The sequence below is a fragment of the Akkermansia sp. KLE1798 genome, assembly GCF_001580195.1.
GTDB classification, from domain to species: Bacteria; Verrucomicrobiota; Verrucomicrobiia; order Verrucomicrobiales; family Akkermansiaceae; genus Akkermansia; species Akkermansia biwaensis.
Genome location: NZ_KQ971068.1, coordinates 8,550 through 64,872 on the forward strand (window position 1 = coordinate 8,550; position 56,323 = coordinate 64,872).

A 56,323-nucleotide genomic window follows, 5' to 3' on the forward strand; every position below is an offset into this window, starting at 1 on the left:
TCCGCTACTTTACTGCAGACCGCAGAGACCACCGAATTCCAGCTATCGGTGTGAGCGGAGCCGGCCAGCGTGCCCGATCCCGATTCGTTCAGGACGGTCAGAGTTCCAGCCATTACAAAGCGCACCTGATCCTTGTCCGCCAGGTTGACGCGTGAAAGAAAATAGTTTTCGTTGATGGCGGAGGCTTTCAGGGGCTCTGCCGTACACCCCGGAGGCAGGACGACGGAGGCGCCGGACTTGAGCTCATCGCAGGCGCGTTCAAGCGCGTCCATGACGGCGGCGCTGGCATCTTTAGGAGCCGTGATGATAACGGGAGCAGACCCGTAACGATCCATATGGTTGTCCCAGGTTATTTTGGCATGGTTGCGCTCAAATGAGGCGCGGGATGCGGGGAACAAGATGGGATAGGGATGTTCCATCACCACGAGTATTTCATCTTCCACGCTTTCCCCGGTGTCGACACCGATGTGGACCTGCGGATTAAATTGCCAGTTGTTCAATTCGCCGGGCCGTACCCAGTAACGCTGGGGGATGAATTCAAATCTCCTGCCCCACGCATCCTCCACAAATTGCAAATGGGCGTAGCCGTAAAACACGGCGGAGGCTAGTTGTCCAAATGCTGTTTGAAGCCCATTGATAGAGTTGTAAAAGTCTTCCAGGGCTGCTTTCTGCGCCTGAGCCTCCGCGCTGTCATTGGCGGCATCAATCTTCCATCCTTGCATGGAGACACTCTCGATCATCCTTGAGTAGAGCATCCCAAGCATGCCGTCAGAATAAATGACCTCGTCCCATATGAGCATTTGGCGGGCAAAAGCGCCCCTTCTGGCTTCATTTCTGGCGTCAATGAGGGTCTGCATACCCGCCCCCTGAAGCGGGTCCCAATACTCAAACCATTGCGGGCGGCCCGGAAGCCTGCTGCGGTCCGTCAAGGCTCGTCTCGCAAGGTCTGTCTCCAGCTCTTTAATCCTGGCATCCTGACGGGCGACCAGCTTGGGAGCGTTGATAATGTTTTTGACGGCGTCTAACCTGCAGCTTGGATGGAGGAAAAGATTGGTTGCAGGGGGAGGAGTTAGACCTCCGACTCGGGGACAGGAACCCCGCGTGATACCGTTTCACTACCCTGCGATTGAATACATATCTACACATAAAGATATGTTGATATATTGTCAATCCTAATACCTGCCGATGGAACGTTTTTTTTTCGCCCGTGTGACATAATACGCTCCAAGCTGCCTTGTCAGGCCACTATTCTTCCGCGCATGCCATGCCATAACAAGAGCGTCGGCCCGGTCGGGGGAACGAACGCCGCGCTTCGCCATGTCTTCCTTGCTTTCAATGCGGACACGTCCGATTGCGTCTGTTTGGAGGCGGGGAGCGACCAGCTGCTCGATGGTGTCCTCGTCAATGTCGAGGATGAGCTCTTTTTCTTCGATGCCGCAGGCCAATGCTCTCCATGCCTGGGCGCGGAGGTTGACAAAGGCCTGCGTATCATCGGCCGGGAAGCCGCCCCGATAGGAGTGCACCGGGAAGCCCTCAGCGCGGAAGTCGTCAATAAGGGGGAGTCCCAGCCCGTCGCCGTCCGCGAAAATGCGGTCGGCGGGGATGCCAAGCTCGGACGCTCGTCTGCGGAACCGTCCGCGCGCTCCTACGGTGTCCGGGTCCGACCAATGGTCGGCAATGAAAAAACGGTTGCCTTGCCCGGCCGCGAAGACATTTTCGTCGCCCCCGGCGGCGAAGTCAAAGCCGCCACAGGTCTCCCCGGTGTCGAGGAAGGGCGGCGGGTTGTTGACCAGCTCCATGAGGGCGCGCCGGGAAATGACGGACTGGCCGTCGAGATCGGTGAATTCCCCGAGGATGGCGGAACGGTAAAAGGATGATTGCTCGCCGTATTCTTTTTTAAGGCGTTCGGCCTTGCCCGGATCGTTGATCTCGATGTGAGGGCAGTCCTCGTACTTGACACGGATTTTGTAGTAGAGGGATGAATTTTTGTGAAAGCAGTCGTAGAAGGTACCGGAATCAGCCCCCGGCGACGAGGTGATGAACGCGTTGAAGAGTGTGCAGCGGGAAACCGCGGTGAAGATGGAGTCCGGGATGGTCTTGGCTTCGTCGAGGACGTAAAAGACGGGATCCACGTCGGGCGAGATTTTCGGGTGCCATCCTTCGGCACGGCCCGCGTTGTCGGTGGAGAATCCCACAGCAAAGCCTCCTTCCGGCGTGCGGATTTCCGTTTTGTTGAATGTCCAGCCGGTGAAAAAAGGATTATCCATATAGCGGCGTAGCGCCGGGAAGAGCTGCTTTTCCACCTGCATCCATGACGAGGATGTGACGGGGACCTGCCCCCGCGGGAAGCAGGCGAGAAAGTACAGGATAGCCGGCGCGATGCAGTTGGAGGTCTTGCCGGATCCGTTGGGAGCCACGAGGGCGACACTCTTCCCTCCCAAGGTCAGCTTGCCGAGGGACAACGCCTTGATGGCCTCCACCTGCCAGGGATAGGGCTCCAGGCGGAGGATGTGACGCAAGAAGAAGCTGACAGGGATGCGTGTCCTGATTGGTTAAGGATGGAGTTTGCCGACGATGGTTTCCAGCGCGGTTTTCTCGTCTTCTTGGAGCTGGGCGAGCTGCTCAGGGTCCAGGGTTATTTTGCGTTCAAGCGGCGCGCCGGGAACGCCGGCAACATCCTGCCGGACGCGTTCCCCAAATCTCTCCGGGGCGAAACGGCCAGCGACTTTCAGGCGCGTTTCAATGGCGAGCTTCTTCGCCGCGACAGAAGCCGATCCGCATTCCGGGTCGAGGGCAACTCTCGCCGCATCATCCGCCAGGGCCTGGCAATCATCGAGCATGGATTCCGACTGAGCTTCCCGCGCGCGTTGAATGAGTTTGGAAAACTCCGGCTTGGTTTCCCGCCAATTCCAAACAGTCCAGACTTCCGGCATGTGAGCAGCGGAGCAAATGGATTTCATCGTTTCCCCTGCGGCCAGTCTTGAGACTATCTCTTGAGCTAATTCGTCAGTATATAGACTTGGGCGCCCAGGAGGGCGCTTTATTGTTGATGTGGACTTCTTTTTCCTGCGGCTTTATCTAATGGGAGAAAGACAAATAAATCAAGTGGTTTGTTTGTTCTTGATTTATTCGCCTTTTGAAAAAATATAGTTGTCATGAAAAAGTGCGCTATATGCGGCAAGGATATTCCGCCCCGCTACAAGGCGAGGAAAAGGATGTATTGCTCCCGTGCATGCCTCCAGGCGCATTATGCTGCAGTCTGGGAGACTTTCACGTGCCCTGTATGCGGCAAGGCATTCCGCTCCAGGAAGGCGCTGCATCAGAGATTTTGCTCTACTGAATGTGCAAAAATAGGGCAGAAGGGCAGAAAAATCATGTCTGAGGCGTTTCTTGAAGCTTGCAAACATAGAGGCGTTCCCGGCCCGCGAAAACATCCGCGAACGGGAAAATTTGAAACCAACTGCCATGCGAAAGTCTGGCACTTGGAATCTCCTGAAGGAGAGGAAATCACCGCGCGGAACCTCAAACTCTACATGATAAACAGGTATGGGGAAAAAGAGGGTAAAAGAGTATATGGACTCCTAGTTTGTGCGGCGGGACGTTTCCGCAAAATGGGTAGAGGGAACGGCGCCGGATGGAAGTTGCTTTCCCTCCCTGATTACCCGGAAGAATAAAAAAGGGCGGCTCCGAAGAACCGCCCTTTTCTTAGGGAATAAGCGTTTCCGCTCGTTTTTTGATCTTACGATCGTTTCAATCCACAGCCCCGAAGGGCTGACAGTTCTAGAAAGAACAAATCCCTTTTCTCACATTTTGCGTCAACCCGCAAGAAAAAACGGAATGACAACTTTTTCCGTCTTTTTTCATTTTCTTCTTGCGTTACTATAAATTTTATAGTAACTTGATCTTGTCAACGGGAGGTAAGGGACCGAACGAAGACACAATCCAAACAACAAAACTAGAAAGAACAAGACAATGAACGAAAACAAAATCATCATCACGGAAGACGGAAAAAAAATCAATCTGTCCAACCTTGAACATGAATTCGGCAGCTACGAACTCGACGGCAAAACCTACTACGCAACAGGCCAGATGGAATGCACTTGCCGTGTTTTCCCCGGTTCCTACGCCGATAAATACGAAGACGGCAGTTACATGGAAGAATGGTCCGCTCCCGGCTATGATGCAGAAGGAAACAAGGTTGAAATCTTCATGCTTTTTGAACAAATGACTGGCGAAGAAATAGAAGGAGAAAACCTTAACTGGTCCCAGGCTCCTTCCCGTGTAGAAGTTCGCTAAATAAATTTCATGGGGCGGTCAACCACCGCCCCTTTTTTTTTCATACTATGACCGCACAAGAATTCATTGACTGGGTGCAGAACAAAAACAAGTTCTTTAGCCGCACTTCCGCCGTTAGAAGAGCATCAAACATGATGCACGTGACGCAAGACACCATTTGGAAATGGTTGAGCGGAAAACAAAAAACGCCCCCTTCCATGTCATTACTCATGGAATTATTGCACGAAAAATACAAAGAAAAAAGAATACGCCTCACCATAACTGACGAGCAATATCAAGAAATGCTCCCACTGCTTGGGAAAAAAACTGATACAGCAATTGCGGAAGAACTAGGAATACCCGCAGTAACAGTATATCAAACACGCAAAAAACTTGGAATCTACAGAGCCATAAAACTCCCCGTACCAGAAGTTGATCAAAAAGAACTAATTGACTTACTTGGAAAAGAAACTGATGCCGAAATTGCTAAAAAATTCGGTTATTCAAAAACTGGAATAGCCCTCATTAGAAAAAATTTAGGAATTAAATCATTCCGTCAAAGTAAAATATCACCAGAACAATATGAAGAAATTCGGAAACTGCTCGGAAAAGAACCTGATACATTAATTGCTGAAAAATTCGGTTGTTCAGATTCAAAAATAGCTCTCATTAGAAAGAGCTTAAAAATTGACGCATTCCGTCAAATCAATATGTTATCACCAGAGCAATATGAAAAAATGTTGCCACTGCTCGGAAAAGAACCTGATAAAGTAATAGCGGAAAAACTTGGAATTAAAATATCAACTGTCCGCTACAAACGCCTGCAATTAGGGATTAAAAGGTACACTAAAAAACATAAAGAAGAAAACTATCCTCAAGACCTGATTAAGATGCTAGGCAAGGCTCCTGATACGGTAATTGCAGAAAAATTCGGCTATTCCAGAGCAGGAATATGCTTCATTAGAAAAAATTTAGGAATTAAATCATTCACTCAAAATAGAATATCTCCAGAGAAAAAAGAAAAAATACTGCCACTGCTCGGAAAAGAACCTGATAAAGTAATAGCGGAAAAATTTGGAATACCGTGTTCATACGTAAAACAGTATCGTAAAAAACTAGGAATTAAAATTTCAAACGCATCCATTAAGAAGGAAGACGAAAGTATGATTCTTGATTTATTAGGAAAAACATCTGATTTAAGTATTGCAAAAAAAACAGGGTACAGCATATACACAATTATAAAATTTAGAAAAGAACAAAACATTGAACCATTCAGCAAGAACAAATTAGATAGACTTACACCGAAAGATCGCAAAAAACTTTTATCCATGATAGGAAAAAATCATGATAAAATAATAGCTGAAAAATTTGATATTTCTTCCGAAGCCGTAAGAAGAATCAGAATAAAAATGAACATACCGGCATTGCGTGAGGAAAAAAACCTAGAAGACACAATAAAACAGAATAAAGATTTAATCGCCTTACTGGGAACAATGACTGACAAAAATGTTGCGGATAAAACGGGCATATCAATACAAGTCATCGGAAAAATCAGGAGAAAATTAAATATCCCCTCATTTGACAAAAGAGGACGCAACTCAAAATCCACGGACGGCAAAAACACGCCGCAGGAAATCACGGAACATCCTGTGAAAAGCAATCCTGACTCCCATTGACAGCCGCGGCAAAAAAAGGAGCCCTCACTGGAAGGGCTCCTTTTTTATGGGATCAAATGCAGTCAACGGCGTCGGCGATAGCCTTACCCTATACGAGATTCCAGGGTTAGTTGGGGTGGTGGTTAATTTCCCGGTACGATTGCCAGTCACACGTGATGATGGTTCCGCAAAGATGGATGCGGGAAACAATGGCTGGGCCTAAACGATCTTCCAGGATGGCGGGGTTGTAGTTGGCAATGATGATTGTCGGCTTGCCGTTCTGGTGCCGGTAATCAATCAGACGTTCCAGGGCCGGGCCTGTAAAGTCCGTGTCTTTAACCTCGTGATACTCGTCCAGCACAAGCAAGTAAGGCGCCTTGTAGCGAGCCATGACGGCAGATTCCGATCCGCCGCCGTTGAACGTCTCACGGATGGCCATGGTGTAATCATACGTCTTGGAGTAGAGGACGCGTTTCTTGCGCCTGTACATGAGGCGGGCAAGAAACGTGCTTAAAACCGTTTTCCCGGTGCCGTAACGTCCATTAAGTACAATGATGCTTCCAGGCGTCAAAACAAGGCGGTAGGCATCACGGAGGGCCTTCTTCCATGGTTCTCCGGTTACTTCGTCGAGGCAATCAATGGCCCGGCGCGGGAATCCGCGGTCAATTAGGCCCAGCCGTTCGTATGTTGCCTTGCGTTCTTCCTCCCGCTGCTTTTCGGCAGCGAGCGCTTCGGCTTCCAATTCTTCGATGCTTTTTCCGTCGTCGGCAGCGAGCGCTTCCATTGAGGCAAGGATGTTTTCAATGCTGGCGCTCTTCAGGGCTTGTCGGGCGTCAATGGGGTTGTCAGTCTTTCCAGAAGTCATCTCTTCGTGAGGGTTTAGGTGTTGATTTTGATGTAGTTCCCGCAGTATTTGCGGGTTTCAAGCCGGAATCGGCGTGGTTGTTACGCGCCCATGTGGCGGCGTATTGGCGGGCCAGGGGCCGCCAGTCCGACAAGGGGACTCCGTGCTTGTTCCGCCATCCAACGGCGGATTGCTCGTTGAAAAACCGCTCGGCGCACCGGGAAAGCTCGTCTCCGAGTGGATGCAGCACTTGAGCGGCCATGAAACGGTCAACCTCGGAAACGTCCTGCGGAAATTGGCAGACCTCGCGTCCGGTTGTTGTAGTTGTAGTAGTATTACTTTCTTCTCTTCTCTTCTCTGGTCCGACATTGTGTCGGACAACGGTCGGACATGATGTCGGACTTTTGTCGGACACAATGTCGGAAACGTTGTCGGATTGGTCTTTCAGAGATCGCCGGATTCGTTTTGCTTCCGCTTCCAAGGCGCGCGCCTTGGAGGAATTGCCGTTGTGGCGGTCAAAGTTGGGGATTACAAGGGCACCTTCACGGCCTTGCAACCAGCCAACGGAGACAAGGCCGCGGGCAAATCCGGGGCAATAAACAACCCGGTCGATATGTGCATATTTCGTTTTTAGGATTCCGTCTTGAGTATTGGCATCTGCCCACGCCCAAAACCGCCACAGTTTCCCCAATACAAAATCAGGGTCATCCATGTGCAGTATTTCCGCCAACTTTACCACTTCCGGCTTGTCGGGCGTCGTGTGTTCTACTTTTATCCAGTCTCCAGCCATAATCAAAAAAGCGTCAGTTGAGGATTGTAGTTCATCAATCTGCCGAGCAGAACCCGGAATGCAGTTGCTGCCACTGCCGAAACTTGTCCGTTGCCAATGGCTTTAAGGCGGTCCACTCTAGCGGCCACCCCATGAGCCACTCGACCCACGGCGGGTTCAGCTGACCACCATTCCCCGCAGTCATTTGTTTCCGTTCTTCCGTCGTAACAACCCCCTCGGATTCCAAGGATTTCATTTTCTGGAAACTGCCGCTCCCTCCGCACATTCCCTTGGTGCTGGGCGTTGGAAACATCCGGACAAATTCGGACAATCCCTGTTGCCTGCTGTTCGGGCCACGTCTCTTGTGATCCGAGGCAAGGGGACTCGGAAACATCATCCCCGGAATCCAACCTGTTGAAGCTACATCCAGCAAGAACTTTGGGCCCCATGAATGGCTCCCCTTGTTGGGGGCGTTGCAAGTCGTTGGCGTGGGGGTCATGTGCAAGTATCCAGATTCTCTTTCGGACGTGCGGGGCTCCCACATCGTCCGCTCCCAGCACAAGCCATTCCGCATCATACCCGATTTCGGCAAGATCACCGAGGACTCTGGCAAGGCCTCGTCCCACAAGCAAAGGTGAGTTTTCCAGGAATGCGTAGCGAGGTCGTACTTCATTGATAATTCGGTGCATTTCCCGCCAGAGTCCGGAGCGCTCCCCATCAATGCCGGCGCCTTTTCCCGCAGAGGAAATGTCCTGGCACGGGAAGCCTCCAGATACCACGTCAACAAGGCCGCGCCATGGTCGTCCGTCAAAGGTGCGTACGTCATCCCATACCGGGAAAGGCGGGAGTAGTCCGTCATTCTGCCGGGCGAGCAGTACGCTTGCTGGGTAGGGTTCGATCTCGACGGCACAGACGGTGCGGATTCCGAGCAATTCGCTGCCCAATATTCCTCCACCAGCGCCCGCGAAAAGATGTAGCTCATTCACTCCCCCTCCTTTCTCGGCTCCCAGTAATCGCCATCTCCCGCATTGCCTCCCTCTTCACAATATACGGACTGATTTCTTAAGCAGTCTAAACATGGCGTCTCTAATGGATGCGTTCCTTCATGGGTACAGTTCTCACAGATTCGCTCTGCTGATGGGATGGTCCACGCCCTGCACACGGCCCGCATCTTCCAGGCGCGCCGAATCCGAGCTTCAAGGTTAATCCTGGCACATACGCCTGCGTTGTATTCCCAGCGGCATATCATCATGTCCTTGTATTCCTGACCGTACTCGAAAAAAGCTTTCTGCTCAGGCGTCAGTTTCATTTTCGCCCTCCTTTCTCGGCTCCCAGTTATGAGGTATTTGATTGTATAAACCGGGACAATTATAGCAAGGTGTGCCGGGTCTTTCCGGCAGTCTAAAATATTTGCAATTACGGCAATCCCGTCCTTCCGGTGGATTCCATGCCCTGCACGCGGCCCGTTTCTTCCAAGCGTCGCGGATGGCTTCGTCAATATCGTAAAGCTCTTTGTATTCTTTTCTGTCCAATTCGCCACATTCGATATTCGCGCGAATTGTCGCATCGTTTAAAATACTAAGCCGTTCTTCCACTATTCCACGGGCTTTTCCGTAAGCGAGGATAGCTTTCTTTTCAGGCGTTATTTTCACGCGAGCCTCCTTTCACTTCGATAGTTTTGAATTCCACAACCCACATCCACGGGTTTTTCTCCCATGTTTCCGGGCCGTTAATTTTTTCAATAAGAGATTGATAGGATTCTTTTGGATTTGAAGCCAAGTAATCGTTTTTCAAGTAGTCGAAATAAACCGTATAATCGTGTTCTTGCTTTTGCAAGATGCCTTCAGATTCGCAATCCTCCCAAGAAATGTCCTGCAACCTCTCTACACGGATTCCCGTAATTTCAAGAAGGATGCGGGATGCTTTCCGGGGCATGTGGATGCTGGGTTTCCATGGTGACGCATCCGAACCATCTTTGTTAATTTTGATGCCTCCGTCGTCGTCCAAGACATTTACATAACCTTGGTGAGTGGCGGCGTAGCAATATTTCCCGGTGGGCTGGAATTGATCATTGTACACCTCGAAAAAAGTCTCCCTCACCCAAAGCTGATCGCCGACATTTCCGTAAGGGCATTCAACATCAAGGTCGTTGATGAAATTCTTGAAGAATAATGCCATGGGCTTTTTAGCCACAACCTTTACCTTGAATTCAGTCGCAATATCTGTGTTGTATTCATTTTTAGAGAGGACAAATACTTTATTGTAACGGCTTAAATCGTTTCTCGATTTAACAAGCCTACGCGTTTGTGTCTTTTCCCCGGCAAGGATAGCCCGAACCATAGGCGCGGACATGAGGATAGGACGTTCTTTGATCATTGCTGACCTCCTTCCTGCATCTGATTTCCAACAGATTCTAAATAACCTGCCGATTCTCTAAGCATAAGAGCAATTCCAAACAATTCCTCTTTTTCTTTTGATTCATAATTCAATGTTAAATTTATGATAACTTTTCCTTGTTGTATATTGCAGTTGAATTTATATGTAGATTCCATTTAAATTTATCCTTTCTTTATTTTGAGTTTTCCGTTTGCTCCCACGATCCAGCCGTCAAAGGTGACAACGCCGGACAGATTGATCACGGGGTAGGCGTCATAAGGGTGGCAAACATACTCGCCGTTTTTGTTCTCTACATGGAGCCACCTTCCAAATTTTGCACCAATAACGGTACATCTACACGGACGTTTGCAGAACATGAACGTGACTTCCTGACCAATCCAGAACCGGGTGCCGTAAATGGCGTTGAGTGCGTCAAGGTCGGCTTTCATTGATCTGCTCTCCTTCCTGAATGACTTCGATTTCCCAGCCCGTTTTTGTCTGTTTTACGGCCAAAAAGACAAAGGGGAACTTGTCGGCAGCCGCCTTAATTTTTACCCTGGCATCGTCGCGCCAGAAGCCTTTCACCTCGTGGAATTCAAGGGTGCCGTCCGGGAGTACAACCATGAAATCCGGCGTATAGGAACATCTTTTACCAAGGATTAACTTGACGGATTCAAATTTGAATTCCCGGATTGCTCCCTTGTTCTGAAGGTCGGACAGATAAAAGCCATAGGCGGCTTCCGTCTTGTTCATCACGCCGGGACGGTGGATCGCTCTTGCCCTGGTCCTCATGCCACCCTCCCTTCTACGGCTGGCCGGATTAGCGGCATGATGCGATCATACTCATTCCGGTATTCTTCCTTGAATTCGTCCAGCTCATTTTTGATTTTGTCCGTGTATTCATCCCATTTAACTTTGAGGATGAAAGGACGCAGGCCGGGGCAGTAGGAGACAAAATACCATGTGCGCAACCCAGTCACAGCCATAGAGCCATGTACTTGCTGTCGGTAGTCGTCCGGCAAAACGCCGTTGAGCAGATAAAGGGCGTGATTCTTGGAAAGAGGGCATTTGATTTCCAGCCCGGCAATGTAATTGCCTTTCCAGTCAATAATGAGCCCGTCAGGACTGCAACCAACTGGTCCATCTTTGCAAAGGATAAATCCCACTTCCTTTACGGTCAGGCCGGTTATTCTGCAAAACTCTTCCCGTGCTTCAGCTTCCAGAGCCTCTCCGCGGTCCGTGTGAAAATTGCCTTCAAAGGTAATTTCATCAGGGCGGAGGAAAGAGCAGCATAATTCAATGATAAGGTTGCCCCACGGGCCCCTTTCCTTGTTGGTCCGGGGTTGAGGCTTGCGGCCCGTGGGCGTCAGCAGCCTGTTGAAATTGCTGGCTGTCAGGCGGCCGGAGCGCAGCTTGAACCACGCCTCCGAACGTTGCGGCACGTTCTCATAAACGATACAATTCGGCGAAAGGCTCATGTCAATAATCCTCCATGTTGACGGTTGCGGTTTCTTTCGGCGCGGGCATCTTCAATCCGGGAATAAGATCGTCTTGTCCTTCCGGCTTCGGTTCCGGCAGGGCTTCCGGCTGGTCATTCTGGAATGCTTCAGGGGCCGGAGCGTTGTTCCAGGGGGTTTCCCCTTCGGCTGGACCGTCCGTTTTTTCGGGGGTTACGTTCCGCATATTTCCCTCAAATTCCTGATCGTCGGCGGCCTGCATTGCGGCCTGGATAACCAGAGGCAAATCCCATTGCTTGGATGCACGCTTGATGACCGTTTTTAGGCCCATCTGACCAAAATCCGTCACCCAAGGGCCTACAATCTCCCCTTTCTTGTTTTTGGACTTGGAGCGGCCTTTTATCTCTTCCACGGCTTTCAAGCTCATGCGCTCTCCATGCAGGTAGCTATCCTTATCCGTCCAGGTGCAATAAAAGCCCCTGATAGGGTCCTCATTATCACCCCAGCCCGGAATATGGCCCATGGTGAACTTGCCGTCATCCAGCCGCCAGGAAAACGGCTCTCCCTCTCTGACAATGCCAATGTTGAGATTGGTGACGCCGTTGGAGCGGGCCATACGCATCAGGCCGCGGGCAGAAGGCACCGGGGCGCAAGTCAGTATGGAATTGCCGGTTCTCTTATCGTTGACCCAAAAGGGCACAAGATAGCCGTGGATGCCGTCCGGCTCACACCGCATCAGCAACAAGTTTTTCAGCGAGGAAATCAGGGTAATAGGGGCGCATTGCTGAAGGAGAGGGGTTTTCTGGCAGCAATTCCAAAAGATGCTTATGCATCGTTCCGGCGTCATCATTCCCTCCACAAACTGCGTAATGTGTGTTTTCACGTCCTCGGACATCACAATTTCGTAGAGTGTCTTTTTCGGAACTGGCGCCTGGGGCAAATCTAGTTTATCTGTACTTTCGTTACTCATAATCTTTGCATGGTTCAGGGTAACAAGGCCGGGAGTCAGCGCCAACTGACCCCGGCCAACTGCCTTTTTAGGCATTCAAGGATTCGCGGTGCTGCTTTTATTTCCTCAATGGGCTTTATAAGTTCGAGGTCAGCAAAATGAAAAGAGGCCGTGTATTCGCAACATTTGACAAGAACCTGTTCATGTCTTTCATCTTCAAGCACGGTAAACTCTTCCATGTTATCTGGAGATAAGAGATAATTTTTCCTACCTCTCCCCACAAAACGCACAATATCCCCCTTGCGGAATTCTCTCTTCGGGTCATACTTCGGCGCGACGGGTTCGAGGGAGGAAGGTTCAAAAAAAATTTTTTCTTCGTGTTCGTTGTCGTGGATAGTGACAAGGATAGGGATTATATTGGTTCCGTCATCTTCCTTAATTGTTCCCCGGATGATGACTTCCGTTCCGGGCTTACATTCGTTTCTTTGCATGGTGTTTGTTTTAGTTAAAAAGGTTTTTAATAAGGATAAAGAAGGCGAATAAGACGCTCGCCCCTGCGGCAACCACTACGCTCTCCATCACCAAATGAATGATGACTCTGGCGAGGCGATCTGTTGATCGGGCGGCCTGCGTGTAGTTCCAGCACCGTTCCGCGTCGTCCGGAATTCCGTTGAGGCGTTCGTAAGCACATAGACGGCACAGATAGCGGGAGCAAAATACGCCGTCCTGATGGTCGCCTACGAGAGATAACCAGGAAGAAGCGGCCGTCAAAGACTCGCCGCACATGTAGCAGCGCGCCGTCTTGGCTGGATGGGGATTGTCAGTGATAGTTTCCACCATGCCCTTGTAAGGGCCTCGGTCGATAATATGTTGATGTGTATTCATTATTTTGATTGGTTGGAGAGAAAATCTCTAACTTCGCGCATGTTGAAGCGCGCCTCGCCCTTCCTTCCTCGTTGATTGTTCACAGGCGTCATCTTGGTAATTTTCCCCAGCCTCACCCCCTCCGCCAAATAAGGAGTAATGCCGCTGACGGAGTAGTGAAACCGTTCAGCGCAATCTTTCGCGCTTCCGAATTCATCTACCGGAACAAAATTATTCATTCCGACGCTCGCTGCCTCAGCAGAGGGAGGAATCGGAGTGGTCGCCAATTCCCTCAGCACTCCGGACAGCACTTCCAAGGCATCCGCGAGACTGGCTATCGTTTTTCCGTTCCCGTTCATGGCTTTGGTTAAAATTCGTCGTTGTGGCCGTCGGGATTTTCGCAGGTGGTGTGGTCCGCTTCCCACTGGTCAATGGCAATCTCCAAAGCTCCCAGCAAGCCACTCGCCTCGTCCAGCGTGATAAACTCTCCATCCATCCGGATGCAGCGGTCTTCGTAGTCGTATTCGATGATCATGATTGTTTCTTTAATGGAGCCCCTGCCTTTCGGCTTTGAACGGTTCATGGCTAAATTCTTCGTACCGGGGCATTTGATATTGATAGTTTAATGTAAAATTGTTATTGCTTGGTTATGGCTAAATTCGAATATACATACTTGGCAGTAAATCATAATAAGGACGTATGGGAAAAGCATATGGAAGTTCTTAACAATCAAGGAAAAGATGGATGGGAACTTGTGTCGGCTATTTATCCTATTTCCGAAAAATTACACGGCGATCCTTCCTTAGTGTTCTTGTTCAAGCGGGAGGTTCCTGGCTCTTCTCAACAAGATCGGTAAACGCATCCCTTTCTTTGTCGGGAAACAATGCTCCGGGCTGGGACTCGAGGCTCAATCCTAAAAGCCTTCGGGCTCCGTAAATTCTCCCTGCGTATTTCGCCCGGAGAATTTTGTCTTCAGGCTCATTGATGCTGAAGCATGGATTGGCGTCCTCGTGGGTTTCGACTTTGAGCATTTTATCCAGCTCAATAAGGAGGCTGACTATCGTTTGTTCTTTATTCATGTTTCTTCTTATTGGTTTTAATGTAAAGGCTATTGTCTATACATCCGTTTAAGCCTATCCTCTGGGTTCATGATTTTTTTCCAATACTTGGCAGAACTGCTTAAATTCGCTTGCAATTATGCAGGCATAATCTTTTCCGCAGCGGCAGTTTATCTTTTCGCTCCTCAAAGCATTCTTGAGGCCCTGCATATCAGCTATTCTCCCCATGATTACCGCGATATTGCGGGATTCGTGTTCCTTATTTCCGGCTGCGCCCTGCTGGAAAAGGCTTGGAACACTATCAAAACCTCTCGCTCCAAGGCAAAATCCCGTAAAAAGGTGATCAAGCGTCTCCATGCTCTCACTCCAGAAGAGAAAGATGTTCTGGCTAGATATATCTGCTTCGATACCCGAACACAGAGATTTGATGACAGGGATGGCATCGTAAATGGTCTGATAGCAGCCGGCATTCTTATTCGACTTTCCTGGTACGGAAGTATCGTGTCCGGTTTTGACGTCAACATCACCGATGTTGCCTGGGAGTATCTCAAAAATAATCCCAACTTGCTGAGATAAGTAATCCATAATTATCGTTTCGCCTTCTTCTGTTCATTTTTCTCAAAAGGTGGTTCACCACCCACAGGTAAAAAAACTCGCTCCTTCCTAATGCGTTTTGTTTTAGGTGGTTCACCACCTGCGAGCAAAAAAACTACTTGTCCGGAAACAGATCTTTGTTCTTTCCGTGCAATCAGTTTTATCTGTTCAAATAAGTCAATAGGGAGGTTAATTGTTATTTGCTTTTTCTCGTATTTCTCTGGCGATGTGCTCATAATCTTCGGGTGTAAGAATTACATTTTGAGTTTGTTGAACCAAATAAGCGGTAATGATTTCAGTCATGGTCATATTCAGCTCTTTTGCTCTCTTTTGAAATTTTCGGAAGAGGACGATTGGTATCCATACTGAAATCTGTTTTTTGTCTATCTTCCGTTGACTTGGCATGTGCTCACCATAATCGGTGGTTAACCACCAGTCAATACTATTTTTCATTTTTTCTACATTTTTTTCATCAAAAATCATATCAGAGCTCTTCACGATCTTTTTCCCATCATTAGTATTAAGAGCGTAATGGAGATAAGTAGGCACACACATCTTGATATGGATTCCTAAGTCATCTTTGATGCCGGAACGGGAAAACGAAGAGATTGACGAGTTCATTTCTTTTTCTCCTCCTTTTGAGTGATATTTCTCAAGATCCTCTTCATGGTTCTCCGACAACCTTCTACGATGCCCAGGCCGTAACAAGTGGCCCCAAAAAGCACAGCCAGCAAGAAAAATACAAGCATTACGTTACCTGACATAGACGTAACCCTTTCTTGCTGATATTTTTTCTCTTAACTCCCTATAATTTAAAGCATTACAAAGGGGGGGGGGGGGGTAGAAATTCCTGTTTTTCCATGAGATTTGATGTCTTGTGACATCCATTGAGACGCTTTCTCCTCAATTATCCGTTCAGGTGATGACAAATTCCTCCGTGAGGATTACAAAATAATCTTGCTGGATATTTCCTCCATTGCGTGAACGACATCCTGCGAATCGGGCCGAAAGTACACCCGTTCAATCTCTTCAGAATCATGCCCTACAATGAAACGGCACAAGTCCGCCGGCACGCCTGCCAGTCTTAAAATCGTCACTGCGGTGGCTCTCAAACTGTGGAAGCTTTTTTCAGACAGCACACGCTTATCGCCTGGCACTTTCCTTTCCCCGGAAGAAATCATGCCGTGTTTTTTCAGTAGTCCGGTAAACTCAAGAGAGAGCTTGCTGGACTTCCCCCCGCCCTGTGCATGCTTCATGGCGGCCAAGGGGAACACAAATTCATTGATGGAATACTTTTCCCTCTCTTTCAATATCTCTTTCAGCGGCCCGATGATTGGTTTGTTCATACGCCGCTTGGTCTTTTGCGAGGTCATGGAGATTAAGCCGCCCTCCAGATTCACCTGCTCCCATCTGAGAGTGGCAATGTCTCCAAGACGCTGGCCGCCCGTATAAAGGCATACACGTATCATATCCGGCCATTCCCCCGGCAAAATCTCCACCAGTCTTTTCACCTCTTCCACGGTGAACGCACTACGCTCCTGTTTATCGTCTTGCTTTTTTTTCTTATCCAGTCGAGCCCCCCTGAAAGGATTGGAGATGATCAATTCTTTTTCCACCGCCTGGTTAAACGCACAGGAAAGAGATTCAAGATACCTTGAGACTGTACCGGATGACACGCGCTCCATTTCTGTCTCCGCAAATCGTCTCACGGTGTCTTTATTGATGGATGCTATTGCCTGTCCCCCATCGTTCCTCAAGAACAAAATAAACTGCTTGACGGCCTTCCCGTCTCTTTCGTAAGCCTGAATCTTGCCAGATCGTGATTGCAACCATTCATGGAGATACGCCCCAACGCTCACAACCTTTCTGCCAAGGCTGGCCGCCTGAACATCTCCGCCAGCTATAGCTTTGAGCCGCTGCGAGTCAATAAAGCCGGTCTTGTGTCCATTCTCAAGCTCCTCGGCAATAAGACGAGCCCTGGCCTCGTTTTGCGCTATGAGCGCTCTTTTATTTGTCCCGGGTGGAATAACCTTTGGGACCACGTCGACACGGGTAGTTTTCCTGATCTCTTTACCGTCGAGCGTCTTGAAGACGGCCACCCATTTATTACTTCTTTTGATAATCCCTGCCATGCGAACTGTACAATTTTTAAAACTTGTACAGCCACTTGTACAGCAAGCATTCCGTTTTCTGGCGTAATATGGCGCAAAGAAAAAGCACGGAATCCTTATAAAATCAGGCTTTCCGTGCTCTAGCGTGATAAAAAGCTGGCGGAGCGGGAGGGATTCGAACCCTCGGTACCGGTTTTGCCAGTACGTTCCTTTAGCAAAGGAGTGCTTTCAGCCTCTCAGCCACCGCTCCGTCTGGGTAATGTGTGGGAGAGAAGGTACACACTACTCCAAATGATGTCAATACATAAATATACGGGCAGGAATTAATCCAGATAAGTATATTGATACTCCAGTTCCTTTTTCTCATCCGGCTTCAGCGTGAGTTTCCACTGGAATTTTCCGTCAGGATTCAGGGAACGGTTCCAGTTTGGAAGGCTGGACATTTCTCCTTCTCCCGAAACAGTTTCCGGAGTCCCGATAATGTTCTTGTTTACCTGGAATTCCATGTCCCTGCCGGAAACATTCCTCATGGTCAGGGTTCCCTTTACGGTGTGTTTCTGGTAGCTGGAGCTCCTCACCTTCACCGGTTCGGTAGAAAGTGTTTCTTCCGAGACATGAACCATGGTTTCCATGGATTTATTCAGCCTGACCAGGACACGTTCTCCCGGATTGGTGAAGGTGAGCGTACTCTGCCCGGCAAGCCTGCCCTGGGAAACGAATTCCACCATTCCTGTGGACCAGGGCAGATTCAAGCCATTCGTCAACTGAATGCAGTGCCAGACGTCCAGCGGAGAAGCCGCCGCCCCGCGATCGCGGTTCTGGTTCCATTCCGCCAGGCCCTTCTGGTTGGGAATGTCCCACGTATAAATATGGCGGTAGGGAATATCGCCGCCAAACAGGTTTCTGGTCACCGTCTCCCGGTACTTGCAGGAAAAATCCGGAAGGGAGTAGAAGAACAAATCCTCCGCCTGTTTGACGGTTCCCGGATCAATGGCCGTGGCCTTCTCCATGGTGAATACGGGCTGCGGAGTGCGGGCCTGGCTCATGTAGTTGTCCATGAGGGACCGGGCGTATTCCGTTCCGGGTTTTTCAGACCCCAGGGCGGCAAACAAGGCGCTCATGTTCTGCTTCATGGAGATGGGAGAAGGCAGCCCGGGCATCGCCAGGCGAGGAAAGCCGGAAATCAATTCCATATCCACCTTGTCCAGGTCCATCAGTTCATTCATGACCGTTGCCTTGCACAGCAACCGGGCATGTCCTTCCGCACCCAGCTCCACCCGGTAGGTGGGCAGCCAGCTGATGCCGGAAGACAGGCTGTTCACGGTCACCGTTTTTCCCGGAGCCGGTTTTTCAAGGTTCATCACCAACCGCGTTCTGTCCGTCGTCCAGGTGGGAAAGGAAATATCCGTTTCCAGAAACTCGACCTGTTGAATCGCCGCTTCCTGAAGCACCACATGTCCGGTCTCCGTCTGCAGCAGAATGCTTCCCGCCACCGCAAAGGAAGACCTGTACATGTCCCGGCCATCTTCCACAGGAGAAGAAAGAGAACCCATCAAATTGGGGCGGTGGGATTCCCGGACCTTGTTGTTCGCAGGCTCCACCACTCTTCCTATAATCGTTCCTCCTTGTGCCGTGGTGACTTTTATCAGCTTTCCGGCATTAGCGGCAAGTAATTCGCTCCTGTCATAGTTCGACTTGGGAATGGTCACCTTCACTCTGCTGCTGATCAATTCCCGGACGGAAACGCCCTGCTCTGCGGAAAGCCAGAATGATCCGTAGGAGGGAGTGGGAAGCCCGGCCAGCTCCATGGAGGAGCCTTCCGCCGTCTTCCCTTCCAGTGTCACCGTGCCGTAACCGTTCTTGAACAGGGCCAGCTTTTTGGGAACCATCTTTACACTTGGCAGTGAAGGTTCTCCAGAAGTAGCGTCAGGCATGGAAGCCCAGCCGCAAGTTCCAAACAGGAAGAATGGAAGCAGTCCGGCCCCGGCGGCCAGAACCAGACGCCCCGCACCAGTCATGGTATCATTGTCTGTTTTCATGAATACAGACTAAACAGCCTGTTTTCAGAAAATCAACCTCCAACCGCCCTCCGCAGGCAAATGTAACCCCATTGTAACATTCAGTTGCCAGACAACGGATAAAAATGGAAATATTTCCCTTTTTGAGACGTCGGGAGAAGAGCGCAGGCGGAAAAACCGACCTCCTACACGCCGCAATGCTCGGCGATCATCTCCAGAAAATCATCCAGATAACGCGCGGCCTTCCGCTCCCCGATGCCGTGTATGTTCATGGCCCCCCGGTGCGTAGTCGGCTTCAGCCGGGCCATGGCCTCCAGCGTGGAATTGTGGAAAACCGCGTAAGCGGGTATTCCGGCTTCCCGGGCCAGTTCATTCCGCAATTCTTTCAATTTCATGAATAAATCTTCATCAAACTCTCCCAGTGCGGCCAAATCCCCCGTGGCGCGGACCCTGGCCTGCCCCCTGCGTTCCGGGGCAGCGCTCCTGCGGGCGAAGGGCCAGATCATGGAAACCTCCTGCCTGCCCATCATCACCTCGTTCCCCTTCGGGCTCAGGGTAATCAGGGGGCGGTCCGCTTCCCCGCTCATTTTAGTGAGGCCCGCCATCTGCATGGCGCGGAACAACTGGCGTATATCGTCTTCACTCCAAGATGAAAGAATGCCGTACGTACTCAGACGGACCAGGGACGTCTTCAACAAATCCTGGGACTTGGACCCCTTGAGCATCTGGATGACTTTCGTCCTGCCCCAGCGCCCCTGCCAGGAACCGTCCGCCAGGCGGACGGAAGTGCGTGCAATGCCGCTCAACGCCTGCCGAACAACTCTGGTTTCTTCCTCCCCCATCACCTGGCCTTCCTCCACTCCCAGGGCCATGCACTGGTCACAGCGACCGCAGGGAACGGCCCCTTCCTCTCCAAAGTAATTCAGAATCCACTGCTGGCGGCATCCGGACGAATAGGCAAACTCCGTCATGGCCTTCAGCTTCTCGCGGTCGCGCACCTCCTTCTCCCGGATGGCCCGTTCGTCCAAAGGTATCTTCAGGCCGCTCATGGACGGATCCGCCACCCTGGTCAGCTTCACCCGCTGCCCCGGAACATCATGGCGGCTGATGGCTCCGTTGCGCATCAGGACAGACAGCGCCGCTCCCACCTGCATGGCATTCCGGCACTTGAGGCGTTCCGCCATTTCCTCCAGAGTCCAGGACACCTCGTGGGATTCCGCGCTGCAATGCTTCCGCAGCAACTCATACAGCTCCACAATAAGAGGCACGCCGGGATTGACTCCCTCAATGAAAAACTCCTGCGTCCTCAAGTCCGCATGGTTGAACAAAAGCTCACAATAAGCGTCCCGGCCGTCGCGTCCGGCCCGCCCGGCTTCCTGGTAAAAGGCTTCCACACTGCCGGGAATCTCGAAATGGGCCACAAACCTGACATCCGCACGGTCAATCCCCATGCCGAAGGCATTCGTGGCAATGACGATGTCCGCCTGACGGTTCATAAAGGCATTCTGCGCCTCCTCCCGCTGGGCGTCCGTCATGCCGGCATGGTAGGCTGTGACGCTCAGGCCCAGATCGGAAAGCGCCTCATACACCTGTTCCACCTTCTTGCGGGTGGAACAGTAAATGATTCCCGTCTTGTTGTGTTTTACGAGATCGTACAGTCTCTTGTACTTCTCCTTGTGCGTATCGCACGCGGTAATCCGGAAATGCAGGTTCTCCCGGGCAAAACCGCGCACGATGGTCACAGGGTCTTCCAGATGCAGATGCTCCAGAATATCGTCCCGCACGCGGGGCGTAGCCGTGGCGGTCAGGGCCGCGACCTGCGGCCGCCCCATGGCTTCAATCGCACGGCCAAGTTTCAAATAATCCGGACGGAAATCGTGCCCCCACTGGCTCAGGCAATGGGCCTCGTCCACAGTCACCATGTTCACGTCCACCTCCGCCAGGGCCCGCATGAATCCCTCATGGCCGAAACGTTCCGGAGCCACATACACCAGTTTGTAGCTTCCTTCCTTCATGCCGGACAGGCGTTCCTTCTGTTCCGGGAAACTCAGGGAGCTGTTGATCATGGTCGCGGGAATGCCTTTGGCCACGAGGGCATCCACCTGGTCCTTCATCAGGGCAATCAGCGGGCTGACCACCAGGCATACGCCTTCCCGGCACAGGGCGGGAAGCTGGTAGCACAGGGACTTGCCGCCCCCGGTAGGCATCACCACCAGAACGTTGCGCCCCTCCATGATGGCAGCCACCACACGGTCCTGCCCCTCCCTCAGCCCGGAAAACCCGAAGTGTTCCTTCAATGCCTCCATGGGCGATCTGATCAGCTTGAACCCATTCATCTTCTCCCCGCAGTGTGCCACAGGACACGCCGCCGCGCAACGCCTTTCCCCATAATCAGGACGGGATGCCAGCCGGCCGGCATGGGGAAATTCCGTCCCCCGGAAAAAAGAAAATGCTGATTATTTTATCAAATCACATCACAAACATCTTGACTTTCCCGGAGAAAAATCTATATTTCTCTCACCGCTTATGCGGTAACGACGCAAGTCAAAGCGCCCGTAGCTCAATTGGATAGAGCGTCTGACTACGGATCAGAAGGTTTGGGGTTCGAATCCCTACGGGCGTGCCACTTGCATCACATCCGGTAAAACATCATTCCTGCCTGAACACGACGGCAGGATTTTTTGTCTATACCGGCAATACATATGGGGGCGCCATGGTTTCGACTGGAAGTCTGCGGTGCTGGCTGCATGTGAAGGTTAATCGGCTGGCCTTCTAAAAAGCCGATTAAAAAAATAAATGCAGAGTCTAACGACCTTGCTCTGGCTGCCTAATTAGTTCAGCCGCGTCAGAACCTCAACGCCTGCTAGAGGGGATGATGAAAGCTTAGCAGGCTGGTGCAATGCGGGGTTGCCGCGCAGCGCACGAGACTTCCACAGGCAACTAGCGAGCCTGCGTAGTTGGCGCATGACGAAGCGGCCGCGAAACGCAGCAACATGCGTCTGAACATGGAGATGCCGGTATCAACGGCCTTCAGGACACGGGTTCGACTCCCGTCGCCTCCACCACTTCAAAACAACCGCAAGCTGCTGTCAACCAGTGCTTGCGGTTGTTGTTTTCTTGAAAGTTCAAGACATATTGCAAGACGCTGAAATGATTTTAAAAACATTGTCTTGCAGACATGCAACATATTGAAATGCAAAGAAGTCCCCCTGTATGGATTGAATTCTGCATCAAAGGTGAAGTTGATATCATCTCCTTCCCAGAGGCCGGGTTTTCGTTCCCAGGTGCTTGTGCCGGAAGTCCGGCCGACTCGGGAGTCGGATTCTAACCGGTAGGCATATTGTCCTGCGTGCATCGGTTTGTATAGGCATATCCTGCCGTATCCCGATATACAGCAGCCATGGTCATCTTATCTCACCAAGCTGGTTCTGTGAATTATATCTGTATTTGTGCTTTTGATATATCTTAATCAATCATTTAAATTAGGGAAAAACACACCTGCATCATCCAAACGAAACTCGGTGATACTTTGCAGGACGCCTGCCGGAGATTGTCCCCACTGATGGGCATTGGTTCCTTTGGCGATAATTAGATTAACCATGCCGTAATAGCCATCTCTTGGCACATATCCCAAGTACAAGGGCAATTCGTAAGAGTCGCCGGGAATTTGGCTCTCTCGATTAGTCCAGCAAGCGCCTTGGTAAAAATAAATTCGATCACGCCATACAACTACATAGTAATCCACTACTACGTTATGCCCCTTTAAACTGCGCGGCAGTGTGCCCTGTCCAACGACTGAGCCAGTGGAATCATATATGGTGTATGCGTTATTGGCATCTTCCTCATTGATAGATAGCTGAGCAATCGCTCCAGATGACAACAGAGGGCTGTCAATACTGTCGATAATGTCAGCTGCATTGGACACGCAAATCATGGTGTTACACCATTGATGAAGGGTCAACGTGATCTTGATAATTGCAGGCCTAGACTGTGCATACGTGCTTGTGTCCGTATTCACCGAGACTGCGGAAATACCGCGTACGGGAGATGCCGGCAAGCCAAAGTTCAATCCGCGCATCTGGTCAAACACTGTCCCCAGGCGGGCTGACACCAGGGCTACAGATGGGCGGTAATAATTTATGCCTGCCAGTACGGACCGCTGAACATCCACCAACCGGGCTGCATGCATGGGGGTTGGCGGAGCTACGGGGATGTTTACCCCGCCGTTGGCGTTGATGACTCCCGCGGCCGTCAGTTCTCCCCCAAGCGCCATATTTCCAGCAGCGTCCAATTCGGGAGTGTTATTCCACCGATCGCGCTCTTCGGAGGTAATGTGAATGGCCGTGTTTTCAGTATGTTCGTCAAGCCCATCCTGAGTAGCTACCATCGCCCCCTTCGTATTTCTCGTATTCCACTTCTCACGCTCCTCCTGTGTTACATGAAGTGTGACGTTGGTTTCGTGAGCCGTGAACGTGCCCGTATCCACCTTACCGGAGAGGGTGGAAGCATCGGCCTTAGCATTCCAGACATCCCGTTCCTCTTCTGTGAGATGCATGGTTTTGTTCTCCGCATGGCCGATAAAATCACTCTGCGCTGCCACCAGAACTCCGTTTATTGTATTAATGCTATTCATGATTATTTCTTGTTGTTTATTGCAAAGTAGTTGAACAACTTCATTGCCGTCCCGTCCATGATCGTGAACTCAGAATAATCCTGACTGGTGAAAAGCCTGCGTCCTCCTTGAGTGTGACTGCTTTAACAGTTGAAACAATTGTTTAGACAGTTTTCAGGAGGGCTTTCCTATCATCCTGTGTTGATTTGGTCTGATCCATTCGTACCCATACAAGGAATGTTTCCCATTCGTTGGATAAAACGGCAAGAGTGAAACCACTTCAAAAAAAGTTTCTTCCTGTTCCACAAAAATATCATCCCGTATGGAATGTTGGCATGAAAAAACAGTCCTCAACAGGGAATACAACAGCCGCCCTAGTGAAGGTGTCCCATACTCCAGTACAGGAAATCCATCTGTCTTTCTCGGACAAATTCCCAACAGGCAACCTTGATACCATTAAGGCAAACCTGGGTGAAGAGCAGCCAGATCGGCATTTGGAGGCAGAGGAAAGAGCCGGTGCTTTCCTCCTCTGCATTGAAGGAGACAAAACCTTCCCATACCTGGCGGCCGCAGAAAAAACGGAAGTCTGCTAAAGGCGGGTTTCATTGATGGGGCCGGAACGGAGAGAGCCGGTGCCAGCGACACACATCTCCTCCTCCCTTCCGGCGGTCGCCGCCTTTTTCCGCTTTTGGGCAAAGATCAGGTACTCCCAGCCGGGATGATGCCGGACTACCCATTGATGAAGAAAGAAGGCTCCCGCAAATATAAGGAACGTAGCTGCTGCGGCAGGAAGAAGACCGGAAGGCAGGATGCCGGACAGGAGCGGCATCATGTAGGGCAAGACCAGGCAGTGGACGGCGTAGATGAAGAAAAAGAGAGGCGCGCATGCCCTGGCAATTTTACTGAAGAGAACTTTTTCCGACAACAGAACACACAGGGATCCCAGCCCCAGAATTCCCGGAACCCAGAAAAGCATGGTGTGAAGGCTTTCCGCAGAGATGATTCCATGAGAGTTCATCCACGTTATTGCCGCCAATGCCGGAAGGGAAAAAACCACGTTTTTTTTCAGAAACAGCTTGATATCTCCCAGTGTCAGGGAGGACACGCAAAAGCCCAGCATGAAAAAGGCCAGGGAGTCAGCCCACGGAACTCTGGGAGGATCGGAGAACAGCATATTGATCCGGGGAAACAGCACAACGGAAAGAAGAACGGCCATCGTCAAAGGAATCAGCAGATTCTTTTTTCTGAGCGTGAACAAAAGCGGAGAAAGGAGGCTCAGGACCATCACGTATTTCAAGAACCAGAGAGGGCCGTCGTAGGGAAAGGTAGTGCCGACTCCCGTCAGCTTCCACGGCAGCATGCTCCAGTCCCATGTACTTGAATAACCCAGGTTCAAATAAATCAAATGCCTGAAGAACGCTTCCAGACAAGCCGCGGCGTTCCACGCCAGATAAAAGAGAATATATCTGCACGGGGAATGCCGCCAGTCGAACGTTTTCCTGCGTCCCACAAAGTAGGCCGCTGCCATGAACAGAAAAGGCACTCTCTGGAAGAACAGCGGGAATTCCATGCCGTTTCCCGAAGCATGGAATAGAACGATGAAGAACAACCCCAGCACCCTGCCCAGGTCAAGCCAGCATTCCCGCGGGGGTTTTCCGGAAACAGGTTCAAGCACAGCGGCCACGGAAGAATCCGGTTCCTTTTCCGGTTCCCGCTCCGCCCCGCACTCGCCAATCATGCACCTTTTCATTCCGGAAAATAATCAGAACGGACTTTTACAAAACGGTTCCACGGCTCTCATGCTATCATGAAGACGTACCGCCTCATCCCTGTCCTCCGGGGAGGCGTACAAATACAGGGCATATCCGCCGAATCCGCCTCCCAGATATTTTTTGGCGAGCTCTTCTCCTACGACCGGGAGGGGAGCCATGCCTTCCTGGAGCTGCACGCTGTGGTACAGCGCCACGCCGGCAGCCAGTTCATGAATATTGCGCTCCATCACGCCGGCGCGGGCGATCAGGGAAGACTGGGCTATGCGGTCATAATTTCTGCAGCCGTCAGCCATTCCCGGCGTATCATGCGCATACCCGGTGTGAAAAATCGCCATTCTGCCCGCCAGAAAATCACCGGTACTCTTGATATCCAGCACAGGAGACGGGCCGGATCTCCAGACGCACAAGCCCGTTTCCGCAATCACGGCGGGGTCCTGCCAGCCTACTCCCAGGTCAAGCTCCGACTGGACGGGGTCCCTGCCCTGCAGCATGGCCCAGGCTCCGCTGCCCCCCAGTCCGGCACGGAGTTCATAAGGCCAGTGATCCAGGGAAACAAACGGGCTGATAGCACAGTTGACAATGTATGCCCCGGGACGCGCATGGCGGGGAACGTCCAGCCAGCCTCCTGCAAAATCCACGCGTAGCGGAACGCTGGCCGGAGCCTTGATTCTGTTCACAAGCTGGGTGGTGGAAATTGGTTCCGGGCAGGGAGGCGTTTTGGGAAGCACCACATACCGAGCTCCGGTCCGTGCACATAATTCCTTTTTAAGATCGCCGTAACAGTCATCTTCCGTAACGGCCAAAATATCGGGCCGCTCTTTGAGAAAAACGTGTTCAAAGTCCATTCCCGGTGTCAGGCTTTCTCCGCATACCACCTTGTCCACCATGCACAGGCTTTCCAGAATTACTTTTTTATGGTCATCCGGAATGGACGGTTTTCTACGCCTGCTTTCCCAGAGTACCTGTTCGGATGCAAAGGAGACGATGAGGTAATCCCCCAATGACCGGGCTTCACGGAAAAACTGAATATGCCCTGCATGGATGATATCGTAAAAGCCGGAAACAAAAATTTTAGTAATCATGGTTTAAATATATAAATGTAGCGGCGGAAGCCTAAAGAAGCGGGAAATGTTAATGATGGAAGGACGGAACTGCTGATTCAGAGGAGCCGGCCCCCCCTTCCAGGGCCATGGCCTCCAATTCCCGGTTTGTTCCCACATAGTCCTCAAAAAGAACCGGGTATTCCGGCAAAAGCGGCGGAAGGTCCTCCGGAGCCTTCACGTTATGCCGCCTTCCCAGTTTTATCCTGACCAGGCGCTGGAGTTCGCAAAAAGCCATCGGAACAAGCCTGGCGTTGGAGGGCAGATTCCAGAATCCCGCATCGTCACTGATAATGATGAATTTCCGGTCCTTTTCCCTGCCCCATGATTCCAGCAGTTCTCCCATATGGCCGGGAACCTGCCCAAAACACGAAACCAGGGTGCAGGGCAAACGGGGAGTCTCTCCTCCCCATCCGGATGAGGCCCCCGGTCTGGCGGCTTTTTGCCGTTGTTTTTCCCGGATAAAAATCCAGGGCAATACGGAGATGATTTTCCAGCAGCGTTTCATTTGCTTTCGCGGTTCATTGAAAATGCGGTAGAGAAATTCGAGTTTGCAGGCCACCATCCAGTCCGGAGCCCTCCTGATGCGTCCGCCGGCGGCAAAGTGAAAAACGGCGCCCACGGCTACCATAATTCCCCGCTGAAGATGGGGGCACAGCCTGTTCATGAATACCTCCTGCTTGGGGGCGCCCAGTGAAATCCAGATGATGTCCGGCAGGTATTCATTGATCCGCGCCGCAATGGCCCCATAGTCAAACTCATCCGCAGCGCAGAAAGGCAATTCCTCAAAAGGCATGTATTCCACGCGGGGATCCTCCCGCACCAGGGTCCGGCGCAGAGCGTCCAGCGTGTCGCGAGTTCCTCCCAGGAACATCATTCTGTATTTTTTCATAGCGATGGCATCGTGGAAAATCTGTGCGCCGCAATACTGGGGCCTGTCCGCGTGCAGCAGCCATTTCAAATAAACGGGTACCCAGCCGCTGTCGCAAATGGTCAGCAGGGCTCCGCCCAGCACCTTCCGGTATTCCCGGTTGCGCTGCACCTCGGAAAGTACATGGCCGTCCGCCACGCAGATGTATCCCTTCCCTCCGGAACGGAGCACCCCGTCCATACGCTGGAAAACGCGTTCCCTGTCAAATTCATATCTTATGCTGAAATAGGTCTCCATACGGTTTTCATTCATGGGCAATGCGGCGGCCTTCCAGAATTTCATGATAAATTCCGGCCATTATTTCCGCCTTGCGGTTCCAGTCCAGTTCCCTCTGCTTGGCGCGGAACGCTCCATCCATCTCCTGCAATATTTTCCTGTTGTGGAAAAAGAAACGGATGCGTTCCGCAAAGTCCCGGGCGGACTGTCCGGGACGGGACAGGGGTATCTTGCATCCCACGGTTTCATCAACAATGGTCCCCATGCCGCAGGTATCAAAACAGAGCACGGGCAGCCTGTTCATCAAGGCTTCCACAAGCACGGTGGAGGTAGCCTCCATGATACTCGGGAAAAAAAACAGATCGCTTCCGCGCATGAATCCCTGGACTTCCTCATTAGAGACCATTCCATGCCACACGCACTTTCCCTCCACACCCAGCCGTTTCGCCAGATTCCGGCAGTCCCGCTCTTTCTCCCCTCCTCCGCAGACATGCAGCTTCAAATCCGGCAAGTCTCGGAGATAGCTGAGGGTTTTTAATGCCAGGGCCAGTTGTTTGGTCGGGATCATGCGTCCCGCCCACAGCAACCTGAATTCCTTGCCGTTTTTTTCCGGACGGACGGCATCCGGCCGGGCAAAACATCCGGTTTCACTCATTAAGAATACCTTCCTGCGGTGGCAGCGTTCCATGATCTCCCTCACCCCCTGGACGGAAGCTAGGACGGCATCAGCCCGCTTCACGGCTTTCCGCACCCTAGGCTGGAATCTGGCCTGAGCGGCATTGATCACGTTTTTCAATGCCGCCTGTACCGCCCGCTTCCAGCCGCTTTCCCACAAATAGGCCACCGGAGCATTCTCCATGCCGCCCACCGGTCCCCATACATAGGGAACTCCCTTGATTTTCCACAACATTCCCGGCTCCCGAAAGCCGATCATGTTTAACTGGTGAATGAGATCAATACGGTTTTCCTCCATGATTTTCCGCGCCAGAACAAGCGCCCGTTCCTGCCACCGCCTGTAATGATGGTAAAAGCGCCAGTCCCCCTGATTCCAGCACATCCGGCGCACTTTCTCCGGCACGGGAAGATAATGGAACATGATATTGCCGGCCTGCGGCAGACGGACGAGTTCCCTTTCTATGTTTTCCCGCCATTCCCCCTCCGTAATGACATGCACTTTGCAGTGCCGGGCCAGATGAATGACCCAGTTCCACCCCATGCCGGGTTCGCTGCCCCAGTCCGGGTTGACGGCGTAAGCGTTGATCAGGACTTGCATCATGATTTGTTCATTTCAGTGAATCAAGGTAGTTCCGGTGCCTTTCCTCCTCTGCGGAAGTGGCAAAGCGGCGGATGACCCTGGCCGGATTGCCCCCTGCAATGGTCATGGGCGGCACGTCTCCGGTCACTACGGCCCCAGCCGCGACAATCGCCCCGTCCCCGACGGAAACGCCCCCCAGAATAACAGCCCCATGGCCTATCCACACATCATTGCCGATGACCGTCATTCCGTCTTCCCAATTCCGGGGAGAATCCCAGATGGTGCATCCCGGCAGGCTGAAGGAATGCTCCCTCCTTCCGATGAACGAGACGCGGGCCGCGCACAGGACGCTGTTCCCAAAACGTATATCGCATGAAACATGGCAATGCGGCCCCAATTGCACCCGGTTCCCGAAAATGATTTTCCTGTGCGGGGCATTGAGATGCACGTGGCTTCCGATCCTGGTCATTCCCCCCACGGTGATCCAGCGCTGAAAGACGCGGAACCGGATGAAACTGCGCATTCCGTTGGCCAGGGAACGCAGAGACAGAATCAGACGGGACCGGCCCGGGGCGGTATTGGCGGAAGTATTCATAAATCCATATGTTCCATGAGGTGGTTGACGTATTCCCGGAATCCGGCAGGCATCAGACATTCCTTCAGGTGTGGAAAGAACGGCCTTACTCCCCGGTTCCGGCAGGCTTCCCGGAGAAGAGAGGCCAGCCCCTCTTCGTCTTCCGGATCAAACAATTCCCCGTTCCATCCACGGCGGATCAGGCAGGAGGAACCGCAGCGCCCGGAAACCAGGCAAAAACAGCCGGCAGCCAGCGCATCATTGACAACCGCCCCAAACGGTTCCACCAGGCTGGGAAGAACAAAGACATCGGCCAGATTGTACCAGGCCGCCAGGCGCACCCCTTCCAGCCAGCCGGTAAAAATGGCGCTGGCCTGCATATGGGCGGCCAAATGCTGCAGCTCCTCTTTCAGACTGCCCGATCCCGCAATCACAAGAACGGTATCCTCCGGCAGACTCGCGGCCGCTCTGACCAGGCATTCCAAATTCTTCTCCGGAGCCAGACGCCCCACATACAGGACCACCCTTTTGCCGTGCAGCGCGTATTCTTCCTGCAAGGAAAGGCTGACGGAAAGCGCCCCGCGGCACTGCATCCTGAAAGCCTGTTCATCCCGGACAATGGGGAAAAAAATGCCCTTTCCATAGTGTTCCCTGTACCAGCGGCATGCCTCCGAATCCGGTAAAATCACATCGTCGATCATCGGCATGGCCATCTTCCGCGCCAGGGCATGGAGCCGGGACAGTTCGTTCCCCCGTATCATGTCCATGCTGTCATCGCAAATGCTGATGATTTGGAACTTCCAACGGAAAACCGCGCGCAGCAGGCATACTTCCAGGGCCAGAATGGAAAATTCCGGAACAAGAACCAAATCCGGCCTCCCTTCCTTCAAAATGCGCGCAAGTCCGGAGGGAATGCGCCGCCCGGCAACCGGAACATGGTTCAGGTACCGGGGCCGGAAAACGCACCGGGATTCCATTTCCCTTCTGTTGTAGTGGTGATCCGGGGAATCTTCATATTCAAAGAACGCTTCCATGTCGCCACGCCGGGCCAGCGCATTGAAAAAATCAATGCGGTAGGGCGCCAAATATTGATGAAAAACCATCAGTTTCCGTTTCATGCCATTCATGGTTCAGTGCCTTTTCCTGTAATATTGCCACACCTGTCTGGAGAATCCGGCAGCCGTTTCCCAAACGCCCGCACAACGAAGGGAAAACCGCACGGGATGATGCTCCGTGCCGCACAGCTCCAGCAATTTCTCATCGGAGTATTGGAAAATGCGGTTCAGACAGCATTTGAGGAAGGGAATTCCGTGGCGGGAGGAGCGGAAGGGAATGACATGCACTCCCTGATGATTTCCCAGAAGCTCCCTCTGCCGCCGGTCAATGGGGGAAAACAGGGAATGAAAATAGTAAACGGGAGTCCGCTCACGCAGAAACGGCGCCAGCCTGTAGAAAGGAGCCCGCTGCACGTCGTTCCTGTAGCGGACCAGCAGCGGATTGACCAAGGCGGCATTCTCCATGTCCGTTTCCGGAGCAAGATCAAAATAACCATTGAAGGAAAAAACGCGCTCCGCATGCAGCAGGGAGCCGAAAAGAACCGCCGCGTATCCTCCCGCGGAACTGCCCATCATCGTAACGCGGCAGCCTTTTGTCTCCTCTTTCAGCCATTCCAGCACTTTCTCCGGGGAATTCAGACGGGCATTAATGCCGCCCAGGTACCACTGCTTGAAGACGTCGCGGATGAAGATGTGCCTGCCGCAGCCCGGAATCCTGGTTCCGAACCATTCAAACGTATTCCTCCGGGTCACCCGTTCATGAAACCGGGCGCGGTTGTTGGGAAAATACAGATCATTGCTGCTGAAATAAACGGCGCACCGCGAGCCATCCCCCTCCGGAGAATGTTCAATGAGATAATTGTCACGGGTCCTGTACGTTTCCAGCACCTCTTCATCATCTATCTGGAAAATCCAGTCTATTTCGTTTTTGTCCATAAGGCGGGGAAAAAAACTCGTACATGCATGCACACCATGGCCCGGCACGCGGCCGGCAAGCCTTCGTGTTTCCGGACATAATGGAAGTAATACCTGGGCTGGGCATTCCCCAGCGGGGAATACAAATTGTGGAGCCTGCGGCTCAGGGGGACCTCCCGGTCCGTCCAGGGAACGGCCTTGTCATGCCATGCACAGGTTCCGAGGAAGGAGGGGGCAACCCGCAGCGGTATTCCGCAGGAATGCGCCGTCCGGGAATAATCGTAATCCCCCAGGGCGTGCAGATAGAATCCGTCCAGAATGCCGATGCGGTCCACCACATGCCGCGGCACCCACAGAATGTTCCCGTGGCATAAGGCGCACTCCTGCAAGGTTCCGTCCGGAATAACGGGCTTCCCTTCCGACATGCCGCCATAAGTCCATTCATCCGTACCTGGACCGCACGTGGAGCCGCAGATGACGGCCAGGTGCTCCATCTGCCGGGAGGCTTCCAGCAAATGGACAAGGGCCGACGGATACAGCACGGTATCGTCATTCAGCCAGAGGTAGAAATCCGCGTCCTTCTTCAGGGCGTCCTCCCACGCTTTCCGCATTCCCCGGTTCCAGAAGAGGGTACCGTTCCCCCTGATCACGGCTACGGAGGGGTAGGCCTGCCGCACGGCGTCTCCGGTACCGTCGGAAGAACCGTCATCCACCAGATGCACGGAAAGCTCCAGTCCGGCTTCCGGCCGGCAGGAAAACAGGGCGGCCAAACAGCGGAGCGTCTTTTCCCTGCGGTTGTGGCACGTCATCAGGACCGCGAGTTTTTTTCCGGATGTATCGTCGGTTTTCATGGAATATGTACGGAAGAAACACGGTTGGAGGAAGAACGGCGGAAGATGCTTCCCACCCATTCATGAAGTTCACGGTCCGTCATGGCCCGGAAACGGCTGGAATAGCACATGGCGATCATCATCCACAGGGAGACGTTCATGATATCCAGATTGAAATTGGTATCCTCCAGCCATCCCCACAACCACCGGAAAGCCACAAACACCCCCAGCAGCTTCATCCAGCGGTTGTTGGAACGGTAAATGGCCAGATAGGAGGCCTGCCAGTAAAATCCCGTGTAGAGAAGCAGCCCCGCCACTCCCGTCCAGGCGAAAATGTTGAGCAGGACGGGCTCGCACCAGGCGCGGCGTTTCTGATCCTGGTAGGACTGGCGCTCATCCTGGGACATCTGGAAATTCGTTTCATATCCCTGGGCCGGAGTACGCCCCAGCAAAATGCAGCCGTCCTTCACGGAAGAAGTGGCTACCTCTTCAAAGACGATGCTCCGGGAATCCGCCAACAGGTCGTCTTCCATGGAACTTCCCGGCACTCCGGTGTAGGAGCCGACGTCCAGTACATTGAAGACGCCGCCCAGACCAAGGACGAGAAACAGGGTGGGAAGCAGGAACAGGACATGGCGCATCATCCTGTAAAAACAATCCTTGAGCAAAGTTCTGCCGCAATAGAAGGCCAGCAGGGACAAGGCTACCAGCGCCTTTAAAATCTGGCTCCTTGCCCCCATGCTGATGCATACCATCAGGCATGCCATGACCAGCACCACCAGCTTCCACCGCCGGGGCAGCAGGGGCAGCCACGGCACCAGCATCAGCAGGGGATTCAGCAGGGAGGCGTAAAAATCCGGATTAAGAGTGAGTATGAACAGGAAAAAAACGGGAATGAATATCCGGAACCAGACGGACAGCACCTGCCGCGTGACTTCCGGCAGGCTGAACACGTAAACCAGCACGGGAATGAAAAGCGTGGGGGCGTTCGTTGCAAGCGCCCTCGCGGACCAGTAGCCGTCCACAGCGAAAACGCCCCGGAGGCAGCAAATGAATACCCACAGGAAATAAATGGAAAAGAGAGGATAGGTGGGGGCCGCGTCCTGCCGGAAATATTTCCGCATGATCACAAAGGACACGGCCAGCAGGAGGGCGGAGGAAAGGGAAATGGCCTGTTCCGTACAGATCGGGTGAAGGATCGCCGCAGACGAATACATGGACAGCATGATCATGGCCTTCACCATGACGGCAAAGGGGAGCACGACCCGTATGCTTAAAGGAAGCCGGGATTTTCCATCAAGAGACCATCCTCCGCCTGCCTGATATGAAATGTCCATATTATGCATGAAGGCCCCTTTCCATAACCGGGCAAACTTCCTCCCGCCCCCGGATGCGGCGGGCCGGATTCCCCGCCCATATCTCACCGGCGGGGATGGAACGCGTCACCACGGAACAGGCGCCTATGACGGCGTTGTCCCCGATGGAAACTCCTTTTAAAATAAAGGTCCCGGCCCCAATGAAAACATTCTCCCCAATCCTGACCGGAGCGGACCGGCGCTGAAGCAGGTCATCCGGCCCCCGTCTCGCTTCCGGATCCAATGCATGAAAATCCGTGTCCATGATATGGACGCCGAATCCGGCCTTGACATCGTTCCCGATAGTGACCGACCGCGTGCAGATAATCACGGCATTGCTGATACCCACCCGGTCCCCGATACGCAGCACACCGTCCCGGTCCACGGAAATCAGGCAGCGCTGGGAGGAACGGGAAACGCCATGGGAACCGTTTCTCATGGTAAACTCCCTTCCTATGCGGCACCGCACGGAATGACTCCTCCCCCTGGATATCCTGACGTCCGGAATTCCGAACGAACAGAGTCCGGGACCGTGAACCGCGTTGCTGGAATACAGGAGCCACCGGGCATACATGTTGTGCAGGGGATGCACGCAGACGCCCCAGCAACGGAGCACGGCCTTTTTGGCAAGATAAATCAGCAACTGCATGGAGAGTCCTCCTTTCTTCCTCCTTCACGTCCATCCGTCCCGTTCGCGGCGTCTCCGGCAATGTCCCTGTAAATACGTCTCAGTTGTTCCGCGTTCGCGGAACGGTCATGGCGCGCCAGGGCGGCCCGCCTGCCGCGGGATGAAACATGCCTGCACAAATCCATGTCCCCGAACAGCCGGCACACCTGCATGGCCAGCAATTCCGCATCTTCAAACCGGTACAGGAAACCCGTTTCCCCATGGGAAATGGAATCCATCATGCCTCCGGCATAGGCCGCAATGCAGGGTGTGCCCACCATCTGCGCCTCCCCCAGGGAATTGGACTCATTCTCAATCATGGAAGGGCAAACAAAAACATGGGCCTTCCTGAACTGGCTGCACATTTGTTCCGCGCTCAAGCGTCCCAGCCAGTGGAAACGGTCCCGGACACCAAGCCGCTCCATCAGTTTTCCCAGATAATGGGCGTACCCATTCCTGCGCCACGCGGGAACGGACAGGATGTCCGGCCCTGCCACATGCACCCTGGCATCCGGATAATGCCGCAAAACCAGCGGTAGCGCCTCCGCCACCCTGTGCAGCCCTTTCAGGGGGTAATGGGACTGGCTGAGAAAAATCGTATGCTTTTCGCACGCTCCGGCATCCCATTCACTCCTGTAAAAAGGCTCCCTGAGCGTAGGATGAAGAAAATGGTACCGGGCCTCCGGATTCATGGCCCACGCGTGCGCCCGGTCCCAGGCGGTGCGTCCGATCACGTGGCCCACCTTGCTGAAAAGTTCCCGTTCGTACCTTCCGCGCGCCTTCATCCTCCGCTGCTGGGCAAAAAGGGTATCGCGGCGCATCAGGTCGCGCAGAGTGACGGATTTCACGAGTTCCCGGCGAGAAATGCCGCCCAGATAAAACCCGGCGCAGACGGAAGACAGCCCCTGGATGGAAACGGCGGTATTCCCCGCACCGCAGGCGTTCACCCAGGCCAGGGAGTGCGGATATTCGGAACCGTGAATATGGACCACATCGGGACCGAATGCGTGCCGGGCTTCCCGGAAGAAGGGTTCCAGCTCCTTCCTGTAGGCGTTCATGTCGGCAGGGGCGGGAATCAGATAGTAGGTCATGGACTCTCCGTCCAGACGCCTCAGCCCGTTCCCCGGATAAAACATGGCCGCGGCCAGCTTTAAATCCGGAACGGCCTTCATGAGTTCCTGCGCGCCCGCATACATCCAGCCTCCCAGAACCGGCTCCGGCAGTCCAAGCATCCGGCACGGCTCCGGAAACAGGATATTGGTCAGCCAGAGCACCTTCATCCCGTCTTTTCCGTCATTCATCTTCTTCACCAGTAGCACCCTCCTTCCACACGGCTGGCGTGGCTTACCGTCTCCGCCCTTCCCGGCCTTATCCAGGCGTCGTTGAAAAGCCGGAAATAATCGTATTTGGGAGCGCCGGGATCCGCTCCATAGGCCGGATCCTCCCAGCGCCTGCCCCGCAGGCCGAAAAGCAGTTGAAGCGCCCCTCCCAGATGCACGGCCTGCCCTCCCCTCCTCTTGACATGGGCAGCCAGATGAAAACCGTAAGCCCCGCATCCAATGAGGCAGACATCGTAAACCCGGCGGTCTATCTCATCCTTCATCCACGCAAGGGCTTCAAACCAGTCGGAAAAACGGTCCGTCCCCGTACCCATGCTCTGGACGGCGGCCAGCGTCTCCAGGGAAAAGGGAGGCAGAACCTCCGGATTTTCAAAAATCCTGCTCCTGTTCCTTTCATACTGGCGCATGATGCTTTCCGCAAAGGGATGGACCACCAGCACTTTTTTCCCTTCCAGGGCCCTGCTCCATGGCCGCGAAGACCAGTAAGGCTCCAGATTCAGCAGGCGGACGCGCGGAACGCCGTGAATCATGGGCATCACTTCCCATTCGTACGGCAGCCAGCTTCCTAGGATGTCCAGTTCCTCCATGTCGCGGAGCATCAGCTCACAGAAACGGGCCAGATACTCCGGCGCAGCGGGGAAAAAACCGGACCATTCCCTCATCTGCCTCATGATATTTTTATTCCACCACCATTGGTCTCTCCTGCCTGTGGCGTAATGCAGAGGGTTCCGGCCCGGTTTTTTAATTTCCAAATAATTATGCAGGCAGGACATTTCCGTGCAGCCAAACCTCCCCACCATGGCAGGTCGGCCGGAGCGCAGAAGATTCTCGATCATTGCGGAGGCTGCATCCGCATCCAGTTCACAGGGGGGCGGCTGCAGGGCCTCCCTGCCGGAACAGCGGCCAAACAGGCGGCGCAGCAAATACAAACCCGGATACATCAGTGAAATCATGGCAGGTATCTGTTCAATTTCCGTCGCGGGTATCACCCGCCCCAAGGTACCGGCGCCTCATGGCCCGGAGTTCCAGCCGGCTTCGCCACGTCTTCCAGTTTCTGGCGGCATTCCTGATCCGTTGGGCGCAGGAGCGTTTTTCCCCGGGATCAAAAAAACCCCTCCTGGAAAAATCCATGAAAATGCCGTGCCGCTCAAACAGGTCCGCCACAGGTCCGTACCATTTGCCATGTACGATACCCGTGAAAATGTAGGGAATAATCTGGTATCCCCCCCGTGAAAACAGGGCGGGATCCACCGTCAAAAACTCCATGCGGGAATACTTGGCCCTCCGGCTGCCGAAATATTCAAACTTCCAGGCGGACTCCGCCTCCCTCAACAGGGAAAGGAGCGCTTTCCTGTTCCACAGGGCGCCCTGGCAGCACGCATACCAGGGATAATCCGGGTCACTGGTGAAAAGGCCTTCATACCGCGAAGGCTCGCGGGCGGGAATTCCTTCGGGCGTCAGCTGGATACAGGGAATCTCCGGATGAGCGCGCATCAGCGCCGCATACCGTTCCACCGCCTCGCCATCCACCGGCCCCGTCAGAAAATAATCTTCCTGCATGTACAGCACCGTGTCCGTTTCCAGGGCCTCCAGGGCCCACTTCAGGCATTGGCTCCATGTGGCTCTTCTGCGGACCGGAATGTTCCGCCCGGCACAGCTCTTCAGGGAAACGACGCCCTTTTCCGGACCGGAGTAGGTCTTGTATTCCGTATTCAGGTAAACCGGAGCGGAGCAACCGGGCCAGTAAAGGGACCAGAGCCTGAAAAAAGGCTCCCAGCAATCTTCAAAGGCATCACAGGTATTGATGAGGATGGAATAGGAATTCATGAAATCATTTGGAAAATTGAACTTTACCGCACACGCTTTTCAGAAGAAAAACAAGGGTGCCGCGTTCCCTGGCGTTCAGGGAAAAAAACCAGAGGAAAAGAAGGAAGGCGCCCAGCAGCAAACAGGTGCGGAACAATACCGGAACAGGTGAATTCTGCGGACAAATCCGGGCCAGGGCCACGCCCGCGGCAAGCGTAGCCCCGCTGGGAACGAGGCACGGCACCAGCACCCGGAAAGAAAAATCCCGCAGGCTCAGGCCCAGACGGCGCACGCAGATGGAAAGGGCCAGCAAGCCTCCGGGCACCGTGACAAAAAGAATGGCGGCCACATACATCATGAAGGGAGGCCACCCCAGGCTGTAGAATCCGTAAGTGGCGCCCAGGAAAAGAATTCCGGAGCCCGTTTTCACCAGCGTGTACAGGCGAATATTTCCTTCCGCATAAATGGCGGACCCCAGGCTGAGGAAAAGCTGTTCCATCAAGGTCCGGGCAAGCTGGAGCCTGCAAAACAGAACCGCCCAGGCGGGCACGGAATGAAGCCACAGGCCGAGCAGCCCCGGAGCTTCCAGAATCAGGGGAATGGCGAAAACAGCCATGAGCAGATACGCGAACTTGCACCCGGACAGGGAGGCCCGGAGCATGAGACGGCGGTTGCCCGCGCCCTCGCTTTTTGAAATGACTGGATTCAGGGCTTTCAGCATGGTTCCGGAAAAAGCCATGGTTTGTCCGTTGATCTGCTGGGCGACAGCCTGCGCCGCATTGAGGGCAACCCCGAAAAAGTGGTTCAGAACGATGCCGACGCCGTATTCCGACAGCATGCTGCTTGCGGAAACCGTAAAATTCCAGCACGCGAAGCTGCCCATTTCCCGAAAAACGCCCTTCTTCCAGTAACGCAGCGGAGCAATCACGCACTCCGCATAATTCCTATGGCAATAAACAAGCATGGCCGTCATGGCGAGGATGGAAATCCCGGCCATCAGAACCCCGTACAGAATCAGCTTGTCCGCCAGCACGTGAACGACAAGCAGGGCGGCCCCCAGTTTCAGAAAAGATTCCAGCACGCCTATCACGGCGAAATACAGCATATTCTCGTGGGCGTTCAGCATGGCTTCATAAGGAACGCCCAAAACACTGAACACCGTGCTGGCGATCATGGCCCAGTAAACGCACCGGGCGGCAAAAATCCGGCCTTCCGGAATATTGAGAAAATGCCCGAACAGGAAGGGAGCGGCCGCATACAGCAGGATTGCGACTACAAGCGCAATGGCAAGATGGAGGACTACGCTGATATTAAAGATGATCCTCTGTTTCTCGCGGTTCCCCTCCCCTTCGGCGTAACTCATGAAGCGCTGGGTAGCCGCCGCCATGCTGGCATTGAGAAAAGCCAGCATGGCAATCACGCCGGCCACCATGCCGAAAATGCCGAAGTCGTCCACCCCCAGGGCATTCAGGACCAGGCGCGTCGTGTACAGGGAAACGAACATCGTAATGCCCATTTTCATGTACAGAAAACCTGTATTTCTGATTACTCTGGAGACGGTATTCATGGAACGGCGTAAGAAAAAATCCTGGGGGAATGCTGGGGAACAGGTGTTGAGGAAAGAGGTTTTCCAAACGGGGAAATCAGTTCAGCCGCATTATCCGGCAGTTTCTGAACCGGAATATTCACTGTAATAATGAAAACGGGAATTCTTGAAATTCTCGGCATTGAGAATGAGAGCGACGGACCGGAATTCCCCCCTGGCCGCCACTTCCTGGATGGAAGGAACGTACTGCTTCTCTATCATGCCGCATCTGATGAGATAAAGGACCAGGTCCGCATGGCGGGCCATCAGGGAAGCGTCCGCCACGGCTTCATACGGGCAGCCGTCCACAATGATGCGGTCATACCGGGTGCGCCAGTACCGGATCAGGTCTTCAAATCGTCCCTGAGTCAGCAAGGCGGCCGGATTGGGAGGAACAGGACCTGCCGGCACCATGTCGAATCCCGGAAAATTCTCTCCGGATTGCAGGACGGAATCCGGAGACGCCAGCGGATTCATCAGCAGATGCGCCAGACCTCTGGAATTCTTCCCTACGCAAAAGGCGGAAAGGCTGGCCTTGCGCAGGTCTCCGTCAATCAGGAGGACCTTTTTCCCCGTCTGCGCATAAGCGGCAGCCAGATTCAAGGCTGTAAACGTCTTCCCCTCGCCCGTCCTTGTCGAGGTCAGGAACACGACTCGGGAAGCCTTCTCCGGATTGGGCAGTAGCAGAAGTTCCGTATTATTGCGGAGAATATGAAAACATTCTTCCATGAAGGAACGGCTGTTTATGACGACGAGCGGCAACTTCTTGCGCTCCTTCCCGGAAAGCAGAGGAAGTTCCCCTGCAAGCGGCAGGCTCACCAAACCGACAAGGTCATTCTTATCTTTCACATTGGTATTCAACGCATTCGACACCATCAGGGATAGAAGGCACAGAAAAGCGCCGCCGGCCATGCCGCCCAGCGTCATCAGGGGGAGTTTGGGCGCTACCGGAGAATTGGAACCAAACGCAGGCTCCAGAATGCGGGCACTTGGCTCCGTGGTAGCCAGAGCCAGGGCGTTTTCCTCCCTCTTCTTCAACAACATCAGGTAAAGCTCTTCCATCACCTTCTGCTCCCGGAGAAGGGGAACCAGGCCTTCATCCTTGGAAGCCATGTCCGACAACCCCCGGTTGAGTTCATCCCGCTCCCTTTCCAGCTCGCCCATCCTCACGCGCAGGACATCGCAGTAATTGGAGATGGAACGGACGATGGACTCGCGCATTTCCTTCATATTCTCCGCCAGGGATGAAACCATGGGATTCTGCTTCCCTGCGCTGGCGCTCAACTTTTTGTATTGGAGGAAATTGTCATTGAAAAGTTCGATCTGCTTGGCAATTCCCGCATCCTGGATTCCTATATTGGCGGGAATCATGTCCCGCTCCCGGCCCCCCTCCGCAAGCAACCCGGCAAGCACCTTCACCTGAATCAATTCCGTTCTGGTGGAAAAAAGTTCCGTCCCTATTTCCTGCAGCTTGCTGAAGGTGGCCTCCAGCGTCGTGCTCATGTCCTTGACGATGCGGCTGTGGCGCTTGTAATCAATCACCTGCTTGTCCACGCCGCCCAGCTGGCCGCCGAGCTTTTCAATGCGTTTGACGATGAAATCCTCCGCCCGTGTGGATGCGATTTGCTTCTCCCGCCTGGAATGGTCATTGTAAACTTCAATAAGATAATTCAGGACATCTTCCGCCTTCTGCGGATGGGAAAGCCTCAGCGTCAGCTCCAGCAGGCTGCTTTCCTTGGAATCCGGCCGCGTTACGCTCAGGCGGCCCAGCATTTGGGCGCAGGCCTCCTTGACGGAGAGGCGTTCCACGAAAATGGGCCTGCCTATGCTGCCGGAAGAAAAATGGGACGTAGTCCGCACGGTTACCGTGGCGAAGGGAAGCTCCAAAGGGATGCCGAATTTTCCAGCAAGAGCGGTTTCCCTTCCTCCCTTTTCCCGGTAGGACAGGGAAAATTCCCGGCCGTTCAAAGGAGTAACCGCCAGGGAACAAGGCTGGAAATCCACTTCTTCCCCAAATTCCACCTTCAAGGGAGTCGTATGGTAAAGCTCTACTTTCCGGATATTCCGCTTTTCCCAATAAGAAACGCCGAGCTCCAATCCCTTCACGACGCGCCCCATCACCTCCGAGGACTGGACCACATAGCTCTCATTCGCAAGATTGGCTTCCCCCGCCCTGACGCCCAAATCGGAAAGAATGATTTCCGAAACCTGGGAATTTTTCTGCTTGTCGTCCCTCAGCATGATGCGGGCGGTCTTCTCATACAAATATCCCTGCCGCGCGAAAATGAAATAAGCCCCGGCTCCGCCCAGCAAAGCGGCCGCCAGAATCCAGAGCCAATACCTTCTGGCCGTGGAAAAAATGAACCGGAAGGAAAAAATATCGTTGTCCTCAGGCTGTATAACGGGAATGGACATGAAGAAAAATCGAATGCAACTGGTTACAGGCTGATGGCAATGACGGCAATAATCAGGGACAGGCCGGAAAGGCCCCATGCATAATACTGGGCGCTCTCACTCCTCATGTTCACCTTGCGGTCAGAGGGAGTGACATAGATAATGTCGTTCTGCCGGATGTAATAGTAAGGAGAGGAAAAAATGGACTTGCTGCGCAGGTCCAGCTTGACGATCTTCCGGTCATGTTCCATTTCCCGGATCAGCACGATGTCCCGGTTGCCGTCAATATTCAAATCTCCCGCCCGGCTGATGGCATCAAAAATGGTGACGCGCTGACCGTCCACCTGGTAGGAGCCGGGATTATTGACCTCCCCCAGAACGGAAAACTTGAAATTCATGATCTGGACATTGACGGAAGCGTCCTTGATATAATCGCTGCTGCGGAGTTTCGCTGAAATATCATTGGCAAGCTGGGAGCAGGTCTTCCGGGCCGCCCTCATTCTGCCGATGACCGGCAGCACGATGTATCCTTCATCGTCAACCAGGTACCCCTTGGGCCGCGAATTATTGCTGGTGTTGGAAATGGAATTGCCCATTTCCGCCATGATGAAGGGAGTGGTCAATTCCGGTTGCTTGCTGCTGACGGAAATATAAAGCTGATCGTCTTTCTGAATGGTCGTCTGGTATTTGGTGACTATATTTTGGTGGGTCTCATCCGTAATATCCTGGATATAGAGGACCTCTTTAGGATTGACGCAGGAAGCCAGCAACAGGGAACAAACCGACAGGGAAGCCAACCGGAAAATTCCGGAGGAAAAAAGGGTGCGAATATTCATGGTCATTAGGCAGGTATGATGATGTGTGGTTTTAAACTGGATAGGGGCAAGTCAGGATTCCTCCCGTCCTGACGGACACACCACGGGCACGGAAAGATCGTTCTTGATCAGGATGCTGCCCGTGGTATTCCGGAAAGCGTCCCTGCACTGCTGGACATCCTTGCGGGTTATAATCCGGACAATGGTTTGGAAAACGATCCTGATATCCGTGAACAGAAATACATTCCGGGTATAAACAAGGTCGCAGCACAACCGCCTGTAGAACGGAATACCGTTTCTTCCGTACACCTGGGCCATTCCGGTCAATCCGGGGCGGACGGAGCAGCGTTCCGTGCGGTAGCGTTCGGGAAAAACAGCCAACTGCTCCGGAATCCATGGCCGTGGACCTACAAGAGACATGTCCCCCTTGACGATATTGAACAACTGGGGAAGTTCATCCAGGGAATAGTGGCGTAAAAAAGTTCCCAGCGGAAAAGACCTCCGGTTATCCGGAAGCAGGTGCCCCTCCGAATCGCGGGCATCTGTCATTGTTTTGAATTTAACAATCCTGAATAATTTTCCGCGGTATCCTACACGCACCTGTAAAAAAAACGGAGACCTTCCTGTATGAATCAGGAGCGTTATGGAAATAATCGCCAGAATGGGCGAGATAAAAATCAATGCACATAAGGAAATAACGATATCCAAGACGCGTTTTCCAAGAAATTTATACATAGGCAAACTAATTCCGGGGCCCAGATTACCGGATTTCAAATCCGTCCTTTACAGGACGAATGGAAAACGAACAAAAATAGTTCATTATAAAAACATTATAACTTCACCATCACTCCGCCTCCTGTAAATTTTATACATCTAAATTTTTCTATATCAGGTACAAGTATCTGAACCGTAATAAAAATTATATAATTTGCATTGACTGCGAATTTGAAATCCGCGCAAATTTTACAATCTATTTACAGAAAAATGCTTTATATGAACAATCTCCATTCCGCAGGAGCCATTTTCTTTATTTTTCTTTTGTAGAATAAGAAAACTGAAGTTTACGGATTTGCAGGAGCTTTCTTCTGGCATTTGGTTGCCGTGCTGTCTGTGAAAAATCCCGTTAACCAAAAAACATGATTAACAGAATAAATCAATTATTTAAACAATACGTTAATAATCAAATTACTATATACTTACAAAATCAAATTCCGTGTTTTCGTAAAACTTACAGTTTCAAATAAAGAAAAGGGAAAAAGAATTGAAAAGGCGCAGAGAACGGCATGTATGCATATCCAGAAAAGAGAAAAATCCATTGGAAATAAATATAATATATTTATTTAAAAATAGTTATATCTACATATAACAAATATTTCTTCACGCAGGAAAGAAACAAAAGCCGGAGAAGCGGAAACCGTCCAACCTTGGCACAATTCCATATTCCCTCCGGAATATCCGCTTTCAGCCGCTTGAAAAGGGCAACTACTGTAAAAACTGAAAACCAGGAAAACGGAACCTGGTTTTTCATGGACAGAGAAGCACCCCGGCATGGGCAGATAAGCCCTCCATGACCTGAGACGGCCACATATTATTGGAATTACCGGCTGACGCGGCAGCTCTCATGACACTTCATCACAAGCTTTCAAATCTTCTTCTTCACAATCATCTCAAATGGAATGTCCCGACCTACCATTCCTTCATTCCAGAAAAGGGAAGCCCATCCCGGACGCGTTTCCTACGTCCGGGATGGGCTGCGGTATCATGGCATCTGTAATCAATGTCCCTTAATCATGAAGGCGGAAATATCCCATCCGTATTGGCGACCTCATCTGTCAGGCCTGTTGGTAAATCACAATGGAATAGGTTACTCCATTGCTCATCCTGAGATCAGTCAGGCCAAGGCGTTCCGCTCCCGTCTCATTAGCCGTCAAGGCCAATTCCAAAGTACCGCCATCCGCGGCAGACACGGCAATCCACTCCGGCTTGTCCACTACTTCATAGGAAGTATCTTCCAAAGAAATGGATATGGACAGTACTTGTGCCGTACGATCCGGCTTGAACAGGCTCTGGCTGATGGGATAACGTCCCGTCGTCCTGATATTTGATCCCTCATGGATGCAGACGGACCGGTTCCTCAATCCGTAAACGTCTCCGGAGTATATCGTCATTTTCAACACGCCGTCCCTCCCGTGGTTGCTCATGGCAAGCGCGTAATCCGACCAGCCGGCATCAATGGCATAGCCAATATAATAACTCTCACCCCGGCAGTCCTGGGCAAATAAATAGATATTATTATGCCACTGCTTGTTAGCCAGATCACCCTGATTATCTACATAACCGGGAGAATACAGAATAAGCCTCACCCAGTCCGGGGGCAGAACAGCGAACAAATAATCCAGGTTGCGCCCGTTGAGCAGGTTATTCCGGAATCCGGCCACGAACCCGAACCTCTGCTTGCCGTCCCCGCCGGTGGAAATCGGCCACACCATCGGGCTTCCCCCTGTGTAATCCCTCCAGCTGTCAGCTATCGCAAGAGCGGTATCGTACCTGTTGGCCGGCCTGGCTGTGGCAGACACGGGATTCGCGTTATACAGCCTTCCCCACTGGCAATGCACCCCCTGCGGTCTCGTATTGCGGCTGGAACCGTCGGGATGGTCAATCCTGTAACCGCACAAATCCAGAGTGTAGGTATATTCTCCCCGAAGGTGTCCCGCAAAATTGTCTCCCTGTTGAACACAGTTCTGTAGAATCAGCACAGGGTCATCCAAATTCACCAAATGACCGAAATAGGTGGTCGGGCGTCCGTTCCGGACAAACAGGTTCCAGCCCAGGGTATCCTTATTATTGCCATCCGGCAAAAACAGGGGACGGGACAAATCCAGTTTGCGGGCCGCATCCGTATCGGCCACAGGACTGACAGGAATGTTTACTCCTGCGCCGGCATGGACGGATTCCGTAAACGAACCTCCCGCAGCGGTCAGGTTCCCGGCAAGAGCCATATTCCCGGCTGCGTCGGTTTCCGGCGCCCTGTTCCACTTTTCTCTCTCTTCTGTTGAAACATGCTTCACCGCATTGGATTCATGGGCAGTGAAGACATCGGTATCCAGTTTAGAGCCCAATTCATGGGCGTCAGCTTTAGCATTCCATGCCGTCCGCTCTTCTTCCATGATATGAATATTCGCATTCTCGACGTGCTCGGTAAAATCATTCTGAGTCGCCAGGAGAACTCCGTTGATGGTAGTAATTTTATCCATATTTATCTCCGTTTATCTATGAAAAGGTTCCGATCCATCCTTGTCCCTAACTGAATACTTTTCAATTTGAACGATAAAACAATGGAAATGAACGCTTTATCATGATTTTGATACTTTTCCGCAACAATTACATCCAATGTGTCACGTTCAAGAGGAATTCTTTTGCGTTCCGGTGAAGCGGGACTGTGGCTCCGAACTTGAAAAAAACATCGGCCCCCACCATTCTCTCAACATTCATACCATTCCCCCCTCCTTCCGCATGAAAGGAAAAACTGATCCTCATCTGTGGTAAAACGGCACTGAAAGGCTTCGAGGGAGCACACTGGAATTCATGCCGCGGAAGCCTGCGGTCTCCAAACTTTTCCCCAAGAGGAAACGCCAATGGTGACCTTACCCCCTGCACGCAAACACGGGCGCCCCAGCGTTCCATACCGAAAAAGCAATGCGGGTTCACACTCCACGGCCTGAGCGGGATTTTCCGTTCGGTACTAATCCGCCGTTTCCCTTTTAATCAAAAACGGGATTCCAGAGCGGATCCGCCGCGGCTTCAAAACACAGCCGCACCTGTTCAGGCGTATTTTTCTCCAGAGCCATGGGAGGCAGTTCCTCCCTGCCGAACCAGCCGCTTTCAGACGTTTCCACATTGGGGCGGAAGCTTCCGCCCCGTTCTTCACAGAGAACGAAGATTTTGCAGACTCCGTAGGCATAGGGGGGAGGATTATGCCTGTTGCGGTCATGGAGCGCTATCAGCCGGACGGGTTCCACTTCCAGGCCCGCTTCCTCCCAAACTTCCATGGCCGTATTTTCCCGCACGGACCGGTTCACATCCACCCAGCCGCCCGGCAGAGACCACAGGCCGGACTCCGTTTCCCTGACCAGAAGAATGTTGCCGTCCCTGAAAATGGCCGCCCGCGTATCCATCTTGGGCGTTTGAAATCCCGTTTCATTGCAAAACAGACCGCGGACCGTATCCATATCCAGCCCGGACTTGGCACTCATGATTTCAGCGGCAATATCCCTCAGCCGCTCGAAACGTTCCAGATCATAAGGGTCTTTGGTGTAGATAATTCCCGCCTGGGCCAGAAACTGGATTTCCACGGCCCACTCCAGCCAGCGCGGAGGCAGCGCTTCCCGGACCAGATCATCTTCCTCCTTCATAGGGCGCACGCTAGCATTCCCCGCAGATGCTGCCAATCTTTATATTCCTTTTCCATGCACATGACGGATTGTTCACACAGGAACGCTGGACCGTTCCATGCGGCCGCGGCAGACTGGCCCGCGTAACCGGGATTATTGATTAAACATCACTCCTGCTGAAAGAAGGTCCGTTCATTCCTGCCGGTCTGACGGACCGCCCAAAAAACGCCTCATGACATTTCAAGAGTTATGGGGCGTTTGGATTGTTCCCCCATCCTCTTCCGGCAGAATAACCGGATCTCCCAGAAAACGGGGCTCCCTGCCCCACAGCCACAAATCCATCATCATCCATACGCGGGCGCCGCGTTCCCTGATCCAGCTTTTAACCCGGGAACGGCGGTTGGGCACGTCCGGAGCATTCACGGCATAGGCGTCCATCCCATTGTACCGGGCAATCGCCAGAGCGCGCCTGTTATGAAAGGTCTGGGAAACGACGATCATTTGAGAGACGCCAAACACCTCCTTCATCCGCACCACGGAATCCAGCGTCCTCAATCCGGCAAAATCGCAGACAATCCGGTCTTCCGGAACGCCCCGCTCCACCAGGGCCTGCTTCATTGCTTCCGGTTCGTTATAGGTATGGGAGGAATTGTCTCCGGATACGACAAATGCAGTCACCTTCCCCTCCTTCCAAAGTTCCGCGGCCGTATCCATCCTGTTGTCAAAATAGCCGTTGGGACCGCCCATGAAGGTAGGGGAACACCCCAGCACCAGGGCTGCGGCCCTGACGGGGACATCACGGGGATGGTCGAACAAACGGCCCCGGGAAGCGGAATCCGCATACCATTCGGAGACGGCTACCAGCACACCCACGGCAACCACCGCAACCAATCCAGTCTTCAGCGCCAAAATCAGGATTTTTCTCTTCCTGTTCCACAGCCCCCTGCCCAGTTTTTCCAATCTGTTGATCATCTTTACAGACAGTAATTTCTATTTTGCTTTCAGTCTGGAACGCAGATAAGTTTTGACCGCCGGATCCACCGTTTTGATATCCAGGACGGAGTCTCCCCATTTATTCCTGGCCTTGATATCCGCTCCCTGATCCACCAGATAACCCACGACATCCAGATAACCGCCTTCCGCGGCAAAAATGAGCGCCGTCTTTCCGTACTTTGTCCTGGCTTTCACCTTTGCCCCTTTCCCGACCAGGTACCGTACCATCTCCAGATTTCCTTTTTCCGAAGCCTGCATCAGCAGAGTGCGGCCTTCCTTGTCCGTAACATTCAAATCCGCGCCCCTGGCTACCAGCATTTCCATATCCTCCATATTCCTGCCCTCAGCGGCATAGGCCAGCACATTCCGGCCGCCCTTGTCCCTGAGCCGGACACTGGCCTTTTTCCCAAGCAGGTAATTGACAACTTCATGACGCCTGCAGGTAGTTGCCCGCATCAGGGCGGTAATTCCGTATTCCCGGTCCTTCTCATTTGGGTCGCATTTGCATTCCTCCACCAGGTACTTGACGATGTCCATATTGTCTCCTTCCGCCGCCCTCATGAACACGGATATGCCGTACTGGTCCGTTCTTCTGGGATTCGCCCCCTTGGAAAGCAGGTAGTCGAAAATCTCCTTGTCGCCTACATAAGCCGCCCAGGCGAGGGCGGACCAGGTCATATCGTCTCCGGCATTGACATCCTGCCCTTTTTTCAGGGCTTCCAGCCGCAGCTTCAGATTCACAAGATTTTCTGTCCGGTTCTTCTGTTTGACCGGATCGGCTTTGGCTTGCATGGCCTTTACCTTGTCCAAAGCGGCATCATAGGAGTCAAGGGCGCGCGCCATGGGGGGAGAGAATGCCGACAGCACGAGGCAGGCAATTCCCCATGCAGGGAAAATATTCTTTTTGATCATAGAGGATTGGTGTTGGAAATCCGGGGAAGCCCGGAAACGGCATTTCCAAGGCTCCCCTGAATTACAGAAAATCCTAGGGCAACATGCTGCCGGGGTCAATTCCATAAAAACGGCCCCGCATGGATCACAACGGAAGCCATGCGAGGCCGGGGAAACAACTTTCAACGGACGGAAAACAAAAGGGTGCCGGAAATTTGCCTTCTACCGGGAATTGATCTGGAGAACGTTGTTTCTGATTTGGTCAGTCCCCTCAAGCTGCCTGGTTGATCTTGACGACGGAAGCCTGCCCATAATGATGGCTGATAAAGGCCCATACTTCCCGGCCTTCCCCGGTCGCATTGGCTGCGAGCGTCAACGTCACCTCGCCACTCCCTCCCGGCACCTGTTCCGTGGATTGACGGCACCATACAGCGGCAGGATCATGTCCGCACATGGTGTCATTAAGAACATAGATATCTTCCGCAAGAGCAGAAGAGACGGTCAATATCACATCCCCTCCGGCAGCAGGCACATCCAGCATACTGGCTTCCACTACAGGAATCGGCTTTGGAGTCACTCCGGACATGACCACTTGGCCTAAAATTTCAATGGCCGATTTCCCTCCCAGTTTATTGCGGTTATCCACCCGCATGCCGGACATCCTGAGTCCGAGTTGCCGGGTAGCCGTTACATCATGAGCCTTGACAGCTGTGCTAACCACGGCGGTGTGTCCGGTACCGCAGAATCCCGCCGTCATGGGCATTACATAATTGCCATTAATCCACAATTCCCACCTGTTCATGGTATCCCTGTAATCCTGGCTGCTGCGGGGAGCCATCGCTACGGCAATCCTGCTTATGGACGGTACCAGCGTCCATACATATTCAATTTGATCCAAAGGAGCTCCAAGGTGCGTTCCCCTTACCAGACAGGAGAATGAAGCTCCCAGATATTCCCTGCCATAGGTGGTTAACTGGTATGCAGGCGACGAATCTCTTGTATTACTACTGTTGATGGAATTCGCGTAGGGATATCTGTAAGAAACCATATTACTGGTAGCCCAATGTATAGGATGCACATAACATTCTGAATATGAATTATTTTGTGAACCCCAGCCGTGAGAAGTTGCACCAATCATCAGAGACACATGATCGGCATTGCTCAGATACCAGGATACGGCGCCAGCCCATTCTTTCATATATCTGTAATCGCCAATAAATTCAGGAAATTGCCACGGATGGGTCTTTCCAAGAAGCAGTGAAAGACCTGGAGCCGGAGTGAAATTAAAAACCAGATGATACCAGTCATCCGGGATGATGGCGCCGTACTGGACAGACGCATTGGCCGTACGGCAGTCTATATTGCCAGCCTGCCACCGATGAATGATTTCACACCATACGGGTATGGCTGCTACACCGCTATTACAGACCAAAGGCCACTCATTCGCAGCCCTGAAAGATAACCAGCTATCATAGTTCAAAGCCTCTTGAGCGCTGGAAGGCTCTGGAACGCATATGCCTCCCTTTGCATTAACCACTGCATTGCAAGTCTGGGGCTGCGTCCATGTATTTTCCGCGTTCAGCTGCCCGTAACGCGTGTCGTTTTCCTCCCGGGAAACATGAATGGCCGCATTCTCTTCATGAGAGGCTAAAGCGGAAGCGTCCGCCTTGGCATTCCATGCCGTACGTTCTTCTTCCGTTACGTGAACGGTTGCATCCTCAACATGCTCATTGAAATCATTCTGCGTAGCCATGAGAATTCCGTTAATGGTGGTGATTTTATCCATGATTATTTTTGTTGGTTGCAAGCGTTGTAAAACGCTTTCATTTTCCGTTTTTCATGGGGGCTCCGGATAGCCGGCAGTCGAAAATATCCAACTATGCTCGGTTGACTCGGCGTCCAAGACAACTGACGAAGCGATTCCCCATGGAAGTTTTCTCTTCCGAAGCAAAGGTATCCGCCATTACCCGTTTTTTCCCGGCACACGGCAAAAACTCTCTATGCGTCGGGTAAAAACGGCAATAACCGATACCACTTCCTCGCAAATCTGTACGTGGCTAGGACAAATATCATCCTGCCTGCCACGTTGAGAACAGAAAGCCTCTGCTGAAAGTCACGGTAACTATTTCTTCTCTCAAAAATATGGAAAAATATTCTTTTCTAATTTATTTATAAAAGCTATCCAGTAGGCATTTTTGAATCAGTACCTTCCAGAACACCACCTCAAGCACAACTCTAATTCCGCCCTCATCTCCAGAGGGAGAAAACCACCCTCACTCAACTTGCCAGTCTTTTATGAAACATCCCTGCACTTGTCTGAAACGGGCGCCTTGCACCATTGGTTTGGAAAACCATTGCTTCCCGCAAATAGAGACACGACCAATAATTCCCTCACTTCTGAAAATGAAAAAAGGGCCGTCGAAAGCCAGCCTTCATCTACGACTCATCGTTGTTCCCGTCGTGCCGATTCAGCAGTAAATCTTACTTATCTCTCTTTTTAGTACCATCCTCTTTTCTCTTCTCAGCTTTCCATTCCCAGGGTGGAATCGGACTCGGTTCCGACCACAACCCTTTTTTGCCGGCTCTGGCTTCCGATTCATGGGAGGCAAGTTTCCGACTGGTTGAATGCTTGTAACGCCAGGCCCATCCTTCCCGCACCATTTCCTCATCCACGGAAGCAGTCCCATACACCACCAAACCCAAAATACGACCATACCTGTCACGCCCGGTATACCTCACGGTAACAGTCTCCCCCCAAATCAGCTTTTCCAAATAGTGTTTCGCTCCATCGTAGCCATTCTGTCCCCTCTCCGGCGCGTCGATTCCTTCAAGACGCACTTTATGAACAATCTTTTCTTCCGGCGTTTTCTCCAAAACAACAATGGTATCACCGTCAATAACATTAATCACAACTCCCCTGATCTCTTCACCAAAAGCAACACAGGAACTCAGGAAGAAAAACAGCAGCCACTTCATAAAGTAGTGATATAATGTGAAGAATGGCAACAGGCAATCATTATGTGAACAAGAAATTGACAGGAACAAGACGTTAGCCCTTCAGCATTCCACAAGCCGCTCATTTGATAGCAGTCCCTCGCTTGTACCGGATTATCGAGAAACCAGTGCGGCTAAACTCCAGAAGACGAAAAAGGGCCGCCAAAAGCGAATCTTTTATCTATATAGATTATTACTTTTAGTGAAGTACCCCAACCGGACTCGAACTGATATGATCTTACGATCAATAGACTTTAAGACAAATTCAATCAAAACATTGATATTTCAATGCTTTCATAAACAATGATTCAGAAGTAACTACTAGGTAAATATTTTTGATGCTGCGACTTACTTCTTTCCTGTATTTTCGGCAATCCGTTCCAACAGGGAAATAATGTGGGCAACACCAAGCCAACCAAGACCAATGAGAGCCAAAATCAGAAAACTTGCTGCTGCGGGAATAACTTGGGTGGCTTGTCCAGCCATCATGATGAGGAGAATGAGAGCTGCAAGCCCGAAACAAACAATCGCAAGACCGTGGAATACGCGGACCATTTGGGAATTAGATGCTACCTCATTCTTTGTATGTCCTCTTTTGACGGGAATAAAATCATAAGAGGACGTTGCGTTACATCGGTTGTTCTCTTCTTTTTCCTTTTCGATTAGCTTGCGGGCTGTTGAAAAAAGCAACCATGTATTTTCCCCTTCCTGGCAAACATTTGTTCCTTCGTCGATTTCTCCTACAGCTTTCATCTCTAATAGTTCTTCTCCACTAAAAGGGCCTTTAGTTTCACCGTTAAAAAGAACATAAAATCTCATTAATATAATCTAACAACAGTTTCAAAAATGTCCAGATGTACATGCCTACGCAGCACTCATCCTTTGATACTGGATAGTATTTGCTTATTTCGTCAAGGTTTTGATCTCGGCTGCAAGACTCCGATAGGTCTGGTAGCTTCTGGTCCATGCTTTAATTTGTAATTTAAGGCCAAATGCCGAACTTGGTTTAGGCATAGAAGCTTTCAGAAGGGTTTCTTGTAAGTTTTTCGCCTCTTCATCTCTAAGCCGTTTACTTTCTGCCTTCTCCTGTTCTTTCTTTTTCCGTTTTTTCCATCCCGGGTAACTATTTCTGACCGGAGATACAAGTAACAAGTAAAAAGCGGTAATTTCCGGACGTTTGAAAGCAAAAAAAGGCCCGCTATGAGCGGACCTTTTATCTATATAATTTATTGCTGTTTAGCTAAGTACCCCCGACCGGACTCGAACCGGTACGATCTTGCGATCAACAGATTTTAAGTCTGCAGCGTCTACCATTCCGCCACGAGGGCATTGACCGGACGGCACTTTACAGGAATGCCGTGGGGATTCAAGCCCGAATCCCTCCAGGCCCGTCAATGGCCTAGTCGCGGACTTCCACGACCATGCTGATTTCCACCGCTACGTTGAGCGGCAGGGCGGACACGCCGACGGCGGTGCGGCTATGACGGCCGATTTCCCCGAAGGCTTCCACCAGCAGGTCGGAGGCGCCATTGAGCACCTTGGGATGGTCATAGAATTCCGGGCCTGCATTGACGAAACCGTTGACGGCCACAATTCGGGAAACCTTTTCCAGGGAACCCACCGCCTGCACAATGACGGCCAGGCGGTTGAGGATGGCTGCCCGCGCCGCGGCCTGCCCTTCCTCCACCGTAAGGTCCTGCCCCACCTTGCCAAAGTATTTATCCTCTCCATTCACGGAAATACCGCCGGAGAGATGAAGCAGATTGCCCGTGCGCACGCACTGGACGTAGGAGCCCACCGGGGCCGGAGCATCATAAACGGAGTAGCCGAGTTCGGAAAGTCGTTGACGTATTTTATCCATAAAATAGAAATTTTTAACGAAGGTTGGATGAAGAAATGCGGCGGATGACGAGCATTTCCCGCCGCATTTCATGACATTTTGAATGTTTTTAGGGCCGTTTGCACGTAAAATGATTGCCATATACCTCATTTAGTTGCTATTGAAACAACCCGTACATCATGACCGAAGAAACTCCCTCCACAGACTCCAAGCAGCAACTGCCGGATCTTTCCGGCCTGGCCGACTTCCAATTTGGTCCGGCATGGGCAAGAGCCGGAGCCCGGAAGGAATACTCCGGTTCCTCGCCAGCCTACCGGGACAGGGACAGGCAGGGCGACCGCCGGCCGCGCCGCGACAGCCGTGACGAACGCCGCCCCAGAGGGGAGCGCCGTTTTGACGGACCGGGAGAAAAAAGGTTTAACCGGGACGACCGCAGCCGCGGGCCTTTCCGCGGGCGCCGCGACGGAGACCGCTATGAACGTCCCGCGCGGGCGCCGCAGGCGGAACCGGCGGAAGGGCTGCGTGTGGAATTGCGCCCCGTGGACTCCGGCCTGGCCGCGCTTTCCCAGGAGGTGCAGAAGCACCGCCGCACCATTTCCCTGATGGACCTGGCCAAGGTGGTCATGGGCGCATTCGACCGCTATGACCTGGTGTTCATGAAGCAGGAGAACGGCCCGGACCTGTACCACTGCAAGCATGGCGACGGCGCCTGCTTTATTTCCCGCCAGGAGGCCGTCAAGCATCTGTGGAACGCAGAATGGCTGCCCCGGTATTACGAGTCCGTGGAACAGGAAGTGGAAGCCCCCAAGGGAGATTTCAAGGCGATTGCCAAGTGTTCCCTGAACAATGAGCTGATAGGCCCGGTGAACTGGCACGGCTACCAGTCCGCCCTGATGAATCTGCACCGCACCAAGTTTTCGGACATGCCCTTCGAGGTTTTCCGTTCCAAGATCGTCACGGACAAGAGTGAAGAAACCGTGGAAGCCTGGCAGGCCTCCGTTTCCAAACGCACGGCCTGGAAACCCCTCCGGGAAGGAGCTCCGGAAACCCTTCTGGAAACTCCGGCCTCCGTGGAACAGGATTTTGAAGCCAACCATTTTGAAGAATGCTACGAAGTCACGGACAAGGTGTTCGTGAACGGCGCGGTGAAAAAGACCCATCTTTCCCCCGGCCTGTGGGCGCATCTGATCCAACTTTCCAGCACCACCCGGCGCCATCCCAGCATGCTGATTCCGAACCTCTGCCACGGGCTGGCCCGCCATCACATGCCCATCTTCAAATGGCAGGGCAACCACTATACGGGACCGGCACGGCCCAAGGCCATGACGGAAGGCACCATCCTTTCCGACTCCCTGATGTCCATCGTAAACTGGGCAAAGGAACATCCCGGCAAGGGAGTGGACGTCATGCTCAGGGAGCTTTCTCCCATTCCGGACCATGAAGGAGTGACGGAAGAGGAAACCGCCCGGGCCAAGGAAAAGCAGCAGCTTCTGGTCCGCGACCTGCTGTGGCTTTGTGAACAGGGCTATATCCTGGTTTTCTCCAACAACACCGTAAGCCAGCCAAAAACGGCTCCCGCACCGGCCCAGTCCCAGCCTAAAAAGGAAGCGAAACCCGCCAAAGGCAGGAACAAGGCGGCCGCTGCCGTCAAGGAAGGTGCTTCACAGCCCTCTCCGCAGGAAGAAGAAGCCGTACAGCCCTCCGATACTCCGGCCTCCGGGCAGGAACCCGCAGTGGACGCACCTGCCGCAGAGGCGGAGGAAGCCGTAACCGTGTCCCTGGAAACGGAAGAAGCCCCCGCGGAAAAAACTCCGGAAGCCGTTTCCGTAGAAGCCTGATTTACCTGATTTTTCCCGAATTTCCCGTCATACAGTCCGCAGGATTATCTTGATCCTGCGGACTTTGTTTTGTAGAAGGAAAGGGAAATCAACAGGATTTTTACTATGATCAGTACAACAATGGCAACCGCTCTGAATGAGCAAATCAAATGGGAAATGTATTCCGCCAACCTTTACCTCGGCATGTCCGCCTACATGCAGGACGCCGGACTCACGGGGTTCGCCCACTGGATGCGCATCCAGTACCAGGAGGAAACCGCCCACGCCCTGAAGCTTTATGATTTTCTGCTGGCCCGCGGCGGCCAGGTAGTCATGCTTCCCATTGACGCTCCCGCGGCAGAGTGGGCCAATGTACTGGAAGTGTTCGAAGCCACGCTTGCGCATGAACAGGAAGTTACCCGCCGCATCAATGAGCTGGTGCGCCTGGCCAAGGAGGAAAAGGACTTCGCCACGGACATTTTCCTGCATTGGTTCGTCAGCGAGCAGGTGGAGGAAGAGGAAACCGTCAAGGACATCATCAGCAAGCTCCGCCTGATCAAGGGAGAAGGCCAGGGAATGCTCCTCCTGGACAAGGACCTGGGTTCCCGCGTCTTTACTCCTCCCCCCGCCAATTAACGCGCAACAAGCGGCTTTCCGGCCATTCTCCGGCCCTGTTTCATGAAAAACCGTGCCCCGGAGAATGGCCTTCCCCTCTCCCCTCCGGAGGGATAGACTTTCCCTCCCCTGTACAGCCCGTTTGAAAAAAGCCGTTTTACTACCCCCGATATTCCCTACTGCCAGCGTTCCCGTTTTTCATGGACCGAGATTTGTTCCCGGATTCCGGACTTCCGGCTCAATCATCAATCGCCTCCTGCGGCGGTACGGGTAGAAGCCTTTCCCCGGAATTGCCCGGCTAATCAACGTCCCCGTCTCCGTTTCTTCTCCACGGGAAGGCAAAATACACTCCCTCTCTTCACAAACACATGAAAGACTTTGAAGAAGCATTGACGAGCCAGGGCAAGCACCCCTCCATTCCGGAGGAAGACAACTGGTTCGGTCCGTTGGTGGGAACCTGGGACATGGAATGGATTGACGGCCATGGCACGGAACAGGAACGCCATGTTCCGGGGGAATGGATTTTCTCCTGGGTTCTGGAAGGCACGGCCATTCAGGACATCTTTATCTGCCCTTCCCGCCAGGCCAGG

Annotated in this window: 59 protein-coding genes, 4 tRNA genes and 1 other RNA gene (1 of these 64 running past the window's edge); 11 read left to right on the plus strand and 53 right to left on the minus strand. The window is 52.6% G+C overall.

The window, feature by feature from the left end:
- The 4 genes from HMPREF3039_RS01615 to HMPREF3039_RS01630 all read right to left on the minus strand — a co-directional run.
- On the minus strand, positions 1-857 hold an 857-nt coding region (locus tag HMPREF3039_RS01615; protein WP_147549499.1), incomplete at its 3' end, for a phage portal protein family protein.
- A 194-nt stretch (positions 858-1,051) separates the two neighbouring features.
- Positions 1,052-1,125 (minus strand) — tRNA-Arg (locus HMPREF3039_RS01620).
- A 47-nt stretch (positions 1,126-1,172) separates the two neighbouring features.
- Positions 1,173-2,519: a DEAD/DEAH box helicase family protein gene (locus HMPREF3039_RS01625; RefSeq protein WP_067571822.1), complete on the minus strand. Its 1,347-nt coding sequence runs from the start codon at positions 2,517-2,519 to the stop codon at positions 1,173-1,175.
- Positions 2,520-2,552: 33 nt separating this feature from the next.
- Positions 2,553-3,044: a terminase small subunit-like protein gene (locus tag HMPREF3039_RS01630; RefSeq protein WP_331711084.1), complete on the minus strand. Its 492-nt coding sequence runs from the start codon at positions 3,042-3,044 to the stop codon at positions 2,553-2,555.
- Between the two features lie 111 nt (positions 3,045-3,155).
- Between HMPREF3039_RS01630 and HMPREF3039_RS01635 the strand changes: the two genes are divergently transcribed.
- The 3 genes from HMPREF3039_RS01635 (at position 3,156) to HMPREF3039_RS01645 (ending at position 5,951) form a co-directional block, all read left to right on the plus strand.
- Positions 3,156-3,674, plus strand: a complete 519-nt coding sequence (locus tag HMPREF3039_RS01635; protein WP_067571827.1) for a hypothetical protein — start codon at positions 3,156-3,158, stop codon at positions 3,672-3,674.
- A 298-nt stretch (positions 3,675-3,972) separates the two neighbouring features.
- The gene (locus HMPREF3039_RS01640; RefSeq protein WP_067571829.1) at positions 3,973-4,296 is read left to right on the plus strand and encodes a hypothetical protein; all 324 of its coding nucleotides are present in this window, start codon (positions 3,973-3,975) and stop codon (positions 4,294-4,296) included.
- Between the two features lie 47 nt (positions 4,297-4,343).
- Positions 4,344-5,951, plus strand: a complete 1,608-nt coding sequence (locus HMPREF3039_RS01645; protein WP_067951868.1) for a hypothetical protein — start codon at positions 4,344-4,346, stop codon at positions 5,949-5,951.
- Positions 5,952-6,057: 106 nt separating this feature from the next.
- Here the strand turns inward: HMPREF3039_RS01645 and HMPREF3039_RS01650 are convergent, their stop codons facing one another.
- The 14 genes from HMPREF3039_RS01650 to HMPREF3039_RS01710 form a co-directional block, all read right to left on the minus strand.
- Positions 6,058-6,795, minus strand: coding sequence for an ATP-binding protein (locus HMPREF3039_RS01650; RefSeq protein ID WP_067981679.1), 738 nt, complete (start codon positions 6,793-6,795; stop codon positions 6,058-6,060).
- The gene (locus HMPREF3039_RS01655) at positions 6,776-7,564 is read right to left on the minus strand and encodes a hypothetical protein (RefSeq protein ID WP_067569670.1); all 789 of its coding nucleotides are present in this window, start codon (positions 7,562-7,564) and stop codon (positions 6,776-6,778) included. Before HMPREF3039_RS01655 ends, HMPREF3039_RS01650 begins: the two co-directional genes overlap by 20 nt.
- Positions 7,565-7,566: 2 nt before the next feature.
- Positions 7,567-8,529: a DNA cytosine methyltransferase gene (locus HMPREF3039_RS14575; RefSeq protein WP_082770023.1), complete on the minus strand. Its 963-nt coding sequence runs from the start codon at positions 8,527-8,529 to the stop codon at positions 7,567-7,569.
- A 306-nt stretch (positions 8,530-8,835) separates the two neighbouring features.
- Positions 8,836-9,195, minus strand: a complete 360-nt coding sequence (locus HMPREF3039_RS13465; protein ID WP_147549350.1) for a hypothetical protein — start codon at positions 9,193-9,195, stop codon at positions 8,836-8,838.
- Positions 9,179-9,919: a hypothetical protein gene (locus tag HMPREF3039_RS01670; protein ID WP_067569676.1), complete on the minus strand. Its 741-nt coding sequence runs from the start codon at positions 9,917-9,919 to the stop codon at positions 9,179-9,181. The genes HMPREF3039_RS13465 and HMPREF3039_RS01670 overlap by 17 nt, the downstream gene beginning before the upstream one ends.
- On the minus strand, positions 9,916-10,095 hold the full coding sequence (locus tag HMPREF3039_RS13470) for a hypothetical protein (RefSeq protein ID WP_067981682.1): 180 nt from the start codon (positions 10,093-10,095) through the stop codon (positions 9,916-9,918). The genes HMPREF3039_RS01670 and HMPREF3039_RS13470 overlap by 4 nt, the downstream gene beginning before the upstream one ends.
- 6 nt (positions 10,096-10,101) lie before the next feature.
- Positions 10,102-10,368 carry a hypothetical protein gene (locus HMPREF3039_RS01675; protein ID WP_067569679.1) on the minus strand — a complete coding sequence of 89 codons (267 nt, stop codon included), beginning with the start codon at positions 10,366-10,368 and terminating at the stop codon, positions 10,102-10,104.
- Complete coding sequence (locus HMPREF3039_RS01680) at positions 10,352-10,711, minus strand: PDDEXK family nuclease (RefSeq protein ID WP_067569681.1); 360 nt, start codon at positions 10,709-10,711, stop codon at positions 10,352-10,354. Before HMPREF3039_RS01680 ends, HMPREF3039_RS01675 begins: the two co-directional genes overlap by 17 nt.
- Positions 10,708-11,397 (minus strand): lambda exonuclease family protein, encoded by a 690-nt coding sequence (locus tag HMPREF3039_RS01685; RefSeq protein WP_067569683.1) that lies wholly within the window; start codon positions 11,395-11,397, stop codon positions 10,708-10,710. The genes HMPREF3039_RS01680 and HMPREF3039_RS01685 overlap by 4 nt, the downstream gene beginning before the upstream one ends.
- A 1-nt stretch (position 11,398) precedes the next feature.
- Positions 11,399-12,421: a recombinase RecT gene (locus HMPREF3039_RS01690; RefSeq protein ID WP_082770024.1), complete on the minus strand. Its 1,023-nt coding sequence runs from the start codon at positions 12,419-12,421 to the stop codon at positions 11,399-11,401.
- Positions 12,382-12,816, minus strand: a complete 435-nt coding sequence (locus HMPREF3039_RS01695; RefSeq protein ID WP_067569687.1) for a hypothetical protein — start codon at positions 12,814-12,816, stop codon at positions 12,382-12,384. Before HMPREF3039_RS01695 ends, HMPREF3039_RS01690 begins: the two co-directional genes overlap by 40 nt.
- Positions 12,817-12,826: 10 nt before the next feature.
- A complete protein-coding gene (locus tag HMPREF3039_RS01700) occupies positions 12,827-13,210 on the minus strand; it encodes a hypothetical protein (protein ID WP_067569688.1) in 384 nt (127 codons plus the stop codon).
- Positions 13,210-13,548 (minus strand): hypothetical protein, encoded by a 339-nt coding sequence (locus HMPREF3039_RS01705; protein WP_067569690.1) that lies wholly within the window; start codon positions 13,546-13,548, stop codon positions 13,210-13,212. The genes HMPREF3039_RS01700 and HMPREF3039_RS01705 overlap by 1 nt, the downstream gene beginning before the upstream one ends.
- Positions 13,549-13,556: 8 nt before the next feature.
- Positions 13,557-13,772: a hypothetical protein gene (locus tag HMPREF3039_RS01710; protein WP_067569692.1), complete on the minus strand. Its 216-nt coding sequence runs from the start codon at positions 13,770-13,772 to the stop codon at positions 13,557-13,559.
- Positions 13,773-13,901: 129 nt separating this feature from the next.
- Here HMPREF3039_RS01710 and HMPREF3039_RS14580 point away from each other — a divergent pair, with 129 nt between their 5' ends.
- Positions 13,902-14,045 (plus strand): DUF4177 domain-containing protein, encoded by a 144-nt coding sequence (locus tag HMPREF3039_RS14580; RefSeq protein ID WP_343124310.1) that lies wholly within the window; start codon positions 13,902-13,904, stop codon positions 14,043-14,045.
- Here the strand turns inward: HMPREF3039_RS14580 and HMPREF3039_RS13475 are convergent.
- Positions 14,005-14,268 (minus strand): hypothetical protein, encoded by a 264-nt coding sequence (locus HMPREF3039_RS13475; RefSeq protein WP_067569694.1) that lies wholly within the window; start codon positions 14,266-14,268, stop codon positions 14,005-14,007. The genes HMPREF3039_RS14580 and HMPREF3039_RS13475 overlap by 41 nt on opposite strands.
- Positions 14,269-14,355: 87 nt before the next feature.
- Here HMPREF3039_RS13475 and HMPREF3039_RS01720 point away from each other — a divergent pair, with 87 nt between their 5' ends.
- Positions 14,356-14,823, plus strand: coding sequence for a super-infection exclusion protein B (locus HMPREF3039_RS01720; protein WP_197457871.1), 468 nt, complete (start codon positions 14,356-14,358; stop codon positions 14,821-14,823).
- A gap of 11 nt (positions 14,824-14,834) precedes the next feature.
- On the opposite strand, the gene HMPREF3039_RS13480 is transcribed toward HMPREF3039_RS01720, so the two are convergent.
- From HMPREF3039_RS13480 to HMPREF3039_RS01745, 6 genes are all read right to left on the minus strand, one after another.
- Positions 14,835-15,077, minus strand: coding sequence for a ribbon-helix-helix domain-containing protein (locus HMPREF3039_RS13480; RefSeq protein ID WP_147549353.1), 243 nt, complete (start codon positions 15,075-15,077; stop codon positions 14,835-14,837).
- The gene (locus HMPREF3039_RS01725) at positions 15,031-15,522 is read right to left on the minus strand and encodes a hypothetical protein (RefSeq protein ID WP_067569697.1); all 492 of its coding nucleotides are present in this window, start codon (positions 15,520-15,522) and stop codon (positions 15,031-15,033) included. Before HMPREF3039_RS01725 ends, HMPREF3039_RS13480 begins: the two co-directional genes overlap by 47 nt.
- Before the next feature lie 263 nt (positions 15,523-15,785).
- Complete coding sequence (locus HMPREF3039_RS01730) at positions 15,786-16,973, minus strand: tyrosine-type recombinase/integrase (protein WP_067569816.1); 1,188 nt, start codon at positions 16,971-16,973, stop codon at positions 15,786-15,788.
- Positions 16,974-17,109: 136 nt separating this feature from the next.
- A tRNA-Ser gene (locus tag HMPREF3039_RS01735) sits at positions 17,110-17,202 on the minus strand.
- Between the two features lie 73 nt (positions 17,203-17,275).
- Entirely contained in the window at positions 17,276-18,991 is a 1,716-nt protein-coding gene (locus HMPREF3039_RS01740) for a DUF4139 domain-containing protein (RefSeq protein WP_147549509.1), read from the minus strand.
- Between the two features lie 164 nt (positions 18,992-19,155).
- Positions 19,156-21,306 (minus strand): RecQ family ATP-dependent DNA helicase, encoded by a 2,151-nt coding sequence (locus tag HMPREF3039_RS01745; protein ID WP_067569812.1) that lies wholly within the window; start codon positions 21,304-21,306, stop codon positions 19,156-19,158.
- Between the two features lie 213 nt (positions 21,307-21,519).
- On the opposite strand from HMPREF3039_RS01745, the gene HMPREF3039_RS01750 reads away from it, so the two are divergent.
- Positions 21,520-21,596, plus strand: a tRNA-Arg gene (locus tag HMPREF3039_RS01750).
- 78 nt (positions 21,597-21,674) lie between these two features.
- Positions 21,675-22,035, plus strand: a transfer-messenger RNA (tmRNA) gene (gene ssrA, locus HMPREF3039_RS01755).
- A 404-nt stretch (positions 22,036-22,439) separates the two neighbouring features.
- On the opposite strand, the gene HMPREF3039_RS01760 is transcribed toward ssrA, so the two are convergent.
- Positions 22,440-23,603, minus strand: a complete 1,164-nt coding sequence (locus HMPREF3039_RS01760; protein WP_067569810.1) for a hypothetical protein — start codon at positions 23,601-23,603, stop codon at positions 22,440-22,442.
- 248 nt (positions 23,604-23,851) lie between these two features.
- On the opposite strand from HMPREF3039_RS01760, the gene HMPREF3039_RS13485 reads away from it, so the two are divergent.
- Positions 23,852-24,175 (plus strand): hypothetical protein, encoded by a 324-nt coding sequence (locus tag HMPREF3039_RS13485; protein WP_167506712.1) that lies wholly within the window; start codon positions 23,852-23,854, stop codon positions 24,173-24,175.
- Here the strand turns inward: HMPREF3039_RS13485 and HMPREF3039_RS01765 are convergent.
- The 27 genes from HMPREF3039_RS01765 to HMPREF3039_RS01890 all read right to left on the minus strand — a co-directional run bounded on the left by HMPREF3039_RS01765 (position 24,172) and on the right by HMPREF3039_RS01890 (position 53,322).
- A complete protein-coding gene (locus HMPREF3039_RS01765; RefSeq protein ID WP_067981847.1) occupies positions 24,172-25,320 on the minus strand; it encodes an acyltransferase family protein in 1,149 nt (382 codons plus the stop codon). The two genes, HMPREF3039_RS13485 and HMPREF3039_RS01765, sit on opposite strands and share 4 nt — an antisense overlap.
- Positions 25,321-25,344: 24 nt before the next feature.
- On the minus strand, positions 25,345-26,436 hold the full coding sequence (locus tag HMPREF3039_RS01770; protein WP_231863819.1) for an adenylyltransferase/cytidyltransferase family protein: 1,092 nt from the start codon (positions 26,434-26,436) through the stop codon (positions 25,345-25,347).
- A 49-nt stretch (positions 26,437-26,485) separates the two neighbouring features.
- A complete protein-coding gene (locus HMPREF3039_RS13240) occupies positions 26,486-27,637 on the minus strand; it encodes a WecB/TagA/CpsF family glycosyltransferase (RefSeq protein ID WP_197457872.1) in 1,152 nt (383 codons plus the stop codon).
- The gene (locus HMPREF3039_RS01780) at positions 27,630-28,877 is read right to left on the minus strand and encodes a glycosyltransferase family 4 protein (protein WP_067569804.1); all 1,248 of its coding nucleotides are present in this window, start codon (positions 28,875-28,877) and stop codon (positions 27,630-27,632) included. Before HMPREF3039_RS01780 ends, HMPREF3039_RS13240 begins: the two co-directional genes overlap by 8 nt.
- A 7-nt stretch (positions 28,878-28,884) precedes the next feature.
- On the minus strand, positions 28,885-29,451 hold the full coding sequence (locus HMPREF3039_RS14450; RefSeq protein WP_067569802.1) for an acyltransferase: 567 nt from the start codon (positions 29,449-29,451) through the stop codon (positions 28,885-28,887).
- Positions 29,448-30,548 carry a glycosyltransferase family 4 protein gene (locus HMPREF3039_RS01790; RefSeq protein ID WP_167506713.1) on the minus strand — a complete coding sequence of 367 codons (1,101 nt, stop codon included), beginning with the start codon at positions 30,546-30,548 and terminating at the stop codon, positions 29,448-29,450. Before HMPREF3039_RS01790 ends, HMPREF3039_RS14450 begins: the two co-directional genes overlap by 4 nt.
- 12 nt (positions 30,549-30,560) lie before the next feature.
- Entirely contained in the window at positions 30,561-31,421 is an 861-nt protein-coding gene (locus HMPREF3039_RS01795; protein ID WP_067569798.1) for a hypothetical protein, read from the minus strand.
- Positions 31,403-32,251, minus strand: a complete 849-nt coding sequence (locus tag HMPREF3039_RS01800; RefSeq protein WP_067569796.1) for a glycosyltransferase family 2 protein — start codon at positions 32,249-32,251, stop codon at positions 31,403-31,405. Before HMPREF3039_RS01800 ends, HMPREF3039_RS01795 begins: the two co-directional genes overlap by 19 nt.
- Complete coding sequence (locus tag HMPREF3039_RS01805; protein WP_067569794.1) at positions 32,248-33,567, minus strand: hypothetical protein; 1,320 nt, start codon at positions 33,565-33,567, stop codon at positions 32,248-32,250. The genes HMPREF3039_RS01800 and HMPREF3039_RS01805 overlap by 4 nt, the downstream gene beginning before the upstream one ends.
- A gap of 1 nt (position 33,568) precedes the next feature.
- The gene (locus HMPREF3039_RS01810; RefSeq protein WP_067569792.1) at positions 33,569-34,234 is read right to left on the minus strand and encodes an acyltransferase; all 666 of its coding nucleotides are present in this window, start codon (positions 34,232-34,234) and stop codon (positions 33,569-33,571) included.
- A complete protein-coding gene (locus HMPREF3039_RS01815; RefSeq protein ID WP_067981850.1) occupies positions 34,222-35,553 on the minus strand; it encodes a glycosyltransferase family 4 protein in 1,332 nt (443 codons plus the stop codon). Before HMPREF3039_RS01815 ends, HMPREF3039_RS01810 begins: the two co-directional genes overlap by 13 nt.
- A gap of 5 nt (positions 35,554-35,558) precedes the next feature.
- A complete protein-coding gene (locus tag HMPREF3039_RS14010; protein WP_067569788.1) occupies positions 35,559-36,545 on the minus strand; it encodes a hypothetical protein in 987 nt (328 codons plus the stop codon).
- 13 nt (positions 36,546-36,558) lie between these two features.
- Entirely contained in the window at positions 36,559-37,419 is an 861-nt protein-coding gene (locus tag HMPREF3039_RS01825) for a hypothetical protein (protein WP_067569786.1), read from the minus strand.
- Between the two features lie 4 nt (positions 37,420-37,423).
- Positions 37,424-38,920 (minus strand): MATE family efflux transporter, encoded by a 1,497-nt coding sequence (locus HMPREF3039_RS01830; RefSeq protein ID WP_167506714.1) that lies wholly within the window; start codon positions 38,918-38,920, stop codon positions 37,424-37,426.
- 135 nt (positions 38,921-39,055) lie between these two features.
- Positions 39,056-41,398 (minus strand): GumC family protein, encoded by a 2,343-nt coding sequence (locus tag HMPREF3039_RS01835; RefSeq protein ID WP_067569782.1) that lies wholly within the window; start codon positions 41,396-41,398, stop codon positions 39,056-39,058.
- 23 nt (positions 41,399-41,421) lie between these two features.
- The gene (locus HMPREF3039_RS01840; protein WP_067569822.1) at positions 41,422-42,213 is read right to left on the minus strand and encodes a polysaccharide biosynthesis/export family protein; all 792 of its coding nucleotides are present in this window, start codon (positions 42,211-42,213) and stop codon (positions 41,422-41,424) included.
- 51 nt (positions 42,214-42,264) lie between these two features.
- Positions 42,265-42,927: a sugar transferase gene (locus HMPREF3039_RS01845; RefSeq protein ID WP_082770068.1), complete on the minus strand. Its 663-nt coding sequence runs from the start codon at positions 42,925-42,927 to the stop codon at positions 42,265-42,267.
- A gap of 1,097 nt (positions 42,928-44,024) precedes the next feature.
- Positions 44,025-45,446 carry a BACON domain-containing protein gene (locus HMPREF3039_RS01850; protein ID WP_067569778.1) on the minus strand — a complete coding sequence of 474 codons (1,422 nt, stop codon included), beginning with the start codon at positions 45,444-45,446 and terminating at the stop codon, positions 44,025-44,027.
- 507 nt (positions 45,447-45,953) lie between these two features.
- Positions 45,954-46,604: an NUDIX hydrolase N-terminal domain-containing protein gene (locus tag HMPREF3039_RS01855; RefSeq protein ID WP_067569776.1), complete on the minus strand. Its 651-nt coding sequence runs from the start codon at positions 46,602-46,604 to the stop codon at positions 45,954-45,956.
- A 219-nt stretch (positions 46,605-46,823) separates the two neighbouring features.
- Positions 46,824-47,555 carry a SanA/YdcF family protein gene (locus HMPREF3039_RS01860; protein WP_067569775.1) on the minus strand — a complete coding sequence of 244 codons (732 nt, stop codon included), beginning with the start codon at positions 47,553-47,555 and terminating at the stop codon, positions 46,824-46,826.
- 18 nt (positions 47,556-47,573) lie between these two features.
- Positions 47,574-48,488 carry an ankyrin repeat domain-containing protein gene (locus HMPREF3039_RS01865; protein ID WP_067569773.1) on the minus strand — a complete coding sequence of 305 codons (915 nt, stop codon included), beginning with the start codon at positions 48,486-48,488 and terminating at the stop codon, positions 47,574-47,576.
- A 250-nt stretch (positions 48,489-48,738) separates the two neighbouring features.
- Complete coding sequence (locus HMPREF3039_RS01870) at positions 48,739-50,253, minus strand: hypothetical protein (protein ID WP_067569771.1); 1,515 nt, start codon at positions 50,251-50,253, stop codon at positions 48,739-48,741.
- 695 nt (positions 50,254-50,948) lie between these two features.
- Positions 50,949-51,443, minus strand: a complete 495-nt coding sequence (locus HMPREF3039_RS01875) for a thermonuclease family protein (RefSeq protein WP_067569769.1) — start codon at positions 51,441-51,443, stop codon at positions 50,949-50,951.
- A 366-nt stretch (positions 51,444-51,809) separates the two neighbouring features.
- Positions 51,810-52,280 carry a DUF4339 domain-containing protein gene (locus HMPREF3039_RS01880; protein ID WP_067569767.1) on the minus strand — a complete coding sequence of 157 codons (471 nt, stop codon included), beginning with the start codon at positions 52,278-52,280 and terminating at the stop codon, positions 51,810-51,812.
- 84 nt (positions 52,281-52,364) lie between these two features.
- The gene (locus tag HMPREF3039_RS13490; RefSeq protein ID WP_147549517.1) at positions 52,365-52,613 is read right to left on the minus strand and encodes a hypothetical protein; all 249 of its coding nucleotides are present in this window, start codon (positions 52,611-52,613) and stop codon (positions 52,365-52,367) included.
- Between the two features lie 93 nt (positions 52,614-52,706).
- Positions 52,707-52,789 (minus strand) — tRNA-Leu (locus HMPREF3039_RS01885).
- A 71-nt stretch (positions 52,790-52,860) separates the two neighbouring features.
- A complete protein-coding gene (locus HMPREF3039_RS01890; RefSeq protein ID WP_067569765.1) occupies positions 52,861-53,322 on the minus strand; it encodes a RidA family protein in 462 nt (153 codons plus the stop codon).
- A 158-nt stretch (positions 53,323-53,480) separates the two neighbouring features.
- On the opposite strand from HMPREF3039_RS01890, the gene HMPREF3039_RS01895 reads away from it, so the two are divergent.
- The 3 genes from HMPREF3039_RS01895 to HMPREF3039_RS01905 all read left to right on the plus strand — a co-directional run.
- A complete protein-coding gene (locus tag HMPREF3039_RS01895; protein ID WP_067569763.1) occupies positions 53,481-55,139 on the plus strand; it encodes a hypothetical protein in 1,659 nt (552 codons plus the stop codon).
- Between the two features lie 105 nt (positions 55,140-55,244).
- Complete coding sequence (locus tag HMPREF3039_RS01900; protein WP_067569761.1) at positions 55,245-55,754, plus strand: ferritin; 510 nt, start codon at positions 55,245-55,247, stop codon at positions 55,752-55,754.
- Between the two features lie 347 nt (positions 55,755-56,101).
- Positions 56,102-56,323, plus strand: the 5' end (the start) of a protein-coding gene (locus tag HMPREF3039_RS01905) for a hypothetical protein (protein ID WP_067569759.1). Its footprint extends 282 nt past the window's final position; only the first 222 of its 504 coding nucleotides appear in the window; its start codon is at positions 56,102-56,104; its stop codon lies beyond the right edge, outside the window.

Bases quoted from the DNA above. Each gene is read 5' to 3' on its own strand.
- HMPREF3039_RS01635 (WP_067571827.1), top strand. From the start codon at position 3,156: ATGAAAAAGTGCGCTATATGCGGCAAGGATATTCCGCCCCGCTACAAG.
- HMPREF3039_RS01640 (WP_067571829.1), top strand. From the start codon at position 3,973: ATGAACGAAAACAAAATCATCATCACGGAAGACGGAAAAAAAATCAAT.
- HMPREF3039_RS01645 (WP_067951868.1), top strand. From the start codon at position 4,344: ATGACCGCACAAGAATTCATTGACTGGGTGCAGAACAAAAACAAGTTC.
- HMPREF3039_RS01650 (WP_067981679.1), bottom strand. From the start codon at position 6,795: ATGACTTCTGGAAAGACTGACAACCCCATTGACGCCCGACAAGCCCTG.
- HMPREF3039_RS01655 (WP_067569670.1), bottom strand. From the start codon at position 7,564: ATGGCTGGAGACTGGATAAAAGTAGAACACACGACGCCCGACAAGCCG.
- HMPREF3039_RS01670 (WP_067569676.1), bottom strand. From the start codon at position 9,919: ATGATCAAAGAACGTCCTATCCTCATGTCCGCGCCTATGGTTCGGGCT.
- HMPREF3039_RS13470 (WP_067981682.1), bottom strand. From the start codon at position 10,095: ATGGAATCTACATATAAATTCAACTGCAATATACAACAAGGAAAAGTT.
- HMPREF3039_RS01675 (WP_067569679.1), bottom strand. From the start codon at position 10,368: ATGAAAGCCGACCTTGACGCACTCAACGCCATTTACGGCACCCGGTTC.
- HMPREF3039_RS01680 (WP_067569681.1), bottom strand. From the start codon at position 10,711: ATGAGGACCAGGGCAAGAGCGATCCACCGTCCCGGCGTGATGAACAAG.
- HMPREF3039_RS01685 (WP_067569683.1), bottom strand. From the start codon at position 11,397: ATGAGCCTTTCGCCGAATTGTATCGTTTATGAGAACGTGCCGCAACGT.
- HMPREF3039_RS01690 (WP_082770024.1), bottom strand. From the start codon at position 12,421: ATGCCTAAAAAGGCAGTTGGCCGGGGTCAGTTGGCGCTGACTCCCGGC.
- HMPREF3039_RS01695 (WP_067569687.1), bottom strand. From the start codon at position 12,816: ATGCAAAGAAACGAATGTAAGCCCGGAACGGAAGTCATCATCCGGGGA.
- HMPREF3039_RS01700 (WP_067569688.1), bottom strand. From the start codon at position 13,210: ATGAATACACATCAACATATTATCGACCGAGGCCCTTACAAGGGCATG.
- HMPREF3039_RS01705 (WP_067569690.1), bottom strand. From the start codon at position 13,548: ATGAACGGGAACGGAAAAACGATAGCCAGTCTCGCGGATGCCTTGGAA.
- HMPREF3039_RS01710 (WP_067569692.1), bottom strand. From the start codon at position 13,772: ATGAACCGTTCAAAGCCGAAAGGCAGGGGCTCCATTAAAGAAACAATC.
- HMPREF3039_RS14580 (WP_343124310.1), top strand. From the start codon at position 13,902: ATGGAAGTTCTTAACAATCAAGGAAAAGATGGATGGGAACTTGTGTCG.
- HMPREF3039_RS13475 (WP_067569694.1), bottom strand. From the start codon at position 14,268: ATGAATAAAGAACAAACGATAGTCAGCCTCCTTATTGAGCTGGATAAA.
- HMPREF3039_RS13480 (WP_147549353.1), bottom strand. From the start codon at position 15,077: ATGAGCACATCGCCAGAGAAATACGAGAAAAAGCAAATAACAATTAAC.
- HMPREF3039_RS01730 (WP_067569816.1), bottom strand. From the start codon at position 16,973: ATGGCAGGGATTATCAAAAGAAGTAATAAATGGGTGGCCGTCTTCAAG.
- HMPREF3039_RS01740 (WP_147549509.1), bottom strand. From the start codon at position 18,991: ATGAAAACAGACAATGATACCATGACTGGTGCGGGGCGTCTGGTTCTG.
- HMPREF3039_RS01745 (WP_067569812.1), bottom strand. From the start codon at position 21,306: ATGAATGGGTTCAAGCTGATCAGATCGCCCATGGAGGCATTGAAGGAA.
- HMPREF3039_RS01760 (WP_067569810.1), bottom strand. From the start codon at position 23,603: ATGAATAGCATTAATACAATAAACGGAGTTCTGGTGGCAGCGCAGAGT.
- HMPREF3039_RS01765 (WP_067981847.1), bottom strand. From the start codon at position 25,320: ATGATTGGCGAGTGCGGGGCGGAGCGGGAACCGGAAAAGGAACCGGAT.
- HMPREF3039_RS01770 (WP_231863819.1), bottom strand. From the start codon at position 26,436: ATGATTACTAAAATTTTTGTTTCCGGCTTTTACGATATCATCCATGCA.
- HMPREF3039_RS13240 (WP_197457872.1), bottom strand. From the start codon at position 27,637: ATGAATGAAAACCGTATGGAGACCTATTTCAGCATAAGATATGAATTT.
- HMPREF3039_RS01780 (WP_067569804.1), bottom strand. From the start codon at position 28,877: ATGATGCAAGTCCTGATCAACGCTTACGCCGTCAACCCGGACTGGGGC.
- HMPREF3039_RS14450 (WP_067569802.1), bottom strand. From the start codon at position 29,451: ATGAATACTTCCGCCAATACCGCCCCGGGCCGGTCCCGTCTGATTCTG.
- HMPREF3039_RS01790 (WP_167506713.1), bottom strand. From the start codon at position 30,548: ATGAAACGGAAACTGATGGTTTTTCATCAATATTTGGCGCCCTACCGC.
- HMPREF3039_RS01795 (WP_067569798.1), bottom strand. From the start codon at position 31,421: ATGGACAAAAACGAAATAGACTGGATTTTCCAGATAGATGATGAAGAG.
- HMPREF3039_RS01800 (WP_067569796.1), bottom strand. From the start codon at position 32,251: ATGAAAACCGACGATACATCCGGAAAAAAACTCGCGGTCCTGATGACG.
- HMPREF3039_RS01805 (WP_067569794.1), bottom strand. From the start codon at position 33,567: ATGGACATTTCATATCAGGCAGGCGGAGGATGGTCTCTTGATGGAAAA.
- HMPREF3039_RS01810 (WP_067569792.1), bottom strand. From the start codon at position 34,234: ATGCAGTTGCTGATTTATCTTGCCAAAAAGGCCGTGCTCCGTTGCTGG.
- HMPREF3039_RS01815 (WP_067981850.1), bottom strand. From the start codon at position 35,553: ATGAATGACGGAAAAGACGGGATGAAGGTGCTCTGGCTGACCAATATC.
- HMPREF3039_RS14010 (WP_067569788.1), bottom strand. From the start codon at position 36,545: ATGATTTCACTGATGTATCCGGGTTTGTATTTGCTGCGCCGCCTGTTT.
- HMPREF3039_RS01825 (WP_067569786.1), bottom strand. From the start codon at position 37,419: ATGAATTCCTATTCCATCCTCATCAATACCTGTGATGCCTTTGAAGAT.
- HMPREF3039_RS01830 (WP_167506714.1), bottom strand. From the start codon at position 38,920: ATGAAAATGGGCATTACGATGTTCGTTTCCCTGTACACGACGCGCCTG.
- HMPREF3039_RS01835 (WP_067569782.1), bottom strand. From the start codon at position 41,398: ATGTCCATTCCCGTTATACAGCCTGAGGACAACGATATTTTTTCCTTC.
- HMPREF3039_RS01840 (WP_067569822.1), bottom strand. From the start codon at position 42,213: ATGAATATTCGCACCCTTTTTTCCTCCGGAATTTTCCGGTTGGCTTCC.
- HMPREF3039_RS01845 (WP_082770068.1), bottom strand. From the start codon at position 42,927: ATGTATAAATTTCTTGGAAAACGCGTCTTGGATATCGTTATTTCCTTA.
- HMPREF3039_RS01850 (WP_067569778.1), bottom strand. From the start codon at position 45,446: ATGGATAAAATTACTACCATCAACGGAGTTCTCCTGGCGACTCAGAAT.
- HMPREF3039_RS01855 (WP_067569776.1), bottom strand. From the start codon at position 46,604: ATGAAGGAGGAAGATGATCTGGTCCGGGAAGCGCTGCCTCCGCGCTGG.
- HMPREF3039_RS01860 (WP_067569775.1), bottom strand. From the start codon at position 47,555: ATGATCAACAGATTGGAAAAACTGGGCAGGGGGCTGTGGAACAGGAAG.
- HMPREF3039_RS01865 (WP_067569773.1), bottom strand. From the start codon at position 48,488: ATGATCAAAAAGAATATTTTCCCTGCATGGGGAATTGCCTGCCTCGTG.
- HMPREF3039_RS01870 (WP_067569771.1), bottom strand. From the start codon at position 50,253: ATGGATAAAATCACCACCATTAACGGAATTCTCATGGCTACGCAGAAT.
- HMPREF3039_RS01875 (WP_067569769.1), bottom strand. From the start codon at position 51,443: ATGAAGTGGCTGCTGTTTTTCTTCCTGAGTTCCTGTGTTGCTTTTGGT.
- HMPREF3039_RS01880 (WP_067569767.1), bottom strand. From the start codon at position 52,280: ATGAGATTTTATGTTCTTTTTAACGGTGAAACTAAAGGCCCTTTTAGT.
- HMPREF3039_RS01890 (WP_067569765.1), bottom strand. From the start codon at position 53,322: ATGGATAAAATACGTCAACGACTTTCCGAACTCGGCTACTCCGTTTAT.
- HMPREF3039_RS01895 (WP_067569763.1), top strand. From the start codon at position 53,481: ATGACCGAAGAAACTCCCTCCACAGACTCCAAGCAGCAACTGCCGGAT.
- HMPREF3039_RS01900 (WP_067569761.1), top strand. From the start codon at position 55,245: ATGATCAGTACAACAATGGCAACCGCTCTGAATGAGCAAATCAAATGG.